This window comes from Streptomyces sp. NPDC003016 (assembly GCF_053591455.1).
The window spans coordinates 166,602-221,803 of record NZ_JBSFTV010000006.1; the positions used below are offsets into that span (position 1 = coordinate 166,602).

Below are 55,202 nucleotides of genomic sequence, written 5' to 3' on the forward strand. Positions count from 1 at the left end.
CCCAGGACCTCGTCCGCCCTGTCCAGGTACTCTGGCTTCGGGATGCGCCGCCCCCGCTCCACCGCCGAGACCATCTCCTCGCCGTACCCGATCGTCGCCCCGAACTCCCCCTGCCGGAGCCCCGCCGCCTCGCGCCACAGTTTCAGCTGCCTGCCGACCGCCTTGATCACCGCGCCGGAGTCGTCCTCCAGGCCGGGATCCCAGCCGGGGCCGTCCGCCCCGTCCGTCGTGTAGTCCGTACCGCCGCCGCCCATGCGAGACACCCACTTCCGACGTACCGCCCGCGCCTGACGTCGTACTGGCCGGACAGGATCCGGACCACAGCCGGACAGTCACTGTCCGTACAGGCGTAGTGACTGTTCAGCGTAGGCGCATCCGGCCACGCTGAGTGATGTGAATCGAGAAATCACCCACACCAGGCCCGGTACGCGCCAGTTCGCCGTCCAGCTCTCCGCCACTCGCCGTGGCGCCCGGCTGGCCCGGCTGCTCGCGACCGAGCAGTTGCGTTCCTGGGGGCTCCCCAGGGAGAACGCCGCCCACATCGTCGCCGAGCTGGCCTCGAACGCCGCGACGCACGGTCACGTACCGGGGCGCGACTTTCGCCTCATGCTCTCCGTCACCGCCACGGACACGCTTCGTATCGAAGTGACCGACGCGCGCGGCGACCGGCTGCCGGCCGCGCAGGAGCCCGGGGACACCGAGTCGGGGCGCGGGCTGCTGCTCGTCGACGCGCTCGCCGACCGGTGGGGTGTCACGGCCGGGCCCGTACCGTGCAAGACGGTGTGGGCAGAGATCGCCCTCTGAGCCGGGGCGAGGGCGCGTGTCACCCGCTTCACCGGGTCACAGGCCGCCTGCGGGCCCCCATCGATCGCCCGGAGAACGGCGGCGGCACCTACCGGTAGCACTACGGCGGCCGACGTCCCCGGCCGGGCGCCGCGCGACCGGACACCCCGCTGCCCGTAGCTCTGAGCGGCGCCCGCGTCAGAGCCTGCCGGGTGGCTGATCACGCGTGCAGCGTGACGGTCGCGTTCTGCGTGCCGGGCATGGCGACGGCCCCGGAGTGATCACGTGGTGTGTGCCAGTACGACAACTCCGAGGCCGTCGGATGCCAAGTCAGCACACCGAGGACCTGGTTCACGTCCGCGCTCTCCGCTGCCGCTGCCGCTGCACAGGTCAGGGCGCTTCTTCCAGCAGTTGCTCGGCCCAGATGGTCTTGCCCGCAGGGGTGTACCGGCTGCCCCAGCGATGAGTCAGCTGCGCCACCAGGAACAGACCACGGCCACCCTCATCCGTCAGGCGGGCCCGCCGCAGATGTGGCTGTGTCTGGCTGGGGTCGGAGACCTCGCAGATCAGGCGGTGATCCCGAATCAGCCGCAGCCCCACCGGGCCGCCCGCGTAGCGGATGGCATTGGTGACCAGCTCGCTGACGATCAGCTCAGTGGCGAACACCAGATTCTCCAGTCCCCAGGAGGTCAGTTGACCGGTGACGCGACTGCGCGCGCTTCCGACGATGCTGGGGTCGGCGGGCAGTTGCCAGGTGGCAGTGGCGTCTTCCGGCAGTTGTCGCACCTGGGTCACCAGTAGCGCCAGGTCGTCGTCGAAGGGCTCCTGCGAAAGCTTCTCCATGATCCGGCCACCGATTTCCGTGACCGGGCGCCCGCTCCCGGCGCCGTCACCGGTACCCTCCCGCACCAGAGCCGGCCCACGCCCCGTGTGGTGCGGATCTCGCGCCAATGCCCCGGTGTAGAAGGACAGCACGTCACCGGGGCTCAGCAGCAGTTCGGCAGATTCGAAAGGCTCCGCGCCCTTGCCCAGGGGCAGCCCCGGCTGCAAGGGCACGAGGTCGGCCCCGTCGCCGCCCCGCGAAGCGAGCAACGGCCCCGGATGTCCCGCACTGGCCAGAACACAGTGGCAGGAGACCGGATCGTATACAGCGTACAAGCACGTCGCACCGTGCACACTGCCGGCGGTCGGCGCGTCCGTGCCTCGATGCTCCTCGTCCTCGGCGAAGCGAACCACCAGGTCGTTCAAGTGGGACAGCAGTTCGTCGGGACTGAGGTCGAGGTCCGTCAGGGTCTGCACCGCCGCGCGCAGCTGCCCCATCGCCGCCGTGGCGTTCATGCCTTGCCCGCCCGCGTTGCCCACGACGAAGGCCACTCGGCTGGAGGACAGGGCAATCACGTCGTACCAGCTCCCGCCAGTACCCGTCGCAGCGCGCGCGGGCAGGTGAGCGCCGAAGGTCCTGGCAGCCTCGACATCCATCACCGGCCTCGGCAGCAGACCTCGCTGCAGTGCCTCCGCGGTACGGCGCTCAAGGGTGTAGCGCCGGGCGTTGTCGAGACTCAGCGAAGCCCGGGTGCCGATTTCATCCGCCAACGTCACGTCCACCGGATCGAAGGGGGTTCGTTCCCCGGTGCGCCAAAGCCCCACCGCCCCCAGCACCAGTCCCCGCGCCAGGAGCGGCAGCACCATCAGCGATGTGGCCTTCGGGGGCAGCATTAGCGCGGTCCTCTCCGCATCGCCCTCCAGCGCCGCCCGGGCCAGGCCCAGATCCGGCAGGACACCGGGCGTGCCCTTGCGCAGGTGCATGCCTTCCTCATCGCCGATCCGGAAGGTCGCGCCGGCCGCGTGGATCTCTCGCGGCCAGCACCCGTCGGCCGCCGCCACGGCGACTCGCCGCATGGGCGTGCGGGGAGCGAGGAACGTCGGTTCTTCGCCGAGCAGTACCCCCTCGGTCAGGTCCACCGCCCCCAGGTCGGCAAACGCCGGCACGAGTACGTCCAGCAGTTGCTCGGCGTTACGTGTGATGTCGAGAGAGCCGCCGATACGGGTTGCGGCTTCGTGGAGCAGCTCCAGCCGCTCAAACGCTCGCGGATCGGTCCCCAGCACCTGCTCCGTGGTGGGCTGAGGCCGCCGTACGGCCTGAGGCCCGGAGTCCGGGGGCTCCGCCGCAAGCAGCCGCATGAGGAAACGGCCCTCCGATCCCCTCGCGAGTACCGACACCGCCGTCACCGCCGAGAAAGGCGCACCGCGGACACTGCGCAGGTCGGCACGCGCGCTCAGCACGACCCCGCCCAGAGCGCCGGAGGCGAGCTCCGCCCACACGGACGGATCGTCGAAGAAGGCCGAGAGTTCCGCGCCGCGGATCTCGTCGATGGAGCCGTCGAACAGCCGCAGCGCGCGGGGCGTGCAGGTGAGCACAGTTCCCCTGGCGTCCAGCACCAGGACGGCTGGTTCGTCGGCCAGGACTTCGGCGGCGGGTGGGAGCTCGTCATGCACGGTGCATCACTCCAGCATGGTGAATGGCGCCACTACGTCCGCTGAACCGCTCAGCCTGCCGCTTCGCTCGTTCGCCGGGAGGGCGGGGCACCTGTGCCCAGTGAGGCTCGCTCGGTGAAATCTCCTCCGGTCCACAGTCCTGCTGCTCCGACCCGCGCTCCCGCGGACGCGAAGCCCTTGTCTACATATAGTCATCCACTTCCGCGCGGAACGCGCGATGGCCCGCACGGCCCGCTCCCGCTCCACCGCGCGCCACCGCGCGCCACCGCGCGCCACCGCGCGCCACCGCATCGGCTGAGCCGGAGGTCGGGCCGGCCGGCACTTCTGTCCCCATGGGCGTGCCCCTCCCCGGCGTCTCCTCCCTGCGCGGGCGGACCGGCAGCGGCCCGTCCGCCCGCGTCGCCGGCCCCGGGCCGGGCACGGGGACGGGGACGGGGACGCCCCGATGTTCATCGGTGAGCTGAGAGCCCTGCTGTCGCAGTTGCCGCACCCGCTCGCCATGGCCGCCGTCGCGGCTCACTCGGGGTACCGGGGCGACCCGCGGGGTCGGCTCCAGCGCTGGGGGCCGGCTCGGCGGTGCGCATCTCACCGGCCGGGCCCGCCACGAGAACATCCGGATCGGTGCGGTGCTCCGCGATCCGCGAACCGTGAACCGCCTTGTCGATCACTTCCGCCGGCTCACTGCGTCCAGCCTGGACGACTGCCCCACCTCCGCGCGTATACGCGCACGTCACCGGGCTGAAGCAACCCCGCGCACCGAATCTCCGTCCTTTTTCACGGAACGCAGCGCGAACGACCGCCCGCTGCGGGGGAAGCGGACGGAGTACGGCGCGTGACCAGCATGACCGAACGGGGGCTTGCTGCTGCCTGCCCCCAGGGCACCGCCCCGTCCGGGCCCGGCCGGCGTGCCGTCGTCGCGTCCGCTGCCGCCGTCGTCACCGCCGGCCTCGCCCTCACCGCCTGCTCCGTCCCCGCCCCGCGCCGCACGGGACCCGTCGCCGACCCGGTCCCCGGCAAGCAGATAGCCCGTGCCCGTCACGCGCTGCTGATGCAGGTCCTGGCGCACCCCGACGACGACCTGTACTTCATGAACCCGGACACCCGGCAGACGCTGGACTCCGGCACCCCGCTGGTCTGTGTGTACGTCACCGCGGGTGAGGCCAACGGCGTCAACCGGATACCCGGCGCCGCCCCCCAGCTCCCCGACAGGGCGGCGTACTCCTCCGCCCGCCATCAGGGGCTGCGCCAGGCGTACGCCGTCCTTCTGGGCCTGCCCCGGTTCACCCGGTGGCAGAGGTCCGTGACCACCCTGCGCGGGGGCCGCAAGGCCGAGCTGAACACCCTCGTGAACGGTGACCGCCGGGTCGAGCTGGTCTTCCTCAACCTGGCCATGCACACCTCGTGGAGGCGGCTGGGGCTGCCCAGCCTGTGGGAGGCGCGCGGCCTGTCGCTGCGCACCGTCGTGGCCGACGGCTCGCCCCTGCAGAAGGCCGGCTCGTACGACTACGAGGGGCTCGTCGACGTACTCGCGGGGCTGATGGACCGGTACCGCCCCACGGTGGTGCAGACCCTCGACCCCGACCCGGACATCCAGCACAGCGACGAGGCCACCCGGCGCCACGACAGCGAGCAGCCCGGCTACTCCGACCACGCGGACCACACCGCGGCCGCCTCCTTCACCTGGGCCGCGATGATCCGGTGGGTCGCCGAGGCGACGGAGGGCGGCGGCGGTGTGCCGCGCTTCGTCGCCACCGCTTACCGCGGCTACTACAACCGCCACTGGCCGAAGAACCTCCCGGGGCCCGTGGCCAGGGAGAAGGCCGCACACCTCGTGCCGTACGGCGGCGGCCCCGACTGGGCGTGCGGGAACGCGGCGGGCTGCGGCGACTACAACGTCGGCGGCGACCGTCCGCTCACCAACCGCAAGGGCTGGGTCCGCTCCACCCACTACCGCTACCCCGGCGCCCGGCCCGTCGTCACCACCGGCCCCGACGGGCGCCTCACGGCGTACAGCGTGCTGGGCCTGCGGGTCGCGCGCTGGCGTGAGACGGCACGCGGCAGCGGCGCGTGGGGCGCGCCGGACGACCTCGGCGGCGGACCACTGGCTCCGGCGCTCGGCGCGGCCACACTCGAAGACGGGCGACAGCTCCTCTTCGGCCTGCGCTTCTCCGCGCTCACGGGCCACGGCGCGGCCAATACGCGCGAGATCGTGGTACTCGAACAGCGCGCACCCGGCGCCAGGTTCGGCGCCTGGACCGGCCTCGGCAACCCGGAGAAGCGCCATGACCGGGGCCGCCGCATCGGCTCCCCCGTCGCGGTGGCGGCGCCCGACGGCCGGGTCCATCTCTTCGTACGGAACGCGGACAAGGGCATCAGCACGCGCGTCCGCGGCGCGGCCGGCGGCTGGGGCGCCTGGCGCGACCTCGGCGGCGGTGAGATCCAGGACGGCCTCGCCGCGGTGGTGGACCGGGCGGGCCGCGTGCACGTCTTCGCCGCGGGGCGCGAGACCGTGCACCACTGGACGCAGGACGCGCCCGGCCGGCCGGTGGGCCCGCGCCCGGGCACCGGGCTGCCCACGCCGGGAGGCTCCCCCACCGCCCTCGCGGCGCCGGACGGCGGCATAGACCTGGTGTACCGGCGCCCCGCGACGGCCCGTCTGACGACGGCACGGGTGGGCGGCAGCAGCCCGGTGCGGCTGCGGTTCAACGGGTACGGGGCGGTGGGCGCGGCGTCCGCTCCGACGGGGCCCGTCCTGCTGGGCCGGAACCCGAAGGGGCGGGTCCAGCTGCTCGCGAGCGGCCGCCTGGTACGCCGTGGGGGCGGCGTCCCGGCCTCCCTGGAGGGCCCGGCCCTGCACGTCGGCCCGGAGGGCCCGGTCGTGGTCGGCCTGGGGCCGGACGCCATGCCCTGGCTCTGGCGGCCCTAGGGGATCCCCGCGGGCGGCAGGGCCCGCAGGGACGCGAAAAGCAGAAAGGGCCCCGACGCCGCCGTGAACGGCGGGCCGGGGCCCTTCTTGGTGCTCTGGCGGAGCTACCAGGTCAAACCAACAAGACTACTTGTTGATCTTGGTGACCTGGCCGGCGCCCACGGTCCGGCCACCCTCACGGATGGCGAACTTGAGGCCTTCCTCCATGGCGACCGGCTGAATCAGCGAGACCGTCATGACGGTGTTGTCGCCCGGCATGACCATCTCGGTGCCCTCGGGGAGGGTGACGACGCCGGTCACGTCCGTGGTACGGAAGTAGAACTGCGGGCGGTAGTTGTTGAAGAAGGGGGTGTGACGGCCACCCTCGTCCTTCGACAGGATGTAGGCCTGGGCCTCGAACTCGGTGTGCGGCGTGACCGAACCGGGCTTGATGATGACCTGGCCGCGCTCGACGTCCTCGCGCTTGATGCCACGGAGGAGCAGACCGACGTTCTCACCGGCCTGGCCCTCGTCGAGCAGCTTGCGGAACATCTCGATGCCCGTGACCGTGGTGGTGGTCTTCTCTTCCTTGATACCCACGATGTCAACGGTCTCGTTGACCTTGAGGATACCGCGCTCGATACGGCCGGTGACGACCGTGCCACGACCGGTGATCGTGAAGACGTCCTCGATCGGCATCAGGAACGGCTTGTCGACGTCGCGCTCGGGCTGCGGGATCGACTCGTCGACGGCGGCCATCAGGTTCAGGACCGACTGGCCCCACTCCTTGTCGCCCTCGAGCGCCTTGAGCGCCGAGACACGCACGACCGGAAGGTCGTCGCCCGGGAACTCGTACTCGGAGAGGAGCTCACGGACCTCGAGCTCGACGAGCTCCATGATCTCTTCGTCGTCCACCATGTCGGCCTTGTTCAGGGCGACAACGATGTACGGCACGCCTACCTGGCGGGCCAGGAGCACGTGCTCCTTGGTCTGCGGCATCGGGCCGTCGGTGGCGGCGACCACGAGGATGGCGCCGTCCATCTGCGCCGCACCCGTGATCATGTTCTTGATGTAGTCCGCGTGACCGGGGCAGTCGACGTGCGCGTAGTGACGCGACTCCGTCTGGTACTCGACGTGCGCGATCGAGATCGTGATACCGCGCTGGCGCTCCTCGGGAGCCTTGTCGATCTGGTCGAAGGCCGAGGCCTCGTTCAGGTCGGGGAACGCGTCGTGCAGCACCTTGGTAATGGCGGCCGTGAGGGTCGTCTTACCGTGGTCGATGTGACCGATGGTGCCGATGTTGACGTGCGGCTTAGTCCGCTCGAACTTTGCCTTCGCCACTGGGTCCTCCTGCGGAGTGGTTCTGTACGCCTTGCTTCATCGGCGCCAGGTGATCTTTGCTGGGATGCCGACCGCCGGGGGTTTCCCATACGGATCGCGGGGGGAAAGCCCCCGGCGGTCGGGTCAAGCCTAAAGCGTCAACTCGGGGGAGCTACTCGCCCTTGGCCTTCGCGATGATCTCCTCGGCGACGTTCCGCGGAACCTCGGCGTAGGAGTCGAACTGCATCGAGTAGCTTGCGCGACCCGAGGTCTTGCTGCGGAGGTCTCCGACGTAGCCGAACATCTCCGAGAGGGGCACGAGGCCCTTCACGACGCGAGCGCCGCTGCGCTCCTCCATGGCCTGGATCTGGCCACGGCGGGAGTTGAGGTCGCCGATGACATCGCCCATGTAGTCCTCGGGCGTGGTGACCTCGACGGCCATCATCGGCTCGAGGAGCACGGGAGAGGCCTTGCGGGCACCCTCCTTGAACGCCTGCGAACCGGCGATCTTGAAGGCGAGCTCCGAGGAGTCGACCTCGTGGTAACCACCGTCGAGAAGGGTGACGCGAACGCCCACCATCTCGTAGCCGGCCAGGATGCCGAACTGCATGGCTTCCTGCGCGCCCGCGTCCACCGACGGGATGTACTCCCGGGGGATGCGGCCACCGGTGACCTTGTTGACGAACTCGTACGAGGCGTCGCCACCCTCGATGGGCTCAAGGGCGATCTGCACCTTCGCGAACTGGCCGGTACCACCAGTCTGCTTCTTGTGCGTGTAGTCGATGCGCTCGACGGCCTTGCGGATCGTCTCGCGGTAGGCGACCTGGGGCTTGCCGACGTTCGCCTCGACGCGGAACTCGCGCTTCATGCGGTCGACAAGAACCTCGAGGTGAAGCTCGCCCATACCGCCGATGACGGTCTGGCCGGTCTCCTCGTTGGTGTGCACCTGGAAGGAGGGGTCCTCCTCCGAGAGGCGCTGGATGGCTACACCCAGCTTCTCCTGGTCACCCTTGGACTTGGGCTCGATCGCGACCTCGATGACCGGCGCCGGGAAGTCCATGGACTCCAGGATCACCGGCTGCTTCTCGTCGCACAGCGTCTCACCGGTGGTGGTCTGCTTCAGGCCCATGACGGCGATGATGTCACCGGCGCCCACCGACGCGATCTCCTCACGCTTGTTCGCGTGCATGCGGTAGATCTTGCCGATGCGCTCCTTCTTGCCCTTGACCGAGTTCAGCACGGAGCTGCCGGCCTCGAGGCGGCCCGAGTACACCCGGACGAAGGTGAGCTTGCCGAGGTGCGGGTCGCTCATGATCTTGAACGCAAGACCGGAGAACGGCTCGTCGTCGGCCGGCTTGCGCTGGACGACCTTCTCGGGGTCCTTGACGTCGTGGCCCTCGATGGCCTCGACGTCCAGGGGGGAAGGCAGGTAGCGCACGACCGCGTCGAGCAGGGGCTGGACGCCCTTGTTCTTGAACGCGGTGCCACAGAACACCGGGGTGACCGTGACGGAGTCGGCGCTGCCCTTGGAGGCGAGCGTGATACGACGGATGGCGGCGTACAGCTGCTCCACCGAAGGCTCCTGGCCCTCGAGGTACAGCTCCATCATCTGGTCGTCGTGCTCGGCCACAGCCTCGAGCAGCTTGCCGCGCCACTCGTCGGCAGCCTCGGTGTGGGTGTCGGGGATGTCGACGATGTCGTACATCTCACCCTTGGCGGCCTCGGCGGACCAGACAAAGGCCTTCATCGTCACGAGGTCGACGACGCCCTTGAAGTCGGCTTCAGCACCGATGGGGAGCTGCATGACCAGCGGAACCGCACCGAGGCGGTCGACGATCATGTCGACGCAACGGTGGAACTCGGCGCCGGTGCGGTCGAGCTTGTTGACGAAGCAGATGCGCGGCACGCCGTAGCGGTCCGCCTGACGCCAGACGGTCTCGGACTGCGGCTCGACGCCCGCCACACCGTCGAACACGGTGACGGCGCCGTCGAGGACGCGGAGCGAACGCTCCACCTCGACGGTGAAGTCCACGTGACCCGGGGTGTCGATGATGTTGATCGTGTGATCGACATCGTTGAGCGGCCAGTGGCAGGTCGTCGCGGCAGACGTGATCGTGATGCCGCGCTCCTGCTCCTGCTCCATCCAGTCCATGGTGGCTGCGCCGTCGTGGACTTCACCGATCTTGTAAGACACACCGGTGTAGAAGAGGATCCGCTCGGTGGTGGTCGTCTTGCCCGCGTCGATGTGGGCCATGATCCCGATGTTGCGGACCTTGGCCAGGTCAAGCGAAGTGGTGGCCATAAGGCTCAATCTTCTCTCGGTCTCGATGTGGGTAGCGACTACCAGCGGTAGTGCGCGAAGGCCTTGTTGGACTCGGCCATCTTGTGGGTGTCCTCACGCTTCTTGACGGCAGCGCCAAGACCGTTGGAGGCGTCGAGCAGCTCATTCATGAGGCGCTCGGTCATGGTCTTCTCGCGGCGGGCGCGGGAGTAACCCACGACCCAGCGCAGCGCGAGCGTGGCCGCACGACCGGGCTTGACCTCGATCGGCACCTGGTACGTGGCGCCACCGACACGGCGGGACTTGACCTCGAGAGACGGCTTCACGTTCTCGAGGGCGCGCTTCAGCGTGATGACCGGGTCAGCGCCGGTCTTCTCGCGGAGGCCTTCCATGGCGCCGTAGACGATCCGCTCGGCGGTGGAACGCTTGCCGTCGAGGAGGATCTTGTTGATCAGCGACGTGACAAGAGGAGAGCTGTAGACCGGGTCGATGATGACCGGGCGCTTCGGGGCGGGGCCCTTACGAGGCATTCTTACTTCTCCTTCTTGGCGCCGTAGCGGCTGCGGGCCTGCTTGCGGTTCTTGACACCCTGGGTGTCGAGCGAGCCGCGGATGATCTTGTAGCGAACACCCGGCAGGTCCTTCACACGGCCACCACGCACGAGCACGATCGAGTGCTCCTGCAGGTTGTGTCCCTCACCCGGGATGTAAGCAGTGACTTCGATCCCGCTGGTCAGACGCACACGCGCGACCTTACGCAGGGCCGAGTTCGGCTTCTTCGGGGTGGTCGTGAACACACGCGTGCAGACGCCGCGGCGCTGAGGGGAACCCTCGAGTGCGGGCGTCTTGTTCTTCTCGACCTTGTCCTGCCGGCCCTTGCGGACCAGCTGCTGGATCGTAGGCACTACTTCTCCGGTTTCTGTGTGCCGATCACTGTGAAACTAACCTGGAACACCTCCGACCCACGCGGTCGGGTGTGTCGAACACTGGAAGCCCCCGCCGAAGCGGAGAAGACACAGATTGCGGTGTGTTTCCTCCCCTGGCTTCCCGAGCGGACATCAGCACGCACGGCAGCCGGGACACACCCCAGGCACAAGGTCTGACTGTACCTACCTCATTGACTCCGGTCAAAACAAATACCCACGCACGGCAAGGCACGGCTCACCTCGGACGACGCCCCGGCGGCTTCCCGGGAACACCTGCCGGACCCGTGGTCAGACGGTGTTGTCACCGGAGGCATGGGGAGGGGCGCCGCGGGAATCGTCAGGGCCGACGGGCGGACCGCTCGGAGGGGCGCGCCGGGGGCGGCGGATCGCGCTGAGCCTCGGAATGGTGGGGACCTTGGAACTGCGGCTCTTGGGCGCGAAGGCGGGCCGGGCGCTCCGGGAGGCGGCGGGCCTCCCGGCCGGCTCGGGTGTGTCTGCCGGCTCGGGGGTGCTTGCCGGCTCGGGGGTGCCTGTCGATTCGGGGGTGCCTGTCGGCTCAGGGGCGGGAGCCCGGGTCTCGGTGGAGGGCCCGGGCGGGGCGGGGGCCTCGGTGACCGGTGTGGTCCCGGTGCGTGACGTGACGGCCCGGCCGGGCTTGGCGGGCTTCTCGCTCCGCCCAGATGTGTTCCCGGTGGCGGCCGCGTCGCCGTCGACGGCGCCGGGGTGGTTCGTGGCGCTGTCGGGTGCAGGGGTGCGGCCCCGGGTCCCCGGCTCGTCCGCGTGTTCCGCCGCCTTGTTCACGGAGTAGTTCCGGTCCTTGAGGAAGGGGATCACCGCAGCCTGTCCGGGCGTGTCTTCCACCAGCCGCAGGGTGCGGGCGCGCGTCAGGCGCGCTTCCTCCAGGGCCGGCGTGAAATGGGCGGCGGCGTCGCGCCAGCCCTTCGCGTAGGCGTGGAACTCGCGGCGGTCGCTCTCCTCGCGGAGCAGGGCGGCGACCTCCTCGGGCGTGTGCTCGTCCAGCAGCCTGCCGAGCGACCCGGGAAGGCCCAGGGGGTCGTCTGCGGATATCGGGGCCGACTCCCCCTTCTCCCCGGACGGTCCCTTCTCGTCCCCGTCGGGGCCTGCGGTCCCGTCTCCGGCCTCATCTGCGGCGCCCGAGGACAGGGAGCGCTTCTCGCACTCGGTCATACGGGCATCCCTTTCGCGTCCCATCGCTGCCAATCCCGCCCATGGAAGGCGCACTTCGGCGACGCGTCCGGCGTGGCGGCGTCGGAGTGTGCGGCTCTTGGAGGCGTACAACCTGTGCGTATGTGGGGGGACAGGCTGTGACAGTTTACCGGGATCAAGGGGAAGCGTCCGTTCCGCACCCCCGCCCACCAAGGAACCGCCGGGGTGGACGAAGCGCGGTCAGTCCTTGGCGAGCGGGGCGCGACGGGCCGGGGCGGCGGGCAGGAACTGACCGGCGACCTTGATGAACATGTCCCGCTGATCAGCCGGTACGCCCAGACCGGCCGCGGCTTCCTCCAGCGTCAGCCGGCGTTCCCCCACGCCCGGCTGAGCCGCCCCCTCGACGGCCTGCGGCAGCGGCAGGTCGTCTTCGGTGAGCCTGCCGGACCGGATGAGCATCTCCCGCACCGATACGTCCAGTACCTGCGCGAGGCGCCGGGTCGTCTCGAGGTCCGGCATGCTCTGTCTCTGGAGCAGCCGGGTGATGGCCGCGCGGTGAACCCCGGCCTCGTCGGCGAGTCGGGACTTGCCCCCGCCACGGGGGCTGTCGATGTCGAAGCCGCGACGGCGAATCAATTCCTCGATCCACGCGGCGAACTGTTCCAGGTCACTGACGGTCATGGCTGGACGCCTCCCTCCAAGGCAATACCCAACCTTATCGCGCTTGCGCGCGCAGAATTACGTGCTCCTGCGCGCGCACAGTGAGGTTTTCACGGGCGGGCTGCGGATCATTAAGTTGCGCACGAGCGCGCAACATGCCATCGTGCGGGTTCGCAACCGCCCTTCGGGGCGGTCCGAGTCGTCCAAGTCGGCCGGCTCCCGCCCGAACCAGGAGTACCGCCATGGCGTCCGCATCCACCCTGCCCCTGCCCGAGGTGCTGGAGTTCTTCGGCTGGCGAGCCGCCGCCGCCTGCTCGGGCCTTCCCCCGCGGGTGGTCTTCAGTAAGCGCGAGGAAGAAGCCCGGCCTGCATTGATGGCGTGCGGGCGGTGCCCCGTGGTGAGCCGCTGCGAAGAGTCGGTGGCTCCGGCCGAGAGCTTCTTCGACGGCGTGAGCGCGGGGCGTCTGTGGCGCAACGGGCGCCCTGTCGACCTCAAGGGCGTCCGACGCGCCGCCGCCTGACCTCTCTTTACCGCCTTAGTTGCGTGTGCGCACGATAAGCCCGGAAGCCGCTGTGGACGGCCGGGCGCGGAACGGCTTCGTACGTATGACGGCTACGACAGAAGCTCCGATCGGCGGCATCACGCGACGTATGCGTTCTCCTGCACGCACCTCTCCACACATTTCCTTTCCCTTCTTCTCGCTTTTCCTTCACTCCTTTCCCGCCCGTCGTACCTGGGAGGCACCATGTCCGCACCAGTCCCGTCCTCCGCATTTCCGTCCGTGCCGTCCGTGCCGTCCGTGCCGGGGCCCTCGGCCGAGCACGTCGTCCGTGACGCGGCGCTCTGGATAGAGGCGCTCCTGAAGCAGTTCCCCGAACTGCTCACGGAGCTGGCCCCGGGCCGCCCGTCCGCCGTCACCGAGCGGCGGGCCCCCGCCCCCGGCACCGCCGAGCGGATCCGCGAAGAGCGACGGGACGCCCTCCTCGTCCAGCAGCGGCACGGCCTCTCCGTGCCCGGGCACTCGGCGGCGCCGCTGCGGCTCCACGTCTCGGACGCCATCCGGGACATCACCGACGGTGTCATCGAGCTGGACGAGGCCGTCCACGACAAGCTCGGCCTGGGCCGCCCGCGCCAGGCGCGCGTACCGCAGCGGCTGATCCGGACCGCCGGGCTCCTGCACCGGGTGGCGACCCATCCGGCACTGGCGGCGCACGTCCGCGACGAGTCCCGGCGGATGGCCCGGCGCTGCGCCCGGGTGCTGGGCGACTCCGAGTCGATGGTCCGGGTGCGGGGCCGTTGCCCGTGGTGCGACTCGGTCTCGCTGCGCGCGTTCCCCGCCCGGCGGGCGGTGCTGTGCGTGAACCCGGCCTGCCGGTGCGGCGCCGAGGAGTGCGACTGCCGTACGGACCCGGCGTACCGGCACGTCTGGCACGAGGGCGGCTGGGAGGCGCTGGCGGGCACGGCCGGAGCGGACCGGGCGGAGATCGACGCGTCGATGGACGAATCGGCGACGCCCGTCCGGGCCGCGAGCACCGAAGGAGCGCGTCGATGACGGTCGCCGCCGGCACCCTGATCAATGGCGCCCTCGCGGCGACCGAGGCGGGCGTGGTGCCCGCCACGATCCGCAAGTGGGTCCAGCTGGGGCACCTGGTGCCGGCGGGACGCCAGGGCCGGGCACAGCTGTACCGCCTGGAGGATGTGTTCGCGGCGGAGCGTGCGGCCCGGCGCAAGGCGCAGCCGGCCGGTACCGGGTGAGGCCGGCCGATCCGGAGGAGAAGTAACCCGTAGTGAAGAAGAGGCGGCCACCCCGAGGGGTGGCCGCCTCTTGCGTCTGCCGTGCGGGCCTGACATCACGGTCCGGCGTCCCCCTCCGGTCGCATGCGCAGCACCTGCGCGTCGTCGAGTTCGGGGCCGGGGGACGAGACGTGCCGCACGGCTTCCTGCCAGCCGCTGGTGAAGCCGCGGACCTCGGCGTCGACCACGATGCGCGCGCCGATCTTGCCGACGACGGCGGTGAGCGTTCTCGCGATCTCCCCGGTGTAGGTACCGGACTCCCCTGCTTCCGCTGCTACCTCGACGGCGGCGGCGACCACTTCGGTCAGTCGCTCATGCGCACTGCTGACGCTGCTGACCACGCGCACCTGCCGTTTCCTGTCCGCACAACGGGCTGCCATCCACACTCACCACACCTTTTCGAATCTCAGTTCGAAATATCGAGAGTAACGCCCCCGGGGTCCGCGACACCACTACAAACACACCTGTTCAAGTGCGTTCGCGCACGAACGAGTTGCGCGCTCGCACGATCTGAATCACAATAGGTGCAGCGGCGGAGCTGCGCCCGCATCCCTCCAGGGTGCGGCTCCGCCGTACAGATCCGTGCGGCGCCCCGCAGGCCCCGCGCGTCGGACGGCAGGCTCCCCCGGCCGCCTCCGGCGCGCGGTGCGTGCCGCGGGGCGCCGCACGGGTCTTCGTCGGTCCGCCCCCGTGAGCCCGCCGGCTCCCATGAGCCCGCCAGGTCCCATGGGTCCTGCCAGGTCCCATGAGTCCTGCCAGCCCCGTCAGTCCCCGTACGAACAGGAGCGGTATCCCGTATGAGCCAAGCCCCGAACACCTTCCCCGACGTGGAGGCCATCGTCGTGGACCTCCTCTCCGACCGGCCGGAGCTGGCGGGCGCGATCGTGGACGACGAGCCACCGGCCGATTTCAACGGCACGCAGCGGGCGGTCATCGTCTCCCGGCGCGGCGGTGCCTGGATCGACGACCTCCACGTCGACCAGCCGCTGATCGAACTGGAGGTCTACGGCCCGACGAAGTCCGCCGCGCACCTCCTGGCGAACCAGGCCCGTGCCGTGGTGCTCCAGAGCGCCGGCACGGTCTTCGGCGTCTCGACGATCACCGACGTCAGTGAGGCCGACGGCCCGCGCTGGCTCCCCGACTACATCTACACCGCGGCCAACCGCTACCTCTGCGTGCTGCGCCTCTCCGTGCGTACGGACTGACGCGCCTTTCGGACCGACGCGTCCGTACGCCCCCACAGACCAGGCCTCGCCGTTCCGGCGGGGCCTTTGCCGTACCCACGGCAGCCCACCCACGCACCACCCATCCCTTTGAAGGAGCACCACATGGCAGGCAACACCTCTTCCGAGATCCGCGTCGCCGGTACCGGCCGTGTCCTCGTCGCGCCGATCGGCGCGCCCCTCCCCACCACCTTCTCCGCCACCCCGTCCACCGACTGGGGCACCGGCTGGGTGGACCTCGGGTACACGTCGACCGACGGTGTGACCTTCTCGAAGAAGGACAAGCTCGACCCGGTCGAGACGTGGCAGTCGATCAGCCCGGCCCGGTTCGTCTACGCGGACCGCGACCTGACGCTGAAGTTCTCGATGCTGCAGTTCAACGAGGACACGCTGCCGTTCTTCATGGGCGGCAGCAAGAACGACATCACCGCCGCCGGTGCGGGCTCGGGCGTCTTCACCTTCGACGTCCCGGACGGTCCGACCTTCGACGAGCGTGCGCTCGGCCTGGAGTTCACCGACGGCAAGGACATCACGTACCGCTTCGTCATCCCGCGCGGTCAGGTGACGGCCTCGGACGACATCAAGCTCGCCCGCAAGTCCGCGGCCTCGCTCGGCGTCACCTTCACCGCCCTGTCCGGCGGCGACGGCGAGCCGCTGGCGACCTTCGTCATGAAGGACCCGGCGTACGCCACGGCCCCCGTCTCCGCCTAAGCACCACCCGCGCCGGGCGGGGGCACTCCGCCCCCGCCCGGCGCACGCTCCACCCCTTCACCAGCTCAGTCCCAGAGATACGGAGACACCCATGGCACCCTTCGACGTCAACGCCGCCCGCGCCCAGCGCATGGAGGCCCTCGGCCGCGCCTGGTCGTTCAGCCTGGACGACGACACCTTCGAACTGCCCACCGAGCTCTCGCGCGCGACGGCCAAGGGGCTGCGCCGGCTCGACGACGACGATGTGGACGGCCTGCTGAAGCTGCTGCTCGGTGAGGAGCAGTTCAAGCGCTTCGGGAAGCACGAGGTCACGATGCAGGACATCGGGGCGATCCTGAACGCCTACGGCAAGGAGACCGGGCTGGCCCTGGGGGAAGGCTGAGCCTCGACGAGTTCGTCACCGAACACGCCGAGGCTCTCGAAGCCGACCTCCTGAGGCATTACGGCGTGGACCTGCTGGATTGGCACCGCGGCCGGCTCACAGCCCGCCGGCTCGCGGTGCTGATCAAGCACATGCCACGTGACAGCGCCCTCCTGAGCGAGACGGACGGTGAGGCAGCCGACTGGTCGACCACGGATTACCTGCTGGCGGCGGTGGTGGATCACCTGGCGGCGGCGAACTGGATGTTCGCGTCAGTCCACTCGGACGAGGACTCCGAGCCGCCGGAGCGACCGGTGCCGGTGTCGAGGCCGGGAGACGGGGAGGCCGCGGCCGCCCCGTTGCCGGCCGAACCGGCACCGGTGCCGGAGACGGAACCGCTGAGTCCCATGGAACTGGCCCGGTTCTTCAACTGACCACCGTGACCAGGAGTACGGCGACGGTGACCAGTACCGCCAGCGCCGCCTGGAAGGCATAGCCGAGCTTCGGCCCCCGGCCGGCCATGTACTGCGCCGTCGCCACGTCCGTGGGCTTCTGCGGATCGTAAACGACCTGGAAGCTCTGCCCCAGCTCCGGAGCAGGCCTGGGGGCGTTGGTCCTTGCGGCGATCTTGATCCCGTTCTCCAGCCGGAAATGACACCGGACGTAATGGACGAGGGTCCCGCTGGTCCTGATGCGCTCCACGCAGACGGCCTCCGTCTCGACCCCGCGCCGTTTCAGTCGATTGTCACGGAGCTGCGTCGGCAGGGAAACCAGGACGAGCACGGCGAGGGGGAAGCAAATGACAGCAATCATTTCAGCAGCTAGCGCATAGTTCGATATCGCAATATACACAGGACCCCCTGGGTGTGTTCGTTTCGCTGAACGGTGCACAGTCTACAACTCACGCCACGTACGGGAGGCCAAAAGTGGCCGACGATTTCATCACAAAGGAAGAACTCGCCACCAAACTCGCTAAGCACGGCATCACGGAGGAGACCAAGGATGTAACGACCTCTGCCGAGGTCCAGACGAAAATCCAAGCCGCAGTCAAGAAGTACGGGGAGGACGAGAAAGCCAAGGAGAATGCGGAAGACTCCGAATACTTCGCGGACTGGAAAGGCCGACTCCCCACCGAATTAAACGGCTTCAAGTCCGAATTCACATCCCTCAAGGCGGAGATCGTTCCGCTTGTTACGGGCATGGCGATCATCAACGCCGCCTTCCCGTCCCTGTGGAGCCTTGAGGAATTACTGAAGAACAAGTTCGGATGGAACTACAGCGCAAATGGCTTTCTCCTGCACCCCGGCGCTGAACGGAACCGGCGAATGGCCGCGGAAAGGGCCGAGCAAGAGGAGATGGGGAGGGATCTCGCCCACCAAGCGGAAGAGAGGCGCCTCAGCCTTCCTCCTGAAGAGAGGTGGGAATCCCCGGAGGAGCGCCTTCAGCGGCGCGAGGAAGAACGTCGGCAGGCCGAGGAAGCACGACGGCGCGAGGAAGAACGTCGGCAGGCCGAGGAAGCACGACGCGCCGAGGAAGCACGGCGGGCCGAAGAAGCACGGCGGGCCGAAGAAGCACGGCGGGCCGAAGAAACCCGACGGGCCGAAGAAGCACGACGCGCCGAAGAGGAGCGGCGGAGAGCCGCTCGTCGGCCGCCTCGTGACGGGGACGACGGTCCCACTCCTACCCCGCCTGCCGGAGGGCCCCGGCGCACCCCGCCTGCCGGAGGACCCGCCGGAAGGACCCCATCTGCCGGTGGCCGCACGCCGCCCCGGACACCGGCCCCGCCCACGGGTCCGGTGCGCGCGGTCGGGGATGCCGCTCGCGCGGCAGCCCCTGATGTGCAGCGGTTGACCCGCGACGTGAACGGCCTCGCGGGAGCCGGAGACCGAGCAGCGCGCATCACCGGCTAAGTCAACAGAAAACTGGTGGCCCATGTCCCTCGTCAGCTCTCTCGGCAGAGCATCCAATTCATTCAAGGATTTCCAGTCCAAAGCCACTTCCACCGACCGCGCGCTCAGCGGACTCCGCAGCGGCGCCACCCGCGGTGAGCAGGGCCTCAAGAACATCCGGAGCGCCGCGCAGGGCTCCACTCGTGAACTGAACAACCTCAAGTCGGCCGCCGACCGGGCGGACAAGTCGCTCGCCAAGGCCGGAAAGACCGGCACGACCAGCGGGAACCAGGTCGGTCAGTTCAAGAAGGGCGCCGACAACGCCTCGAAGGGGATGAACGGCCTCAACAAGTCCATGAAGGGCAACTTCATCGCCCGGCTCATGGAACTGTTCATGCCGCTCATCGAGAAGGTGGTCGACATGGCCACCCGCTCGAAGACCATGCAGAAGGTGCTCAAGGTCGCCTTCGACGCCATCAAGAAGGTCATCACCGCCGTCATGAAGGCCATCGGGCCGATCATGAAGGCGGCCGGCAAGCTGATCAAGACGGTCTGGGACGGCATCAAGAAGGCCGTCACGGTCGTCGTGAACGCGGTCTCCAAGGTCATCTCGACCACCTTCAACGCCATCAAGAAGGTCATCACCTCGGTGATGAACGGCGTGAAGTCGGTGATCTCCGGTGTCTGGAACGGCATCAAGCGCATCATCATGCCGGTGGTCAACTGGATCAGGGATGTCGTCCCGAGGGCGTTCAGCGCCGTCAAGGACAAGCTCTCCAGCATCTGGGGCGGCCTGAAGGACATCGCCGGCCGGGCGTTCGACAAGATCAAGGGCGCTGTGAAGGGTCCGATCAACGCCGTCATCGGCCTGATCAACAGTGCGATCGGCAAGCTCAACGGCATCAAGGTCTCGATCCCGAGCTGGGTTCCCCTCGTCGGTGGCAAGACCTTCGGCGTCAGCCTGCCGAAGATCCCGCAGCTGGCCCAGGGTGGTGTCGTCCAGCCGCGTCGCGGCGGTGTCCACGCCATCGTCGCCGAGGCCGGTGAGGCCGAGGCCGTCCTGCCGCTGTCCAAGCTGGACCGGCTGCTGCGCCACACCGCACGGGCCGCCCGCGCCCAGTCGATCAACTCGGGCGCCGGTGCGACGCACGGCTTCCAGATCGAGAACTACTACGAGGCGTCCTCCAGCGATCTACGCGAGACCGCCTCCGCCCTGCTGTTCCTGTCGAAGGCGCGCGGATGAGCACCGCCCTGGTCGTCTCCGTGAACAGGGCGATGCCCCACCTGCGGGGGCTGCCCAATGCCGCGAAGCTGCTCCAGGGCCACGTGCGCGGCGCCACGCGCGCGTTGAACGGCTTCCGGAGCGGGGTCGCCCGCAGCGGCTCCGCTCTCGACCGCGTCCGCTCCTCCGCCTCCTCCGCCGCCACCCAGGTCCAGCAGATCAAGGCCCGGGCCGATGGCACCGGCCAGTCCCTCACCAAGATCGGCCGCAGCGCCGCCACCGCCGGGACGCAGATCAAGGGCGGCGCCGGGAAGACCAGGGGCGCAGCCGCGCCGCTGAAGTCGTTGGCTTCGGGGGCGGATTCGTTCGGCAAGGTCTCCGGGCTCCTCGGCAAGGCCACCGGGCCCGTCTCCCGGATCGTGTCGGCCCTCGGCACCGGCCTGACCATCGCCGCCGGCGTCATGACCGGCATCAATGTCGCCATGCGCGCCAACCCTCTCGGGTTCCTGGCCGGGCTGATCGTCCCCGTCATCGCGGCCATCGTCACCTACGCCATGAACACCGAGACCGGCCAGAAGATCATGAAGCAGGTCTTCGACCACGTGCTGAAGATCTTCCAGCAGATCCTGAAGTTCCTCGGCCCCGTCATCACCTTCTACGGCACCGTCATCGGCACCTACTTCAAGGCCGTCGGCGTCATCATCACCGCCGTCGTCGAGGTCGTCGGCGCCGCCGTCTCCGGGGACTTCGGCAAGGCCAAGGGCGCGATCTCCCGGGCCACCGAGGCGCTCAGCGCTCTCGTCCGCCGGCCCTGGAACGCCTTCAAGACCGTGATCCAGCCCGTCCTGGACTGGATCACCAAGAAGATCCCCGACATGTTCACCCGGGTGAAGGACGCCACCTCCAGCACCCTCGGCGGCATGGGCGACTTCATCTCCACCGGCCTCCAGACGCTCGCCGGTGTCATCACCGGCCCCATCAAGGGCCTGATCGCCTTCGCCAACTGGGTCATCGACGGCCTCAACAGCCTCAGCGGTGAGTTCCTCGGCAAGAAGTTCGGCATCAAGCTCGACAAGATCCCGCAGCTCGCGGAGGGCGGCGTCGTCGACCCCTCGCGCGACGGCGCCTCCGCCGTACGCCCCCTGTCCTCGCTCGACCGGCTGCGGCCGGCCGAGACCGGGCACCGGGCGGGCGGCCCCCGCTCCCCGCACCACGGCCGGCTGCACACCTACCGCGAACCGGAGGGCCGCAGCGCCCTCACGGTCGCCGAGGACCTGCTCTTCCTGCACCGGACCGCGGCCTGAGCCCGGCCCGACCACGGCGTACCGCCGAGGACCCCCGCTCCCGCACCGGACCGCGGCCTGAGCCCGGCCTGAGCGCGGCCTGACGAAAGTGAGGTGACGGCCCGTCATGGCCGAGACCACAATCGCATACACGGACGAGACCGCACCCGGCTCACTGATCACCCGCGACGGGCAGATCCAGTGGGCCGGACTGCTGATGGGCCCCGGGACGCCGTACCAGATCGACCGTTCCGGCATCACCGGCTGGGACGATCTGCCCACCCTCGACACCGGTGACGTCGCCCGCCCCGACCAGCACGGCGCCTGGCCGGGCGCGGTCTGGGCGCAGCCCCGGCTCGTCACCGCCACCGTCTGGCTGGTCCCGCCGACCGCGGCGCAGGCCGCGGACACCAGCGCCGCGTTCCGCGCGGCCACCGGCCCCGAGGGCGGGGAGCGCTGGCTCGCGGTGCGCCTGCACGGCGAGACGCTCGCGGTGCGTGCCCGGGTCAGCCGCCGGGTGGTCCCCCAGGACCGTACGTACGTACGACAGGGCATGGCCAAGGCCAGCCTCCAGTGGACGGCGACCGACCCCCGCCGCTTCAGCACCGCCCCGCGTGAGGGCCAGGCCGTGCTGCCGGTCCCGGAGCCCGGACTGGTCTGGGACAACGAAGCCGGCAGCGGACTGGACTGGCCGATGGAATGGGGCGGCGACGCGGAGGCCGGCAGTTTCACCGCCGTCAACGAGGGCGGCGCGGCCGCCCACCCGGTGATCGAGTTCCGCGGCCCGGTGCGCCGCCCGACCCTGAGCCGGCTCGGCGACGGCCGCCAGCTCCAGTACGACATCGTGCTCGGGGCCGGTGAGGTCCTCACCGTCGACACCGAGGCGGGGACGGTCCGGCTCAACGGCACGGCGTCCCGGCTCTACACGGCGACGCCCGCGTCGGCGCCCGAGCAGCTGTTCCGGCTGGAGCCGGGGCGTACGTCGCTCGCCTTCCGCTCCGACGACGCGACGCCCGACCCCCGGGCCTCGGTCACGGTCCGCTGGCGCGACTCCCACTGGTGACCGGCCCCGCACTCCCCGACTTCCGCAACGCATCTCCCAGGAGGACCTCATGCCCGTACGCAGCGCATGGCTGATCAACCGCACGACGACCGACTCCGGCCAGTCCCGCTCCGACACCCGGCTCGCCCCCACCGGCACCATGGCTCCCAGCGGCGCGCTGACCAGCGTCTCCGGTGTCGTCCCGGGGTCCAAGGACGGCCGGTACATGATGGACGCCCTGTACGTCTACGGTGACACCGCCGGGATGACGGCGAACGTCGCCCCCGGCCGTGCCGTCATCCAGGGCTCCCCCGCGGCCGGCGCCTACCCGGTCGTCCTCACCGACTACACCCAGATCACCTTCGACGACGGCGACGCGAACAACCCGCGCGTCGACCTGGTGCTGCTGCGGGTGTACGACGCCCAGTTCGCCCCGGTCTCCGGGCGCACCGAGGCCGTCCTGGAGATCCTCAAGGGCGCCCCGGCGCCCACCCCGGAGCCGCAGCCGGTGCCGGAGGGCGCCATCGCTCTCGCCCGGGTAAACGTCCCGGCCGGCGCGTCGGTCGGCACCGGCGGCCTGGACTGGTCCAAGGCCGTCTACGACATGCGCCACACCACGGTGGCGGCCGGCGGCATCCTCGCCGAGTCGTGGAACCGCGACAGCAAGGGCGGCTACGCGGGCCAGTACCGCGACAACGCCAGTCAGCTCCAGCGCTGGGACGGCACCCGCTGGGTCTCCTACCCGCGGCACATCGGCGGTGTCGCCCCGCAGGGCGCGCTGGCGGCCGGTGAGTACGTGGGCCAGTACCGCGACGAGGGCGGCAGGCTCCAGCGCTGGGACGGCACCGTGTGGCGGCCGGTCGTCCCCGCCACCGGCTGGGCCTACAACAACGACGGCGGCTTCTGCAAGTCCACCACCTGGGTGGAGGCCGTCACCGACACCGCCGGCCCGTCCATCTCCGCCCAGTTCACCACGCCGGTCTCGGGCGCGGTCCTCGTCACCGTCGGCTACTTCGGCAGCAACCCGGTGGACGGCGCCTGGTCGAAGATGACGGCGGTCATCCGGCTGGCCGGCGCCGTCGTGCTCCCGGCCGACGAGCAGCGGGCGGCCCAGGCGACCGGCAAGAACGGCCACTCCGTGGCGCACACGTTCCGGGTCACCGGCCTCAAGCCGCACACGGTCTACACCGCGGTCGGCGCGTACTCGTCCTCGGCCACCAGCAACAACGCCTGGGTCGACAACCGGTTCATCCGCGTCGACCCGATGCTGTGAGCCGCCCCATGGGCGGAGCCCTCATCACGCCCGTCTACCGGGCGGTCTTCTGCGACCTGCGTACCGACCGGGTCCTCGACGTCCTGCCGCTCACGGAGGCCAAGTTCGACGACTTCATCGGCAAGTCGGGGTCGCTGTCGGCGACCGTCCCGCTGCCCGAGCCGGCCCTGGCCGCCCGCGCCAAGGAGGCCCTGCAGCCCGGCCGTACCGCGGTCTGGCTGGAGCGGGACGGGGACATCTGGTGGGGCGGGATGCTCTGGACCTGCACCCCCGCCACCGACGAACAGGGCCGGATGACGGTGCAGTTCCAGGCGGGCACCTTCGACTCGTACCTGGACCACCGCATCCTCTCGGCCGACATGCTGCTCGTCCAGGCCGACCAGTTCGACATCGCCCGGTCCCTGGTGGCCCACGCCCAGGAACAGGAGGGCGGCGACATCGGGATCAGCCTGGGCGCGGAGATGTCGGGGATACGGCGCGACTTCGCGTCCGGCTACACGGCCCTGGCCCGGGTCCGGGAGCTGATCGACAAGCTGGCCCAGCTGGCGGACGGTTTCGAGTGGCGCGTCCACTGCTACCGCGACGGTCAGGGCCGCCGCGTCAAGCGGCTCCAGCTGGGCCATCCGAGGATCGAGTCGAGCCAGGCGGACATCGTCCTGGACCATCCCGGCTCCGTCCTGACGTACAGCCTGCCCACGGACGCCACCGTGCAGGCGAACGTCTGGGTGGCCCGCGGCGAGTCGGCCAACACCGACCAGGCCAAGGACTCACTGCCCCTCACCGCCGTGGAGAGCGAGCCGGCCGACCTGACCGGCGGCTGGCCCCGGCTGGAGCGCACCTCGGACCACAGCGCTGTCAAGGACGCGGCCACCCTCCGCTCCCTGGCCAGGGCCGAGCTGGCGCGGCAGCGCAGGCCGGAGCTCATCCCCGAGCTGACCGTCGTCCTCGACGGCCGGATCACGCCCGCCCTGCTCGGCGCCCGGATCCGGCTGCGGATCCACGACCTGTGGCACCAGGACGGGCTCGACGCCCACTACCGGATCGTCGGGCTCGCCGTGAACCCGCCGCAGCGCACCAAGCCGGAAACCGCCACGCTCTACCTGGAAGGGGTGTAACCCTTGGCGATCATCCCCACCGATCTGCTGGACCGCATCCGCACCCTGGAACGGCAGATCCGGGACCTCATGGGCAGTGCCAACACCACTCCCGCGCTCAACCGGATCAGCGACGGCGATGTCGTCATCGGTGACGGCGGCCGGCTGCGCGTCCGGACCGCCGGCGGCGAGGACCTGATCCACATGGGCCGGGTCCAGCCCGACCGCAACCCGGACACCCCGCAGCAGGGTCTGATGATCCGCCGGGACGACGGGTCCATGGCGCTGACCGTACGGACGACCGCCCCGGACCAGCTGGAGACCCAGCCGGTGCAGATCTTCGACCGGCGCGGCAACGTCGTCGTCGCCGACGACGCCGCCCAGCGCGGCCTCGCCCGTCCGTACATCCCGTACCCGCTGCCCCGGCCGGTCGACGTGGCCCGCTGGGAGTCGACCGGGAACACGGACTGGACCACGCTCTACAGCGGTCCGGCCATCTCCCAGCACCCGCGGCTGTACGCCCGGATCGCCGTCCAGGGCCCGGCGGGCGCGGAAGTCCGCCTCCTCGTCGACGGGGCCCAGGTGGGTCCCGCCGGCGGCCCCGGCGCGGACCTGGAGTTCAGGGAGTCCCTGGGCGTCGGCTTCAGCGCGACGGTCACCTTCGAGATCCAGGCGAAGGTCGCGGCGGCGGGCGACACCGTCCGCTGCCGTCCGCTCGCGCTGTACGGCGTCCAGTCCTGATCCCGGGACCCGCCCCCGCCCGCGCCACCGTCGGCCAGGCACCACACCCGAACCTGTGAAGGAGACCCTCCGTGCTCCCCGCGTCAATCCCCACCGTCCGTGTCACCGCCCGGTATCTCACCCCGGACGGCACCCCGATGAGCGGTTCCGTCGAGTTCCGCCCGCCGTCCCTGCTCACCCACGCCACCGCCGACGTCTTCGTCGGCGGACCGACCGTCGCCCGCCTCGACGGCGAGGGCCGGATCAACGTCGTGCTGCCGGCCACCGACGCCCCCGGCTGGAACCCGGTCGACTGGACGTACCAGGTCACCGAGAAGCTCGCCGGACTCGGCCACAACCGCGCGTACCAGATGGCTCTGCCCGCGTCCCGGCCGGCGATCGACCTGGCCGACTCGGCCCCGGCCGACCCCAACACCCCGAACTACGTGGCCGTCCCCGGCCCGCCCGGCCCGGCCGGCCAGATGGGCCCGGCCGGCCCGGCGGGCCCGGTCCGGTCCGTCAACGGGCGCACCACTCCCGACATCACCCTCACCGCCGCCGATGTCTCCGCCATCGCCGCCAACAAGGTGGGCGCGGCCGGCGGTGTCGCGAGTCTCGGCCCCGACGGCAAGGTGCCGACGGGGCAGCTGCCCGCGATCACGGGCGCCGTCTCCTCGGTCAACGGGCGCACCGGTGACGTCACCGTCACCGCCGCCGATCTCGGCGCGCTGACCCCGGCCTCCGGCGACACCCGCTACCTCGGCATCAACGCGGCCCCGGTCAAGACCGTCAACGGCCAGGCGGGGGCGGTGCAGCTGACCGCCACCGACGTCTCGGCGGTCGCGGCCGGCGACGCCGTGCTGATGACCGGCGACCAGACGGTGAACGGCGCCAAGACCTTCGTGGTCCCTCCCTCCACCGGCGTCAACCCGTCCACCGCCAACCAGCTGGCCCGGCGCGGCTACGTCGACTCCGTCTCGGCCGCGGGCACCTGGTCCCCCGGCTCGATGGGCTTCTCCAGCTGGGCGTTCGACCCGGCGGCGTCCTCGGCCAACTCCGTCCAGTACTGCGTCAGCGGCTGGGTGTACCTGATCGGCGTCCCGCTGCACGCGGCCACGACCGTGAAGAACGTGGTGTTCTACATCCCCGGTTACGTGGGCGGCACCCTCGCGGCCACCTCCTTCGCCGGCCTCTACACCAGCGCCGGCGCCAAGGTCGGCCAGACGGCCGCTCTGAACGGCCTGCTCACCGCGACCGAGGGCAGGACGGCCGTGCTGCCGCTGACCACCGCGTACGCCGCCGCTCCCGGCAACTACTGGGTGGCGCTGGTGGTCAACGGCCCCAGCCCCAACACCAACGGCCCGGCCTTCATGCGAGGCGCGTCCATGGGCGAGACCCCGGGCGGCAGTGCCCGGATGCCGGGCGCCTTCGTCCGCCACGGCCGGCTCCCCACCACGGGCCAGACCGCGCTCCCGGCGTCGTTCACCCCGTCGACGGTGGTCGCGGACTCGAACGCGATCTGGGCCGCGCTCTCCTGACCCTGCCCCCTACGCTCCACCCGCACCACGAGCCCCGTGCCGGCCTCCACCGGCACGGGGCTTTCCCGCTCTCCGGAAGGACATCCCCATGGCCACTCCCCTCACCGCCGACCAGCTCCTGGCCGCCCTGCGCACCGAAGGCGTCACGGTCGTCGAGCACGACGGCTGGCGCACCCACAACCGCAACCACGTGGGCGCCTGGGGTCCCGTCAACGGCGTGATGGTCCACCACACCGTCTCCAGTGGCACCACCGCCTCCGTCGAGCTCTGTTACAACGGGTACGAAGGTCTGCCGGGCCCCCTCTGCCACGGCGTCATCGACAAGGACGGCACCGTCTACCTGGTCGGCAACGGCCGCGCCAACCACGCCGGCGGCGGCGACCCGGACGTCCTGAAGGCCGTGATCGCGGAGAACTACGGAGACCGCCCGCCGGCCACCAACGAGCACCAGGGCAGCGCCGGGGCCGTCGACGGCAACACCCGCTTCTACGGCTTCGAGTGCGTCAACCTCGGCGACGGCGCGGACCCCTGGCCCGCCGCCCAGCTCGACGCCATCGAGCGTGCCTCGGCCGCCCTCTGCCGCGCCCACGCCTGGACCTCCAAGTCGGTCATCGGCCACCTGGAGTGGTCCGACTGGAAGAGCGACCCGCGCGGCGTCCCCATGCCCGGCCTGCGGACCCGGATCGCGAGCCGCCTGGCCACCACCCCGCCGCAACCGCCCGCCTCCTGACCCTCCCGCCCCACCCGTACACCGCCCCGCGCCCGCCCGGGCCCGGGGCTTTCACATGTCCGGAGGAGACCCGTATGGCCACTCCCCTCACCGCGGACCGGCTGATCACCGCGCTCCGCGCCGAAGGCGTCACCGTTGCCGAGCGCAACGGCTGGCGCTCCCGCAACCGCAATCACGCCGGTGCCTGGGGCCCCGTCAACGGCGTGATGATCCACCACACCGTCTCCAGCGGCACGGCCTCCTCCGTCGCGCTCTGCTTCAACGGATACGCGTCACTGCCCGGCCCGCTCTGCCACGGTGTCATCGCCAAGGACGGCACCGTGTACCTGGTCGGCAACGGCCGGGCCAACCACGCCGGCGGTGGCGACCCTGCCGTCCTCGACGCGGTCAGCGCCGAGAGCTACGGCAGCCGCCCGCCCGCGAGCGGCAAGCACCAGGGCAGCTCCGGGGCCGTCGACGGCAACGCCCGCTTCTACGGCTTCGAGTGCGTCAACCTCGGCGACGGCGCGGACCCCTGGCCCGCCGCCCAGCTCGACGCCGTCGAGCGGGCCTCCGCCGCGATCTGCCGCGCCCACGGCTGGAGCGCCAAGTCCGTCATCGGCCACCTGGAGTGGTCCGACCACAAGAGCGACCCGCGCGGCTTCGCCATGGCGGACATGCGGGCCCGGATCGCCGCCCGCCTCGCCTCGGCCCCGGGCGGCAGGCCCGCCCCGCGCCCGGTCCCGCCGAAACCGGCCCCCTCGAAGCCGGTTCCCCCGAGGACCACCCCGCCGCAGAAGTACCACCCCTTCCCCGGCGCGGACTTCTTCACCGGCCGCACCAGCTCCCCGGTCATCACCGCGATGGGCCGGCGGCTGGTCGCCGAGGGGTGCTCCCAGTACGCGGTCGGGCCCGGCCCCCGCTGGACCGAGGCCGACCGCCGCGGCTACGCGAAGTGGCAGCGCAAGCTCGGCTTCCGCGGCTCCGACGCCGACGGGATGCCCGGGCGCACCTCCTGGAACGCCCTGAAGGTCCCGTACACCAACTGAGGAGACCCACCATGTCCGACGCCGCCAAGCGCACGGCACGCACCGTCCTCCAGTCCGCCGTCGGCATCGCCGTCGTGCTCCCCGCCCTCGTCGACGCCTCCGGCCTTCCGGCCACGCTCCCCTGGGTCGCCGGAGCCCTGGTCATCGCCGGCGCACTGACCCGGATCATGGCCCTGGAGGCCGTCCAGAAGATCCTGCCCTCGTGGCTCCGGAGCTACTCGGGGGCCGCCGATGATGGAGATCGATAGGAACGACCCCGTGATGGTTGCCCTTGAGCTGGAACGGCTCCGCGGCACGCTGGAGGCCGGGTTCGCCCGCGCCGACGGCGCGCTCGCCCTCCTCGTCCAGCGCAGCGACCAGACCGACAAACAGCTCGCCGACCACGAGGCGAGGCTGGACGCGCTGGAGCGCAGCCGCTGGCCGCTGGCGAGCATCACGGCCGTCACCGCCACCGCCGGTTTCACCCTCGCCCTCTGGCAGGCGGTCGGCCGCTAGGCCGGCCGTGTCCGCACAGCCCGAAGGGCGGCCACCCCCACGGGGTGACCGCCCTTCGGCCGAGCGACTCGCTTACTGGTTGTACGGACCGTAGTCGTAGTCCTCCAGCGGAACGGCCTGGCCGGAGCCGGTGCCGAACGGCGAGTAGTCGATGTCGTCGTAGCCGACGGCCGAGTACATCGCGGCCTTGGCCTCCTCGGTGGGCTCCACCCGGATGTTGCGGTAGCGGGACAGACCCGTACCGGCCGGGATGAGCTTACCGATGATGACGTTCTCCTTGAGGCCGATCAGGGAGTCGGACTTGGCGTTGATCGCCGCGTCCGTCAGAACCCTGGTCGTCTCCTGGAAGGACGCCGCCGACAGCCACGACTCGGTCGCCAGCGAGGCCTTGGTGATACCCATCAGCTGCGGACGGCCGGAGGCCGGGTGGCCGCCTTCCGTGACCACACGACGGTTCTCGCCCTCGAAGCGGCCGCGCTCGACGAGCTCGCCCGGAAGCAGCTCGGCGTCGCCCGACTCGATGATCGTCACGCGGCGGAGCATCTGCCGGATGATGATCTCGATGTGCTTGTCGTGGATCGACACACCCTGGCTGTTGTAGACCTTCTGGACCTCGCCGACCAGGTGGACCTGGACCGCGCGCTGACCGAGGATCCGCAGCACGTCGTGCGGGTTGGTGGCACCCACGGTGAGCTTCTGGCCCACCTCGACGTGGTCGCCCTCGCCCACGAGCAGACGGGCACGCTTCGAGATCGGGAACGCCGTCTCGTCGCTGCCGTCGTCCGGGGTGACGACGATCTTCTTGGTCTTCTCGGTCTCCTCGATACGGATGCGGCCGGCCGCCTCCGAGATCGGGGCGACACCCTTGGGCGTACGGGCCTCGAAGAGCTCGACGACACGGGGCAGACCCTGGGTGATGTCGTCACCGGCCACACCACCGGTGTGGAAGGTACGCATCGTCAGCTGCGTGCCGGGCTCACCGATGGACTGGGCGGCGATGATGCCGACCGCCTCACCGATGTCGACCAGCTTGCCGGTGGCGAGCGAGCGTCCGTAGCAGAAGGCACAGGTGCCGACCGCGGACTCGCAGGTCAGGACCGAGCGGGTCTTGACCTCCTCGACGCCGTGCATGACCAGCTGGTCGATGAGCACGTCACCGAGGTCGACGTTGGCCGGCGCGATGACCTTGCCGTCGATGACGACGTCCTCGGCGAGCATGCGTGCGTACACGCTCGTCTCGACGTCGTCGGTCTTGCGGAGGATGCCGTCGGCACCCTTCTCCGCGATCTTCAGCTTGAGGCCGCGGTCGGTGCCGCAGTCCTCCTCGCGGATGATCACGTCCTGCGAGACGTCCACCAGACGACGGGTCAGGTAACCCGAGTCGGCGGTACGCAGGGCGGTGTCGGCGAGACCCTTACGGGCACCGTGGGTGGAGATGAAGTACTCCAGCACGGACAGACCCTCGCGGAACGACGCCTTGATCGGACGCGGAATCGTCTCGTTCTTGGCGTTCGACACCAGACCACGCATACCGGCGATCTGACGCATCTGCATCATGTTTCCTCGGGCACCCGAGTCAACCATCATGAAGATGGGGTTCGTCTTGGGGAAGTTCGCGTTCATCGCCTCGGCAACCTCGTTGGTCGCCTTGGTCCAGATCGCGATGAGCTCCTGAGTGCGCTCTTCCTTGGTGATGAGACCGCGCTCGTACTGCTTCTGGACCTTCTCGTCCTGCGCCTCGTAGCCCTTGACGATGGCCTTCTTGGCCTCGGGCACGACGACGTCGGAGATGGCCACGGTGACGCCCGAACGGGTCGCCCAGTGGAAGCCGGCCGCCTTCAGGTTGTCGAGCGTCGCCGCCACGATCACCTTGGGGTAGCGCTCCGCCAGGTCGTTGACGATCTCGGAGAGCTGCTTCTTGCCCACCGAGTAGTCGACGAACGGGTAGTCCTCGGGCAGCAGCTCGTTGAAGAGCGCGCGGCCCAGCGTGGTGCGCAGCCGGAAGCTGTCACCCTGCTGGAACTCCTGCTCACCCTCCTCGGCGACCGGCGGCACCCAGCCACGCGGCGGGATGGTGCCCACCGGGAAGCGGATGTCGACCTTGGCCTGGAGCGAGAGCTCGCGGTTGTCGAACGCCATGGTCGCCTCGGCGGTCGAGCCGAAGGAGCGGCCCTCACCGATGACCTTGCGCTCTTCCTCGTCGGTCGTGAGGAAGAACAGGCCCAGCACCATGTCCTGGGTCGGCATGGTGACGGGACGACCGTCGGCCGGCTTCAGGATGTTGTTCGAGGACAGCATCAGGATGCGGGCCTCGGCCTGCGCCTCTGCCGAAAGCGGCAGGTGCACGGCCATCTGGTCACCGTCGAAGTCCGCGTTGAACGCGGTGCAGACGAGCGGGTGGATCTGGATGGCCTTGCCCTCGACCAGCTGCGGCTCGAAGGCCTGGATGCCGAGGCGGTGCAGCGTCGGCGCACGGTTCAGCAGAACCGGGTGCTCGGCGATGACCTCTTCCAGGACGTCGTACACGACCGTGCGGCCGCGCTCGACCATGCGCTTCGCCGACTTGATGTTCTGCGCGTGGTTCAGGTCGACCAGGCGCTTCATCACGAACGGCTTGAAGAGCTCCAGCGCCATGGCCTTCGGCAGACCGCACTGGTGCAGCTTGAGCTGCGGGCCGACGACGATCACGGAACGCGCGGAGTAGTCCACACGCTTGCCGAGAAGGTTCTGACGGAATCGACCCTGCTTGCCCTTGAGCATGTCGGACAGCGACTTCAGCGGACGGTTGCCGGGGCCCGTGACCGGGCGACCACGACGGCCGTTGTCGAAGAGCGCGTCGACGGCCTCCTGAAGCATGCGCTTCTCGTTGTTCACGATGATCTCGGGAGCACCGAGGTCGAGGAGACGCTTGAGACGGTTGTTGCGGTTGATCACGCGGCGGTACAGGTCGTTCAGGTCGGAGGTCGCGAAGCGGCCACCGTCCAGCTGCACCATCGGACGCAGGTCCGGCGGGATGACCGGCACGCAGTCGAGCACCATGCCCTTGGGGCTGTTGCTGGTCTGCAGGAACGCGGAGACGACCTTGAGGCGCTTGAGCGCACGGGTCTTCTTCTGGCCCTTGCCGGTACGGATGATCTCGCGGAGGCGCTCGGCCTCCTCGTTGAGGTCGAAGGACTCCAGGCGCTTCTGGAGCGCCGCGGCGCCCATCGAGCCGTCGAAGTACGTGCCGAAGCGGTCGCGCAGCTCGCGGTAGAGCAGCTCGTCGCCCTCGAGGTCCTGGACCTTGAGGTTCTTGAAGCGGCTCCACACCTCGTCGAGACGGTCGATCTCGCGCTGCGCACGGTCGCGCAGCTGCTTCATCTCACGCTCGGCGCCTTCGCGCACCTTGCGGCGTACGTCGGCCTTGGCACCCTCGGCCTCGAGCTCGGCCAGGTCGGTCTCGAGCTTCTTGGCGCGGGCTTCGAGGTCGGCGTCGCGACGGTTCTCGATCTGCTGACGCTCTACGGAGACGTGCGCCTCCAGCGACGGCAGGTCGCGCGTGCGGCGCTCCTCGTCCACGAACGTGATCATGTACGCAGCGAAGTAGATGACCTTTTCGAGGTCCTTCGGCGCGAGGTCGAGCAGGTAGCCGAGGCGCGAAGGAACGCCCTTGAAGTACCAGATGTGCGTGACAGGGGCGGCCAGCTCAATGTGGCCCATCCGCTCACGACGCACCTTGGCGCGAGTGACCTCGACGCCGCAGCGCTCGCAGATGATGCCCTTGAAGCGGACACGCTTGTACTTGCCGCAGTAGCACTCCCAGTCCCGGGTCGGACCGAAGATCTTCTCGCAGAAGAGTCCGTCCTTCTCGGGCTTGAGCGTGCGGTAGTTGATGGTCTCAGGCTTCTTCACTTCGCCGTGCGACCAGGTCCGGATGTCGTCCGCGGTGGCGAGGCCAATCCGCAGCTCGTCGAAGAAGTTGACGTCGAGCACTTGTCGTCAATCCCTCTTTCGGGGTCGAGAGTCAATCATGGTCTGAACGGGTCCGGGGAGAGCCGGCCGCCGCGGTGAAGCGGCGGCCGGCCAACCCGTCAGACCTCTTCGACGCTGCTCGGCTCGCGCCGGGACAGGTCGATACCGAGCTCTTCCGCAGCGCGGAAGACGTCCTCGTCGGTGTCGCGCATCTCGATGGACATGCCGTCCGAGGACAGCACCTCCACGTTGAGGCACAGGGACTGCATCTCCTTGATGAGCACCTTGAAGGACTCGGGGATGCCGGGCTCAGGAATGTTCTCGCCCTTGACGATGGCCTCGTAGACCTTCACGCGGCCGGTGACGTCGTCGGACTTGATGGTCAGCAGTTCCTGGAGGGCGTAAGCGGCGCCGTAAGCCTCGAGCGCCCACACCTCCATCTCACCGAAGCGCTGACCACCGAACTGGGCCTTACCACCCAGCGGCTGCTGGGTGATCATGGAGTACGGACCGGTCGAACGGGCATGGAGCTTGTCGTCGACCAGGTGGTGGAGCTTGAGGATGTACATGTAGCCGACCGAGACCGGCTCCGGGAAAGGCTCGCCCGAGCGGCCGTCGAACAGGTTGGCCTTGCCCGAGGGCTGCACCATCCTGTTGCCGTCGCGGTTCGGGATCGTGGACTCGAAGAGACCCGAGATCTCGTCCTCGCGCGCACCGTCGAACACCGGCGTGGCGACGTTGGTGCCGGGGGCGACCTCGTCGGCGCCGATGACCTTCAGACGCTCCATCCAGTCCTCGTCGCCCTCGACCTTCCAGCCCTGGCTGGCGAGCCAGCCCAGGTGGATTTCGAGGACCTGTCCCGGGTTCATTCGGGACGGGACACCCAGCGGGTTGAGGATGATGTCGACCGGGGTGCCGTCCTCCAGGAACGGCATGTCCTCGATCGGCAGGATCTTCGAGATGACGCCCTTGTTGCCGTGACGGCCGGCGAGCTTGTCACCATCGGTGATCTTGCGCTTCTGCGCGACGTAGACGCGGACCAGCTGGTTCACGCCCGGCGGCAGCTCGTCGCCCTCTTCGCGGTCGAAGACGCGGACGCCGATGATCTTGCCGACCTCGCCGTGCGGGACCTTCAGGGAGGTGTCGCGCACCTCGCGCGCCTTCTCACCGAAGATCGCGCGCAGCAGGCGCTCTTCCGGCGTCAACTCGGTCTCGCCCTTGGGCGTGACCTTGCCGACGAGGATGTCACCGGCGACGACCTCGGCACCGATACGGATGATGCCGCGCTCGTCGAGGTCCGCGAGGACCTCCTCGGAGACGTTCGGGATGTCCCGGGTGATCTCCTCCGGGCCGAGCTTGGTGTCACGGGCGTCGACCTCGTGCTCCTCGATGTGGATCGAGGAGAGGACGTCGTCCTGGACCAGGCGCTGGCTGAGGATGATCGCGTCTTCGTAGTTGTGACCCTCCCACGGCATGAACGCCACGAGCAGGTTCTTGCCGAGCGCCATCTCACCCTGCTGGGTGGCCGGACCGTCGGCGAGGACCTGGCCCTCGACGACGCGGGCGCCCTCGTCCACGACAACCTTCTGGTTGACCGAGGTGCCCTGGTTCGAGCGGGAGAACTTGGCGATCCGGTACGTGGTGTACGTACCGTCGTCGTTGGTGACGGTGATGTAGTCCGCGGATACCTCCTGGACCACACCGTCCTTCTCCGCCTTGATGACGTCACCGGCGTCGACCGCGCAGCGGTACTCCATGCCGGTGCCGACGAGCGGCGCCTCGGACGTGATCAGCGGCACGGCCTGACGCATCATGTTCGCGCCCATGAGCGCGCGGTTGGCGTCGTCGTGCTCGAGGAACGGGATCATCGCGGTCGCGACCGACACCATCTGGCGCGGCGAGACGTCCATGTAGTCGACGTCGTCGCCGGGGATGTAGTCGATCTCGCCGCCACGACGGCGGACCAGCACGCGCGACTCGGTGAAGCGCATGTCCTCACCCAGCGTCGCGTTGGCCTGCGCGATGACGAAACGGTCTTCCTCATCGGCGGTCAGGTAGTCGACGTCGTCGGTGACGACACCGTCGACGACCTTGCGGTACGGCGTCTCGACGAAACCGAACGCGTTGACGCGGCCGTACGAGGCGAGCGAACCGATCAGACCGATGTTCGGGCCTTCGGGAGTCTCGATCGGGCACATGCGGCCGTAGTGGGACGGGTGCACGTCACGGACCTCGAAGCCGGCCCGCTCACGGGAGAGACCACCCGGGCCGAGCGCCGACAGACGGCGCTTGTGGGTGAGACCCGACAGCGGGTTGTTCTGGTCCATGAACTGCGACAGCTGGCTGGTGCCGAAGAACTCCTTGATGGAGGCGACGACCGGCCGGATGTTGATCAGGGTCTGCGGCGTGATCGCCTCGACGTCCTGAGTCGTCATGCGCTCGCGCACGACGCGCTCCATACGAGCCAGACCCGTGCGGACCTGGTTCTGGATGAGCTCGCCGACGTTGCGCAGACGACGGTTGCCGAAGTGGTCGATGTCGTCGGTCTCGACGACGATGCTGCGACCCGACTCGCCGACCGTCTCGACCTCGCCGGCGTGCAGCCGGACCAGGTACTTGATGGTGGCGATGATGTCCTTGCTGGTGAGGACACCCGCGTTCAGCGGCTCATCGGCGCCGAGCTTCTTGTTCACCTTGTAGCGGCCGACCTTCGCGAGGTCGTAGCGCTTCGGGTTGAAGTAGAGGTTCTCGAGCAGCGTCTGAGCAGCCTCACGCGTGGGCGGCTCGCCCGGGCGCAGCTTGCGGTAGATGTCGAGCAGCGCGTCGTCCTGGCCCTGGGTGTGGTCCTTCTCCAGGGTGGCGCGCATGGACTCGTACTCGCCGAACTCCTCGAGGATCTGCTCGGTGGTCCAGCCGAGAGCCTTGAGGAGGACGGTGACGGACTGCTTGCGCTTGCGGTCGATGCGGACACCGACCATGTCGCGCTTGTCGATCTCCATCTCCAGCCAGGCACCCCGGGAAGGGATGATCTTGGCCGAGAAGATGTCCTTGTCGGACGTCTTGTCGATGGAGGAGTCGAAGTAGACACCCGGCGAGCGGACCAGCTGCGACACGACGACACGCTCGGTGCCGTTGATGACGAAGGTGCCCTTGTTCGTCATGAGCGGGAAATCGCCCATGAAGACCGTCTGGGACTTGATCTCGCCGGTCTCGTTGTTGGTGAACTCGGCGGTGACGAAGAGGGGAGCCGCGAACGTGAAGTCGCGCTCCTTGCACTCGTCGATCGAGTTCTTCGGAGGCTCGAAACGGTGGTCGCGGAAGGTCAGCGACATCGACCCGGAGAAGTCCTCGATCGGCGAGATCTCCTCGAAGATCTCTTCCAGACCGGACTTGGTGGGGACGTCCTGTCCGCTCTCGAGAGCGGCCTCGACGCGACCCTTCCAAGCGGCATTGCCGAGCAGCCAGTCAAAGCTCTCGGTCTGCAGCGCGAGGAGGTTGGGAACCTCGAGGGGCTCCTTGATCTTTGCAAAGGAGATGCGCAGCGGGGCGGTGCTGGCGCCGTTGTTCGTATTGGAGGTCGAGGCGTTGCGCGAGGCGGCCAAGAGGGGGTCCTTCCGAGGGCTCGGACTCACTACGCGCGTACCGGTCCCAAGCTGGCACAGCGGCAGATATCCCTGGTCAGGGAAGTCGGTCATCGATGCTCGAGCGTGGGCATGCCCCTGGTGACGGGCAGGAGGCAGCTAACAGGCAGCGCAAAGGGTCAGTGTAGCCACTTGGCTCACTGATGTCCAGACCGGGTCGTACGACACCCTCGCTGTACTCAACTCCTGCGGAAAACCATGCGCACTGTGCGCATATCAGTACTGCCCTCTGCGTCGCCGATCCATGCCTCGGATCCGGATCGGTATGACGACGCGTCCTGAGAATTGCGCGCCTCGTGCGGTTCGTCAAGGCCCCCGCTCTCCGCAGCGGCCGGTCACCGGCCACGGCGCCGTACGGCGCCTGGCCACCGCGGGGCGTACGGCGAAGATCACGATACTCGCCGCGACGCCAAGAGCAAGGACGACGGCCCGGGAACGCCTAAGGGCGACCACCCGAATGGGTGATCGCCCTTAGAACGAGAGCAGCTGAGTCAGAGACTCAACGAGGTCACTTGACCTCGACGGCCGCGCCCGCGCCCTTGAGGGACTCGGCAGCCTTCTCGGCGGCCTCCTTGGTGACCTTCTCGAGGACCGGCTTCGGAGCGCCGTCGACGAGGTCCTTGGCCTCCTTCAGACCCAGCGAGGTCAGCTCACGCACGACCTTGATGACCTGGATCTTCTTGTCGCCGGCACCGGTGAGGATGACGTCGAACTCGTCCTGCTCCTCAGCGGCCTCGGCGGGGGCACCGGGGGCACCCGGGGCGACGGCGGCGACCGCGGCGGCGGCGGTGACGTCGAACTTCTCCTCGAAGGCCTTCACGAACTCGGAGAGCTCGATGAGGGTCATCTCTTCGAACTGCGCGAGCAGGTCGGCCTGGGCGAGCTTCGCCATGATGGCGTCCTTCCACTAATTCGGCTGGTGCCGATGTACATGTGAGGCGGGCGTACTTCCGGCCCGCTGCGACCTGCGCCTAGACGGCGCCGGTCAGAAAGCGAGCCGAATTACTCGGCACCGCCCTGCTCGGCCTGCTTGGCACGGAGCGCCTCCGCGGTGCGGACGAACTTCGAGGGAAGCGCCTTGAACAGCGAGGCAGTCTGCGACTGCTTGCCCTTCATGGCGCCCGCCAGCTTGGCGAGCAGAACCTCGCGGGACTCGAGGTCCGCGAGCTTCTTGATCTCATCGGCGGACAGCGCCTTACCGTCAAGGACACCGCCCTTGATGATCAGGTTGGGGTTCTCCTTGGCGAAGTCACGAAGACCCTTCGCCGACTCCACCGGGTCACCGGTGATGAAGGCAACCGCCGTCGGGCCTGCGAACAGGTCGTCCAGCGTGTCGATCCCGGCCTCGTTGGCCGCGATCTTGGTCAGCGTGTTCTTCACCACGGCGTACTGGGCGTTCTCACCGAGCGAACGACGCAGCGTCTTGAGCTGCGTCACGGTGAGACCCCGGTACTCGGTCAGCACGGCGGCGTTCGAGCTACGGAACTGGTCCGCGAGCTCGGCTACCGCGGCAGCCTTGTCGGGCCTTGCCATAGAGCGTCGGCCTCCTTCCGGGTGATGAGGACCGCTCAGAAGGGGCTGGGCAAAACGAAACGCCCCGGCGCAGGCGCACGGGGCTGAGCTCGACCGGAACGAGCCCGGGAGCTTTCCACGACACCTGCGCAGGTCGTCCGCACCTAGCGGATCCTTCGGCCACCGCACCTTTCACAAGGCACGGCAACGACCAGCGGTCTTTGGCTTCTGGGGAAGACTACGTGAACGGGTCACCCACAAGCAAATCGGGCCCCGCGCCTCCCGGAGGAGGCGCGGGGCCCGACTGAGCCACTCGGTGAGCCGTCAGGCCCGACCCGGTCAGACAGCTGCCGGGTCCTCCTCGACGAGGAGGTTACGGGTGCGGTTCGGGTCCAGCGGGATGCCGGGACCCATCGTCGTGGCGAGGGCGGCCTTCTTGATGTAGCGGCCCTTCGCGGCGGACGGCTTGAGACGGAGGATCTCCTCCAGCGCCGCGGCGTAGTTCTCGACCAGCTTCGTCTCGTCGAAGGAGACCTTGCCGATGATGAAGTGCAGGTTCGAGTGCTTGTCGACGCGGAACTCGATCTTGCCGCCCTTGATGTCCGTGACAGCCTTCGCCACGTCCGGGGTGACCGTTCCGGTCTTCGGGTTCGGCATCAGACCACGCGGACCGAGCACGCGGCCGAGGCGGCCGACCTTGCCCATGAGGTCCGGGGTGGCGACGACGGCGTCGAAGTCCAGACGGCCCTTCGCGACCTCGTCGATGAGCTCGTCGGAGCCGACGATGTCGGCGCCGGCGGCCTCCGCGGCCGCAGCACGGTCACCGGTCGCGAAGACCAGGACCCGGGCGGTCTTGCCGGTGCCGTGCGGCAGGTTCACGGTGCCGCGGACCATCTGGTCGGCCTTGCGCGGGTCGACACCCAGACGCATGGCGACCTCGACGGTGCCGTCGAACTTCGTGGTGGAGGTGTCCTTGGCGATACGGACGGCCTCGAGCGGGGCGTACAGGCGCTCCCGGTCGATCTTCGCGTCCGCGCTGCGGAAGTTCTTGCTGCGCTTCACTTCTGCTCCTGAGGTATGGAGGTGGAGTCGTGGTGCGGACCAGCGCTTGGCCCTACCACTGAGGTGCTACGGGGACTTTCAGCCCTCGACGGTGATGCCCATGGAACGGGCGGTACCGGCGATGATCTTGTCCGCGGCCTCGAGGTCGTTGGCGTTCAGGTCGGGGAGCTTGACCGTCGAGATCTCACGCACCTGAGCGGCGGTGAGCTTCGCGACCTTGGTCTTGTGGGGCTCGCCCGATCCCTTGTCCACACCAGCGGCCTTGAGGATCAGCTTCGCGGCCGGCGGGGTCTTCGTCACGAAGGTGAAGGAGCGGTCCTCGTAGACCGTGATCTCCACCGGCACGACCATGCCACGCTGCGACTCGGTCGCGGCGTTGTAGGCCTTGCAGAACTCCATGATGTTGACGCCGTGCTGGCCGAGCGCGGGGCCGACCGGCGGAGCCGGGTTGGCCGCGCCGGCGTTGATCTGGAGCTTGATGAGCCCCGTGACCTTCTTCTTCTTGGGAGGCATTGCTCTCTCCGGGTCCTAGTGAGAGTTTCCTGCCATCCGATCACCGGACGGAGGCATACCGCACAACGATAACGGGTATTGAGGTGCGGCTAAAAACCGAGCAGGTCAGACCAGCTGCGAGAGCCGGTCTGACCTGGTCGGAAGCGGGTGTCCAGAGAGGGTCAGTTCTTCTGGATCTGGTCGAAGCTGAGCTCGACCGGGGTCTCGCGGCCGAAGATCTCGACGAGGCCCTTGACCTTCTTCGAGTCGGCGTTGATCTCGTTGATCGTCGCCTGGAGGGTCGCGAAGGGGCCGTCGGTGACGGTGACCGAGTCGCCCACCTCGAAGTCCAGAACCTGGACCTCCATCTTGCGGCTGGGCGCCGGCTTGCCCTCGGCCTCGGCCGCCTCGCGGGCGGCCTTCTCCTCGGCCTCCGGGGCGAGCATCTTGACGATCTCGTCCAGCGTCAGCGGGTACGGGTCGTAGGCGTTGCCGACGAAGCCGGTGACGCCGGGAGTGTTGCGGACAACGCCCCAGGACTCGTTGGTGAGGTCCATGCGGACCAGGACGTAACCGGGAAGCTTGTTCTGGCGGACGTTCTTGCGCTCGCCGTTCTTGATCTGGACGATCTCTTCCTCGGGCACTTCCGCCTGGTAGATGAACTCCTCGACGTTCAGCGACACCGCGCGCTGCTCCAGGTTCGCCTTCACGCGCTTCTCGTACCCGGCGTACGTGTGGATGACGTACCACTCGCCCGGAAGGGTGCGGAGCTCCTCGCGGAGGGCGGCGACGGGGTCGACCGGCTCCGCGGGGGCCTCTTCCTCGGAGACCTCTTCCTCGGCGTCGGCGGCTTCCGCGGCTTCCTCGGCGTCGTCCGCCTCGTCGGCTTCCTCGGCGATGTCCTCGTCGGTCTCGACGCTCACGGCGGACTCTTCCGCCGGCTCGCCCGCAGCGGCGTCAGCAGCTTCCGCCTGGTCCTCGTCGGCCGCCTCGACGATGTCGAGCTGGTCCTCAGCGGACTCCGCGCTTTCGCTCGGCTCAACGGCGTCGTTCAGGTTCGGGTCAGACACGGTGGCTGCTTCTTCCTGGATACAAATGGGTGGAACGTGCGAAAGGGGCGCCGGAGAGGGCGCCCTACGCGGGATCAGCCGAAGACGTACTTGACGGCTCGGGCGAAGCCCATGTCGATTACGGTCACAATGCCGATCATGACGACGACGAAGACAATCACCACGGTGGTGTACGTCGTCAGCTGGCTGCGGGTGGGCCAGACGACCTTGCGCAGCTCGGCGACGATCTGGCGGTAGAAGAGCGCGAGACGGCCCAGAGGGCCCTTCTTGCCGCGCTTGCCGCCCTTACGGGACTTCTTCTTGGAATCCGGCGTCTCGTCCTGGGCATCAGGCATGTCGATGGAGCCCACGGCGTCCGTCACGCTACTCACCTGATTCCGGGTCGTGGCCGTGCCGCGCCCGGTGGAGCCGCACGGCGGTGCATAGAAGTACGTACATGCGCACACATCCTGGCGAAGATGTGTGTAGCAGGGCCGGAGGGACTTGAACCCCCAACCGCTGGTTTTGGAGACCAGTGCTCTACCAATTGAGCTACGACCCTTTGTGGTTACCCCAACCTACCGCATCCGGCCGAGTGCACGGAGTGCGCACGGAGGAGCTGTCGTTGAGGGCCAACGACGAGTGAGTGTACGTGGTCACAGGCCCGGCGTCGAACAGACTGCCCCGGAGCGCTTCGCGTCCACCCCTCGACATCTGTGTGCTCAGCCTGTTTGCGGTCTGGGACGATGGGCCGTATGAGCGCTGCAACTCCTCCCACCGAGCGCCGGGTCTCAGCCCGAATCGGCGCGATCTCCGAGTCCGCAACCCTTGCCGTGGACGCCAAGGCCAAGGCACTGAAGGCCGCCGGCCGTCCGGTCATCGGCTTCGGCGCCGGCGAGCCCGACTTCCCTACGCCCGGTTACATCGTCGAGGCCGCGATCGAGGCCTGCCGCAACCCGAAATACCACCGCTACACGCCGGCCGGCGGGCTCCCCGAGCTCAAGGCCGCGATCGCCGCGAAGACGCTGCGTGACTCCGGTTACGAGCCGGACGCCTCGCAGGTCCTGGTCACCAACGGCGGCAAGCAGGCCATCTACGAGGCCTTCGCCGCGATCCTGGACCCGGGCGACGAGGTCATCGTCCCGGCGCCGTACTGGACGACGTACCCCGAGTCGATCCGTCTCGCGGGCGGTGTGCCGGTCGACGTGGTCGCCGACGAGACCACCGGCTACCGCGTGTCGGTCGAGCAGCTGGAGGCGGCCCGTACGGAGAAGACCAAGGTCGTCCTCTTCGTCTCCCCGTCCAACCCGACCGGCGCGGTGTACACCGAGGCCGAGACCGAGGCGATCGGCCGCTGGGCCGTCGAGCACGGTCTGTGGGTGCTGACGGACGAGATCTACGAGCACCTGGTGTACGGCGGCGCGTCCGCGGTCTCGCTCCCGGCGGTCCTGCCCGAGCTGCGGGACAAGTGCATCGTGGTCAACGGCGTCGCCAAGACTTATGCGATGACCGGCTGGCGCGTGGGGTGGATCATCGGCCCGAAGGATGTGGTGAAGGCCGCGACCAACCTGCAGTCGCACGCCACGTCGAACGTCTCCAACGTCGCGCAGGCGGCGGCGCTGGCCGCGGTCTCCGGTGACCTGGACGCGGTCGCCGAGATGCGTTCCGCCTTCGACCGCCGCCGCAAGACGATCGTGCGGATGCTCAACGAGATCGACGGCGTCGTCTGCCCGGAGCCGGAGGGCGCGTTCTACGCGTACCCCTCGGTCAAGGCGCTGCTCGGCAAGGAGATCCGCGGCAAGCGCCCGCAGACCTCGGTCGAGCTGGCCGCGCTGATCCTGGACGAGGTCGAGGTGGCGGTGGTCCCGGGCGAGGCGTTCGGTACGCCGGGTTACCTGCGGCTTTCGTACGCGCTGGGTGACGAGGACCTGGCCGAGGGCGTGTCGCGGATCCAGAAGCTGCTGGCGGAGGCCCGCGACTGACGCGGTTGGTTTTCCCGTTGCTTCTTCAGTGACTGAACGGGTCCCCGGCCGGTGTCGGGGGCCCGTTTCTGCGTTCGGGCGGCTACTCGTTCGAGAAAAGGTGCTTCCGGGCGGCTCGTGCGTGCGGCAGGATCTTGGGATGTTGAGTGTGCGCGATGTCCGACTGCTGCCGAAGGCCCATCTGCATCTGCATTTCACCGGGTCGATGCGGCCCGGCACGCTGCTCGATCTGGCCGACAAGTACGGCGTGCACCTGCCGGAGGCCCTGACGAGCGGGGAACCGCCGAAGCTGCGTGCGACCGACGAGCGCGGCTGGTTCCGCTTCCAGCGGCTGTACGACGCCGCCCGGTCGTGTCTGCGCGAGCCCGAGGACATCCAGCGGCTGGTGCGCGAAGCGGCCGAGGAGGACGTGCGGGACGGTTCGGGGTGGCTGGAGATCCAGGTCGACCCGACGTCGTACGCGCCGATGCTGGGCGGACTGATTCCGGCCCTGGAGATCATCCTGGACGCGGTGGACAGCGCGTCGCGGGAGACCGGGCTCGGAATGCGGGTGCTGGTCGCGGCGAACCGGATGAAGCATCCGCTGGACGCGCGGACGCTGGCACGTCTGGCCGTGCGGTACGCGGACCGCGGGATCGTCGGCTTCGGGCTCTCCAACGACGAGCGCAGGGGCATGGCCAGGGATTTCGACCGTGCCTTCGCGATCGCGCGGGAGGGCGGGCTGCTGGCCGCGCCGCACGGCGGGGAGCTGGCGGGGCCGGTGTCCGTACGGGACTGTCTGGACGATCTGCGCGCTTCGCGGATCGGGCATGGCGTACGGGCGGCCGAGGACCCGCGGCTGTTGCGGAAGCTGGCCGAGCGGGGTGTGACGTGCGAGGTGTGCCCGGCCTCGAACGTGGCGCTGGGGGTGTACGAGAAGCCCGAGGACGTGCCGCTGCGGACGCTGTACGACGCCGGGGTGCCGATGGCGCTGGGCGCGGACGACCCGCTGCTGTTCGGGTCGCGGCTGGCGGCGCAGTACGAGCTGGCGCGGCAGCACCACGGGTTCACGGACGCCGAGCTGGCGGAGCTGGCACGGCAGTCGGTGCGCGGGTCGGCCGCGCCCGGCGACGTACAGGCGAAGCTGCTCACCGGGATCGATCACTGGCTGGCCGGCTGATCCCGTTCAGCAGGGTGCGGGCGAGAGCGGCGGCGAACTCGGCCACGGACTGCGGGGGCTTCCTGCCGACGGTGGAGTCATAGGCGAAGGCGCGCTGGGCGCAGGCGCCCAGGAGCAGTGACGCGGCCGCGAAGGTGTCGGCGCCGGGACTGATGCGGCCGGCTTCGCGTTCCGAGCGCAGATAGGTGTCGAGGCCCTCGATGGGCGTGTGGGGGCCGGTGCCCATCTCCCGCATGGAGTCGTCGTGGCGGCGCTTGAGCTTGGTCTCGGCGTAGAGCGAGGCGGCGATCGGGAAGCTCTCCGCGTAGAAGTGGACGGCCTGACGGGCGATCTCGGTGAGGTTCTCCTCGACGGAGCGGTCCCCCGGATCGGCGGTGAGGCGGTGGAGGAGCGGGCCCAGCTCGGGCAGGCGCTCCTTCAGTACGGTCACGAAGAGCTCCTCCTTGCTCGCGAAGTGCTTGTACAGCGCGGCCTCGGAGCAGTCGGCGGCCCGGGCGATCTCCTTGGTGGTGGTACGGGCCAGGCCGATGGTCCGCATCAGCTCGTGGGAAGCGTCGAGGATCCGCTCTCGTGCGGGCTTCTGCATGTGTGCTCCATAAAAGCTTGACGAGTGAGTGAACACTCACCCACCCTGGTGGGAAGTGAAGTGAGTGAATACTTACCCACCTGGGGAGGGTGTGCAATGAACATCACTGTTTTCGGCGCGACCGGCGGCATCGGGCAGGAGATCGTCAAGCAGGCGCTGGCGGGGGGTCACCAGGTCACAGCGGTGGTGCGCGACCCGGCGCGGTTCGGCGTGACGGGGCAGCGCCTGGAGGTCTTCACGGCACAGCTGGGCGACGGGGACATGGAGGCGCTGCGCCGGGCGGTGGCGGGACGTGACGCCGTGTTCTCCGGTCTCGGGGCCCGCTCCCGCAAGGACGCGGGGATCGCCGCGCCCCTCACCCGCCGGGTACTGCGGGCGATGGAGGCGGAGGGCACGCGACGTCTGCTGGTGGTCAGCGCGGCTCCGGTCGGGCCGGTGCCCGAGGGCCAGCCGTTCCTGGACCGCGCCATGCTGTCGGTGGTCGGCGCGGTCCTGAAGGACGTGTACGCCGACCTGCGCGTCATGGAGGAGGAGCTGGCGCGCTCGACGACCGACTGGACGTCGGTGCGGCCGCCGCGGCTGCTCGACAAGCCGGGGACGGGGACGTACCGGACGGTCGTCGGAGGCAGTCCGCGCAGCGGCAGGAGCATCGCGCGGGCCGATGTGGCGCACGCGATGCTCTCGATGGTGGACGACCCGGCGACGGTGAAGCAGGGGGTGGGGGTCGCGTACTAGGCCGACGCGCCCTGCGGGGCTTCCTGCCGCTGCAGCTGCTACAGGCTGACGCCCACCGTCACCGGTTCGTTCACCAGCGTCACACCGAACGCTTCGCGGACCCCGTCGACGACCTCGCGCGCGAGCGCCAGCAGGTCGTCGGCGGTCGCGTCCCCGCGGTTGGTGAGGGCGAGGGTGTGCTTGGTGGAGATACGGGCCGGACCCGCCCCGTACCCCTTGGTGAATCCGGCCTTGTCGATCAGCCAGGCCGCCGAGGTCTTGGTCCTGCCGTCGCCCGCCGGGAACGCGGGCGGCGTCACACCGGAGCCGAGGCGCTCCTGAGCGCGGGCGAGGAAGGCGGCGTACTCCTCGTCCGTCAGGATCGGGTTGGTGAAGAAGGACCCCGCCGACCACGTGTCGTGGTCCTCCGGGTCCAGGACCATGCCCTTGCCCGCGCGCAGTTTCAACACGGTCTCGCGGGCGAGGGCGGCGGGCACGCGGTCGCCGGCCACGACGCCCAGCGTGCGCGCGGTCTCGGGGTACTTGATCGGCGCGGACAGGCCGCCCGCGTCCTCCAGTGCGAAGCGGACGCGCAGGACGACGAAACGGTCCGGGTCCCGCTTGAAGCGGCTGTGGCGGTACGAGAAGTCGCAGTCGGCGGCGGGGAGGGTGACCGTCTCGCCCGCCCGGCGGTCGTAGGCGACGACCTCGGTGATGACGCCGGACACTTCCTGGCCGTACGCCCCGACGTTCTGGATCGGGGTCGCGCCGGCCGAGCCGGGGATGCCCGCGAGGCACTCGATGCCCGCGAGGCCCGCCTCGACGGTGCGGGCGACGGCGTCGGTCCAGACCTCGCCTGCGGCGAGTTCCAGGGACGTGCCGTCGAGGTGGAAGCCGGTGGTCGCGATGCGCAGGGCGGTGCCGTCGAAGCCCTTGTCGCCGATGACCAGGTTGCTTCCGCCGCCGATGACGAGCAGCGGGGTGCCGGCCGCATCGGCCTCGCGGACGACGGAGATCACCTCGTCGTCGGTGGTGGCCGTGACGAGACGGGTCGCGGGGCCGCCGAGCCGGAAGGTGGTCAGGGGGGCGAGGGGAGCGTCGTGGAGTTCCTGCACGGGACAAGCGTACGGGGCGCCCCCGGCTGCCGGAGGCGCCCCGTACGCGGTCCGCAGGGCGCGGACGAGGGCAAGGGGTAAGGGGCACCCGCAAAGGCGGGGTGCCCCTTACCTCACGTCTTGCATCGGGCGAGCTGCGTCAGGCGAGTCGTGTCAGGCGAGCTGGACCACGGCGCGGGACATGCCCAGCACCTTCTGCCCGGCGCTCATCGCGGTCAGGTCCACCCGGACCCGGTTGTCGTCCAGCAGTGCGGCGACCTTGGCGCTGACCTCGATCAGCGCGCCCTTGTCGTCGTTCGGGACGATGACCGGCTTGGTGAAACGCACGCCGTACTCGACGACGGCGGCCGGGTCGCCGGCCCAGTCGGTGACCACCCGGATCGCCTCGGCCATGGTGAACATGCCGTGCGCGATCACGTCCGGCAGCCCGACCTCGGTGGCGAACTTCTCGTTCCAGTGGATCGGGTTGAAGTCGCCGGAGGCGCCCGCGTACCGCACGAGCGTGGCACGCGTCACGGGAAAGGACTGGGCCGGCAGCTCGGTGCCGACCTCGACGTCCGCAGAGGAGATCTTCGCAGTCATCACGCCTCCTGCGCCGCACGTGCGACGAGCTTCGTCCATGCCGTCACGACATGCTCACCGGTCTCGTCGTGGACGTCGCCGCGGATGTCCACGATGTCGTTGCCGGCCAGCGACTTGACCGCCTCGATCGTCGAGGTGACCGACAGCCGGTCCCCCGCGCGCACCGGGCGCTTGTACGCGAACTTCTGGTCGCCGTGCACCACACGGCTGTAGTCCAGACCCAGCTGCGGGTCCTCGACGACCTGCCTCGCCGCCATGAAGGTGACGGCGAAGACGAAGGTCGGCGGTGCGATCACATCGGAGTGACCGAGCGCCTTGGCGGCTTCCGGATCGGTGTACGCGGGATTGGTGTCGCCCACGGCCTCGGCGAACTCACGGATCTTCTCCCGGCCGACCTCGTACGGTGCGGTGGGCGGATAGGCCCGCCCCACGAAGGACTGATCGAGCGCCATGGGCTCGTACCTCCTGATGCCTGATGCCTGATGAGTCTGACTGGACAAACGACACGAGGCCGCCCCCGAAGTGGGGACGGCCTCGCATACGAGCCTGTGTTTAGCGGGTTTCGCGGTGCGCGGTGTGCGAGTTGCAGCGCGGGCAGTGCTTCTTCATCTCAAGACGGTCCGGGTTGTTACGCCGGTTCTTCTTGGTGATGTAGTTCCGCTCCTTGCACTCCACGCAGGCCAGCGTGATCTTCGGGCGGACGTCGGTGGCAGCCACGTGAGTGCTCCTTGGACGGACGGTTGACGGATGAACGCATAAAAGAGTAGCCGATCGAAGGACCGACCCCACAATCGGCTACCGTGTGTAGCGGTGACCGGACTTGAACCGGTGACACAGCGATTATGAGCCGCTTGCTCTACCGACTGAGCTACACCGCTTTGATGACGGATCCCCCCGCCCGAAGACGGGGATCACCGATCACCAGAGCCCCAATACGGAATCGAACCGTAGACCTTCTCCTTACCATGGAGACGCTCTACCGACTGAGCTATTGGGGCGAGCGATGAAGACATTACACGGTTGCCCGCCGATCGCCCAAATCCGTTTTCGGCCCCGCCCTCCCGCCTTCTTTCCCGCGCTCACCACACCCGTCCCGTACGCCACTCGTGCCCACACCGGTACGACTATTGCGCTCCTCCTCGAAGGCCGGTTTGCGGGCCCCTAGGCTCGTCTCACGCTGCGTGATCTTGATCTTGATCTTTGTACGCCCGAGCCCCCCACAGGAGCCCGATGTCCGACAGCCAGCCGCAGCCGCCCCGTTCGTCCGGCGGCGGCTCGGGAAACAGCGACGGCCCGCCCGGCACCGACAGCACCACGCTGCTGCTGTGCTCGGCCCGTCTCACCGACGGCCGGACTGTGGACGTACGGCTCAGCGGCGGGCGCATCGAGGCCGTCGGCACCGCGGGCAGCCTCCCCGCGGTGGGCGCGCGCGTGGACCTCAGCGGTCATCTCCTGCTGCCCGCCCCCGCCGAGCCGCACGCCCACAGCGACACCGCTCTCACCGCCGACGTCGGCGGCCCCGTTCCGTACCGCACCGAGGACGTCCAGCGCCGCACCACCGAGGCGGTGCTGCTCCAGCTGGGGCACGGTGCGACCGCGGTGCGCTCGCACGTGCGGATCGGGGACGTGCAGGGGCTCAGGTCCATGGAGGCGGTGCTCCAGGCGCGGCGCTCGCTGCGCGGGCTGGCCGACCTGACCGCCGTCGCCGTGCCCCGGCTGCTCACCGGCCTCGCGGGCGCGGACGGCCTGTCGATGCTGCGGGACGCCGTGAAGATGGGCGCCGGTGCGGTGGGGGGCTGCCCGGATCTCGATCCCGACCCGGCCGGCTACACGGAGGCGGTCCTGGAGGTCGCCGCCGAGCACGGCTGCCCCGTGGACCTCCATACGGAGGGTGACGATCCGACCCGGCTCGCCCGGCTCGCGGCGATGGTGGGCGGCCTGCGGCCCGGGGTCACGATCGGCCCGTGCGCCGGGCTCTCCCGGCTGCCCCTGGAGGCGGCGAAGCGTGCCGCCGGACAGCTGGCCGCGGCCGGGGTGACCGTGGTCTGCCTGCCGCAGGGCGACTGCGCGGGGGTGGAGCGGCGGGGCGGCGGGCCGGCTCCCGTACGGCTGCTGCGGGCGGCGGGGGTGCGGGTCGCCGCGGGCAGCGGGGCGCTGCGGGACGTGGCCAATCCGGTGGGGCGCGGGGATCCGCTGGAGGCGGCCTACCTGCTGGCCTCGCAGAGCGGGATGCGGGCTTCGGACGCCTACGGGACGGTGAGCTCGGCGGCACGGGAGGCGATGGGGCTGCCCGAGGTGCGGGTGGAGGCGGGATTTCCCGCGGAGTTGGTCGCCGTACGCGGGGAGCGGATCGCGGGGGTGCTGTCGCTCGCGTACAGCCGCGTCGTCATCCACCGCGGGCGGGTGGTGGCACGTACCAGCGCGGTACGGGAGTACTGCGACTCGGCGGCCGCCGTCGCGCTCGGCCTGCCGCGCCAGGGACGGGGCTGAGCCGGCGCGCGAACCGCGCTTCGCCCAGGTGTTTCATCCGGGCGTTTCACCTGCGCGTTCCACCCGGGCGTTTCACTCGGGGCGGCCGGGACTTGGGCACACGCGCAGAGGTGCGCGTACGGTCGGGAACATGCGCATTGTCATCGCGGGTGGACATGGTCGGATCGCGCTGCGGCTGGAGCGGTTGCTCGCCGCACGCGGGTATGGGGTCGCGGGCATCGTCCGCGATTCCGGGCAGAGCGAGGATCTGCGGGCGGCGGGCGCCGAACCGGTCGTGCTGGACCTGGAATCGGCCTCCGTCGAGCAGGTCGCCGAGGTACTGGAAGGCGCCGACGCCGCCGTCTTCGCGGCGGGCGCGGGGCCCGGCAGCGGCACCGGGCGCAAGGACACGGTGGACCGGGGCGCGGCCGTGCTCTTCGCGGACGCGGCGGAGCGGGCGGGCGTACGCCGTTTTCTCGTCGTGTCCTCGATGGGTGCGGATCCGGAGCGGGCGGGCGACGAGGTCTTCGACGCGTACCTGCGCGCCAAGGGCGCGGCGGACGCGGACGTACGCTCCCGGGCCGGCCTGGACTGGACGATCCTGCGGCCGGGCAGCCTGACGGACGACGCGGGCACGGGGCTCGTGCGCCTCGGGGTCTCGACGGGGCGTGGGCCGGTGGCACGCGACGACGTGGCGGCCGTCCTGGCCGAGCTGCTGGAGACTCCGTCGACGGCGGGTCTGACTCTGGAGCTGATCAGCGGCTCGGTGCCGGTCACCGTCGCGGTGAAGGACGTCGCCGGTAACTGAACGTCCTGCGCCGGCCGGAGAGTTCCGGGACGGGGACAGCAACCGGCTCAACTACCAGAAAACCCCCTCCGGTCCGCATTTCTGCAGTCCGGAGGGGGTTTCCCTACCTGTGGCGGCGCCAGGATTCGAACCTGGGAAGGCTAAGCCGGCGGATTTACAGTCCGCTCCCATTGGCCACTCGGGCACACCGCCATGGGATGTCGCTCTGGTCGACCGCCTGGGCGGTGTTCCGTGGCAACGACGTAAACGATACCTGATGCCCGGGGGTGCTCCGCCACCGGATTGATCAGTGCTCGGGGCGGGCGCGGGTGACTAGGCTTTACGGAAGCGGCCCGGGAGCACCGGCCGCGTACCCCGCCCGGCGAGGCAACCCGGAACCGGTACCCCCATCCCCCGATCACAAGGAGCCACAGGACATGGCCGACTCCAGTTTCGACATCGTTTCGAAGGTCGAGCGGCAGGAGGTCGACAACGCCCTCAACCAGGCCGCGAAGGAGATCTCGCAGCGCTACGACTTCAAGAACGTCGGCGCCTCGATCGATTGGTCCGGCGAGAAGATCCTGATGCAGGCCAACTCCGAGGAGCGGGTCAAGGCGATCCTCGACGTCTTCGAGACCAAGTTGGTCAAGCGCGGGATCTCGCTCAAGGTGCTGGACGCCGGCGAGCCGCAGCTGTCCGGCAAGGAGTACAAGATCTTCGCGTCCATCGAGGAGGGCATCTCCCAGGACAACGCCAAGAAGGTGGCGAAGATCATCCGCGATGAGGGTCCCAAGGGCGTCAAGGCGCAGGTCCAGGGCGACGAGCTGCGGGTCAGCTCGAAGAGCCGTGACGACCTCCAGGCCGTGCAGGCGCTGCTCAAGGGCAAGGACTTCGATTTCGCGCTGCAGTTCGTGAACTACCGCTGAAGCCCGTGAACCACCGCTGACCCGGCGGTTCGCTGCGGAGCGGGGGTGGAGGCGGCGCGGCCGGCTCCGCCCCCGCCGCGATGTCCGAATGCCGCCAGCTCCGGCGGGCCCGGTGGCGCAGACTCGTCGTGTCGGGGCGTACGGGAACGCACGGAACGTACGGGAACGCACTGTGAGGGAAGGGACCGGCCATGACGCTCTACGCGACCGTGGACAGCCCACTGGGCGAGCTGCTGCTGGTGGGCGAGGAGTCCGCGACCGCCGTCGGCGGTACGGCGCTGGCCTCGCTGTCGGTGCCGGGGCAGAAGGGCGGGGCCGTCGCCGGTGACGTGCCGGACGGGTGGCGACGCGAGCCCGGAGCCTTCGAGGAGATCGAGCGACAGGTACGGGCGTACTTCGAGGGGGAACTGACGCGCTTCGACCTGGAGTACGCCGGCGGTGCCGGCACGGACTTCCAGCGGCGGGTGTGGGAGGCGCTGGAGACGATTCCGTACGCCACCACGACGTCGTACGGAGAGCTCGCCGAGCGGATCGGGGTCTCGCGGGCCGGGGTACGGGCGCTGGGGACGGCGATCGGGCGCAACCCGCTGCTCGTCGTGCGGCCGTGCCACCGGGTGATCGGGGCGGACGGCTCGCTGACCGGGTACGCGGGCGGGCTGGAGCGCAAGCGGCGGTTGCTGGAGCTTGAGGGAGCCGGGGCGGTCGGGGCGCGGGCGTGACCGGACTGTTTCCCCGGGAGCCGGCGCAGATCGCGCCGGGGGCGGTGCACGTACCCGGCTGGCTGTCGGTGGACGAGCAGCGGGAGCTGGTCGGGGCGTGCCGGGAGTGGGCGCGGGGTCCGGTGCCGATCCGGCGCACACGGCTGCCGCACGGCGGGGTCATGTCGGTGCGGACGGTGTGCGTGGGGTGGCACTGGCAGCCGTACCGGTACACGCGCACGGCGGACGATGTGAACGGCGCGCCGGTGGCCGGGTTTCCCGAGTGGCTGGCGGGGCTGGGGCGGCGGGCGCTGGGCGTCGCGTACGGGGACGAGGAGGCGGCGCGGGGATACGCGCCGGACACCGCGCTCGTCAATTTTTATGACGGTGACGCGAAGATGGGGATGCACCAGGACAAGGACGAGCGGTCCGGGGCTCCCGTGGTGTCGCTGAGCATCGGCGACACGTGCGTGTTCAGGTTCGGCAATACGGAGAGCCGGGGGCGGCCTTACACGGATGTGGAGCTGGCCTCGGGGGATCTCTTCGTCTTCGGGGGGCCTTCGCGCTTCGCGTACCACGGGGTGCCGAAGGTGCTGCCGGGGACGGGTGGTCCGGGAAACGGGATGGCGGGCGGGCGGCTCAACATCACGTTGCGGGAGACGGGGCTCGGGTAGCTCAGGTGGCTCAGGTGGCTCAGGTGGCTCAGGTGGCTCAGCGGGAGCGTGAGTGGCCGAAGAGGATTCGGTACACCACCAGGAGGGCGAGCGCTCCGCCGATGGCGGCGGCCCAGGTGGCCCCGTCGTAGAACTCGTCGGCGATCGGGCGGTCGAGGTAGCGGGCCGATGCCCAGCCGCCGATGAACGCGCCCGCGACACCGATGAGGGTCGTGCCGATCAGGCCGCCCGGATCGCGTCCGGGAAGCAGGATTTTGGCGACGGCTCCGGAGAGCAGCCCGAGGACGATCCAGCTGATGATGCTCATGCAGCCGAAGACGTTCCGGAGCTCGGAGTGGTTGCGCAGGCCAGTAGGGTGCGGCGCATGACACAGGAACTGCGGCGGACGCTCGGGGTCTTCGACGCCGTGGTGGTCGGGCTCGGGGCGATGGTCGGTGCGGGGATCTTCGTGGCGCTCGCGCCGGCGGCGGGGGCGGCCGGCTCCGGGACGCTGCTGCTGGCGGGGCTGGCGCTGGCCGCTGTGGTGGCGTACTGCAATGCGATGTCCTCCGCGCGGCTCGCGGCCCTCTACCCGGCCTCCGGCGGGACGTACGTGTACGGGCGGGAGCGGCTCGGGCCCTTCTGGGGGTATCTGGCGGGCTGGGGCTTCGTGGTGGGGAAGACCGCTTCCTGCGCGGCCATGGCGCTGACGGTCGGGGTGTACGTGTGGCCGGAGCAGGCGCACGGGGTGGCTGTCGCCGCTGTGGTGGTGCTGACCGCGGTGAACTACGGGGGTGTTCAGAAGTCGGCGTGGCTGACGCGGGCGATCGTGGCGGTGGTGCTGGCGGTGCTGGTGGCTGTCGTGGCGGTGTGTCTTGGGGCGGAGGGGCCTTCGCCGGGGCCGGGGACAGGTGGCTCGGGAGCCGGCGGTTCGGGGGCCGGTGGGGTGCTTCAGGCTGCTGGGCTGTTGTTCTTCGCGTTCGCCGGGTACGCGCGGATCGCCACCTTGGGGGAAGAGGTGCGCGACCCGGCCCGTACGATCCCGCGCGCGATTCCGGTGGCGCTGGGGATCGCGCTGGTGGTGTACGCGTGCGTGGCGGTCGCGGTGCTGTCGGTGCTGGGGGCCGGGGAACTGGCGTCTTCCGCGGCGCCGTTGGCGGATGCGGTGCGGGCGGCGGGCGTGGGGGAGCTGGCCCCCGTGGTGCGGGTGGGGGCGGCTGTGGCGGCGCTGGGGTCGTTGCTGGCGCTGATCCTGGGGGTGTCCCGCACGACGCTGGCGATGGCCCGGGACGGGCATCTGCCGGGTGCGCTGGCCGCCGTACATCCGCGGTTTCAGGTGCCGCACCGGGCCGAGTTGGCAGTGGGGGTGGTTGTTGCTGTGGTGGCGGCGGCGGGGGATGTGCGGGGGGCGATCGGGTTTTCGTCGTTCGGGGTGCTGGCTTACTACGCCGTGGCCAACGCTTCGGCGTGGACGCTGGGTCCGGGGCGCGGTCGGGTCGTGGCGGTGGGCGGGGTGGTGGGATGCGCGGGGCTGGCGTTCGCGCTGCCGGTGGCCTCGGTGGGGGCGGGAGCGGCGGTGCTGGCGGTGGGGGCGGCGACGTACGGGGTGCGGAGGGCGGCCGGGCGCTGAAGTCCGGCCCCGCGTCCGGCGCCTGTGGGAGGTGCGGGGGTTTTGAGGTCGGTGCCGCGCCGGGGCGTCTCCTCCCGGCACCGGAATCGTCGGGGCGGGGCGCTGTGCGGTTACCTGGACGCGAACGGCTGGTCCGTCGGGACGATTTCGCGGCCCAGCGGGAGCAGTGAGACGGGGATCATCTTGAAGTTGGCTATGCCGAACGGGATGCCGATGATCGTGACGCAGAGCGCGATGCCCGTGACGACGTGACCCAGCGCCAGCCACCAGCCCGCCAGGACCAGCCACAGGACGTTGCCCACGCAGGAGGGGGATCCCGCGTCGCGACGCTCCACTGCTGTGTAGCCGAAGGGCCAGAGGGCGTAGCGGCCGATGCGGAAGGACGCCAGGCCGAAGGGGATGCCGATGATCGTGACGCAGAGGAGTACGCCTGCCAGGAGGTAGCCGAGGAAGAGCCAGAAACCGCTCAGCACCAGCCATATGACGTTGAGGATTGTCTTCATGGGCGGTGACCTGCCATCTGTTCGAGTCGGGCAATGCGTTCCGCCATGGGTGGGTGGGTCGAGAACAGCTTCGATCCGGTCTGTCCCGGGCGGAACGGGTTCGCGATCATCATGTGGCTCGCGGTCTCGATCCGCGGCTCGGGAGGGAGTGGCAGCTGCTTCGTGCCTGCTTCGAGCTTGCGCAGGGCGCTCGCCAGGGCGAGCGGGTCGCCGGTGAGCTGGGCTCCGGAGGCGTCTGCCTGGTACTCGCGGGAGCGGCTCACCGCGAGTTGGATGACGGAGGCGGCCAGGGGGCCCAGGATCATGATCAGCAGCATGCCGAAGAGGCCCGGCCCCTCGTCGTCGTCGGAGCGGCCGAAGGGGATGAGCCAGGCGAAGTTGACCAGGAACATGATCACTGACGCCAGGGCGCCGGCGACCGAGGAGATCAGGATGTCCCGGTTGTAGACGTGGCTCAGCTCGTGGCCGATGACGCCGCGCAGTTCGCGCTCGTTCAGGAGCCGCAGGATGCCGTCGGTGCAGCAGACCGCGGCGTTGCGGGGGTTGCGGCCGGTCGCGAAGGCGTTGGGGGCCTGGGTCGGCGAGATGTACAGGCGGGGCATCGGCTGGCGGGCCTGGGTGGAGAGGTCACGGACCATGCGGTAGAGCTGTGGCGCTTCGAACTCGCTCACGGGGCGGGCGCGCATCGCGCGGAGTGCCAGTTTGTCGCTGTTCCAGTACGCGTAGGCGTTGGTGCCGAATGCGACGAGA

56 protein-coding genes, 4 tRNA genes and 2 pseudogenes (2 of these 62 cut by a window edge) are annotated in these 55,202 nt (G+C 69.6%); 31 read left to right on the forward strand and 31 right to left on the reverse strand.

Features of this window, described 5'->3' with window-relative positions:
* A protein-coding gene (locus tag ACWDZ4_RS07275; protein ID WP_451507498.1) for a helix-turn-helix domain-containing protein crosses the window boundary here: on the reverse strand, window positions 1–254 show its 5' portion. Its footprint begins 616 nt before the window's first position; the window shows 254 of its 870 coding nt (coding positions 1–254); its start codon is at window positions 252–254; the stop codon falls past the left edge of the window.
* Window positions 255–393: 139 nt separating this feature from the next.
* Between ACWDZ4_RS07275 and ACWDZ4_RS07280 the strand changes: the two genes are divergently transcribed.
* Window positions 394–804 (forward strand): ATP-binding protein, encoded by a 411-nt coding sequence (locus tag ACWDZ4_RS07280; protein WP_451507436.1) that lies wholly within the window; start codon window positions 394–396, stop codon window positions 802–804.
* Between the two features lie 199 nt (window positions 805–1,003).
* On the opposite strand, the gene ACWDZ4_RS07285 is transcribed toward ACWDZ4_RS07280, so the two are convergent.
* Both ACWDZ4_RS07285 and ACWDZ4_RS07290 read right to left on the reverse strand, forming a co-directional pair.
* On the reverse strand, window positions 1,004–1,138 hold the full coding sequence (locus ACWDZ4_RS07285; RefSeq protein WP_451507437.1) for a hypothetical protein: 135 nt from the start codon (window positions 1,136–1,138) through the stop codon (window positions 1,004–1,006).
* 35 nt (window positions 1,139–1,173) lie between these two features.
* Window positions 1,174–3,279 (reverse strand): SpoIIE family protein phosphatase, encoded by a 2,106-nt coding sequence (locus ACWDZ4_RS07290; protein WP_451507438.1) that lies wholly within the window; start codon window positions 3,277–3,279, stop codon window positions 1,174–1,176.
* Between the two features lie 385 nt (window positions 3,280–3,664).
* Here ACWDZ4_RS07290 and ACWDZ4_RS07295 point away from each other — a divergent pair.
* Both ACWDZ4_RS07295 and ACWDZ4_RS07300 read left to right on the forward strand, forming a co-directional pair.
* Window positions 3,665–3,838, forward strand: a pseudogene (locus ACWDZ4_RS07295) (oxygenase MpaB family protein); the annotation flags it as partial.
* Between the two features lie 282 nt (window positions 3,839–4,120).
* Entirely contained in the window at window positions 4,121–6,205 is a 2,085-nt protein-coding gene (locus ACWDZ4_RS07300; protein WP_451507499.1) for a PIG-L family deacetylase, read from the forward strand.
* A 126-nt stretch (window positions 6,206–6,331) separates the two neighbouring features.
* Here the strand turns inward: ACWDZ4_RS07300 and tuf are convergent, their stop codons facing one another.
* The 6 genes from tuf to ACWDZ4_RS07330 all read right to left on the reverse strand — a co-directional run bounded on the left by tuf (window position 6,332) and on the right by ACWDZ4_RS07330 (window position 12,558).
* The gene (tuf, locus tag ACWDZ4_RS07305; RefSeq protein ID WP_451507439.1) at window positions 6,332–7,525 is read right to left on the reverse strand and encodes an elongation factor Tu; all 1,194 of its coding nucleotides are present in this window, start codon (window positions 7,523–7,525) and stop codon (window positions 6,332–6,334) included.
* Between the two features lie 151 nt (window positions 7,526–7,676).
* Window positions 7,677–9,806 (reverse strand): elongation factor G, encoded by a 2,130-nt coding sequence (fusA, locus tag ACWDZ4_RS07310; protein WP_344494737.1) that lies wholly within the window; start codon window positions 9,804–9,806, stop codon window positions 7,677–7,679.
* Window positions 9,807–9,844: 38 nt separating this feature from the next.
* Window positions 9,845–10,315 (reverse strand): 30S ribosomal protein S7, encoded by a 471-nt coding sequence (gene rpsG, locus ACWDZ4_RS07315; protein WP_018101248.1) that lies wholly within the window; start codon window positions 10,313–10,315, stop codon window positions 9,845–9,847.
* A 2-nt stretch (window positions 10,316–10,317) separates the two neighbouring features.
* A complete protein-coding gene (gene rpsL / locus ACWDZ4_RS07320) occupies window positions 10,318–10,689 on the reverse strand; it encodes a 30S ribosomal protein S12 (RefSeq protein ID WP_003948652.1) in 372 nt (123 codons plus the stop codon).
* Window positions 10,690–10,998: 309 nt separating this feature from the next.
* Window positions 10,999–11,898 (reverse strand): hypothetical protein, encoded by a 900-nt coding sequence (locus ACWDZ4_RS07325; RefSeq protein WP_451507440.1) that lies wholly within the window; start codon window positions 11,896–11,898, stop codon window positions 10,999–11,001.
* Window positions 11,899–12,117: 219 nt separating this feature from the next.
* On the reverse strand, window positions 12,118–12,558 hold the full coding sequence (locus tag ACWDZ4_RS07330) for a helix-turn-helix domain-containing protein (RefSeq protein WP_451507441.1): 441 nt from the start codon (window positions 12,556–12,558) through the stop codon (window positions 12,118–12,120).
* A gap of 221 nt (window positions 12,559–12,779) precedes the next feature.
* On the opposite strand from ACWDZ4_RS07330, the gene ACWDZ4_RS07335 reads away from it, so the two are divergent.
* The 3 genes from ACWDZ4_RS07335 to ACWDZ4_RS07345 all read left to right on the forward strand — a co-directional run bounded on the left by ACWDZ4_RS07335 (window position 12,780) and on the right by ACWDZ4_RS07345 (window position 14,293).
* Complete coding sequence (locus ACWDZ4_RS07335; protein ID WP_451507442.1) at window positions 12,780–13,058, forward strand: WhiB family transcriptional regulator; 279 nt, start codon at window positions 12,780–12,782, stop codon at window positions 13,056–13,058.
* 225 nt (window positions 13,059–13,283) lie between these two features.
* Window positions 13,284–14,090, forward strand: coding sequence for a hypothetical protein (locus tag ACWDZ4_RS07340; RefSeq protein ID WP_451507443.1), 807 nt, complete (start codon window positions 13,284–13,286; stop codon window positions 14,088–14,090).
* Window positions 14,087–14,293: a hypothetical protein gene (locus ACWDZ4_RS07345; protein WP_451507444.1), complete on the forward strand. Its 207-nt coding sequence runs from the start codon at window positions 14,087–14,089 to the stop codon at window positions 14,291–14,293. Before ACWDZ4_RS07340 ends, ACWDZ4_RS07345 begins: the two co-directional genes overlap by 4 nt.
* Window positions 14,294–14,388: 95 nt before the next feature.
* Here ACWDZ4_RS07345 and ACWDZ4_RS07350 read toward each other — a convergent pair whose 3' ends face one another.
* The gene (locus ACWDZ4_RS07350; RefSeq protein WP_451507445.1) at window positions 14,389–14,712 is read right to left on the reverse strand and encodes a hypothetical protein; all 324 of its coding nucleotides are present in this window, start codon (window positions 14,710–14,712) and stop codon (window positions 14,389–14,391) included.
* A 417-nt stretch (window positions 14,713–15,129) separates the two neighbouring features.
* Between ACWDZ4_RS07350 and ACWDZ4_RS07355 the strand changes: the two genes are divergently transcribed.
* From ACWDZ4_RS07355 to ACWDZ4_RS07370, 4 genes are all read left to right on the forward strand, one after another.
* Entirely contained in the window at window positions 15,130–15,537 is a 408-nt protein-coding gene (locus tag ACWDZ4_RS07355) for a hypothetical protein (RefSeq protein ID WP_344494724.1), read from the forward strand.
* A gap of 123 nt (window positions 15,538–15,660) precedes the next feature.
* Window positions 15,661–16,266 (forward strand): phage tail tube protein, encoded by a 606-nt coding sequence (locus ACWDZ4_RS07360; protein WP_451507446.1) that lies wholly within the window; start codon window positions 15,661–15,663, stop codon window positions 16,264–16,266.
* A 91-nt stretch (window positions 16,267–16,357) separates the two neighbouring features.
* Entirely contained in the window at window positions 16,358–16,648 is a 291-nt protein-coding gene (locus tag ACWDZ4_RS07365) for a hypothetical protein (RefSeq protein ID WP_451507447.1), read from the forward strand.
* 65 nt (window positions 16,649–16,713) lie between these two features.
* Window positions 16,714–17,061 carry a hypothetical protein gene (locus ACWDZ4_RS07370; protein ID WP_451507448.1) on the forward strand — a complete coding sequence of 116 codons (348 nt, stop codon included), beginning with the start codon at window positions 16,714–16,716 and terminating at the stop codon, window positions 17,059–17,061.
* Here the strand turns inward: ACWDZ4_RS07370 and ACWDZ4_RS07375 are convergent.
* Window positions 17,054–17,440: a hypothetical protein gene (locus ACWDZ4_RS07375; protein ID WP_451507449.1), complete on the reverse strand. Its 387-nt coding sequence runs from the start codon at window positions 17,438–17,440 to the stop codon at window positions 17,054–17,056. The two genes, ACWDZ4_RS07370 and ACWDZ4_RS07375, sit on opposite strands and share 8 nt — an antisense overlap.
* A gap of 113 nt (window positions 17,441–17,553) precedes the next feature.
* Here ACWDZ4_RS07375 and ACWDZ4_RS07380 point away from each other — a divergent pair, with 113 nt between their 5' ends.
* The 12 genes and pseudogenes from ACWDZ4_RS07380 (at window position 17,554) to ACWDZ4_RS07435 (ending at window position 28,941) form a co-directional block, all read left to right on the forward strand.
* Window positions 17,554–18,537 (forward strand): hypothetical protein, encoded by a 984-nt coding sequence (locus tag ACWDZ4_RS07380; protein WP_451507450.1) that lies wholly within the window; start codon window positions 17,554–17,556, stop codon window positions 18,535–18,537.
* A 22-nt stretch (window positions 18,538–18,559) separates the two neighbouring features.
* Window positions 18,560–19,759, forward strand: coding sequence for a phage tail protein (locus ACWDZ4_RS07385; protein WP_451507451.1), 1,200 nt, complete (start codon window positions 18,560–18,562; stop codon window positions 19,757–19,759).
* Window positions 19,756–21,042, forward strand: coding sequence for a tape-measure protein (locus ACWDZ4_RS07390; RefSeq protein WP_451507452.1), 1,287 nt, complete (start codon window positions 19,756–19,758; stop codon window positions 21,040–21,042). The genes ACWDZ4_RS07385 and ACWDZ4_RS07390 overlap by 4 nt, the downstream gene beginning before the upstream one ends.
* A 106-nt stretch (window positions 21,043–21,148) precedes the next feature.
* Window positions 21,149–22,084, forward strand: coding sequence for a phage distal tail protein (locus ACWDZ4_RS07395; RefSeq protein ID WP_451507453.1), 936 nt, complete (start codon window positions 21,149–21,151; stop codon window positions 22,082–22,084).
* A 49-nt stretch (window positions 22,085–22,133) separates the two neighbouring features.
* Window positions 22,134–23,336, forward strand: a complete 1,203-nt coding sequence (locus ACWDZ4_RS07400; RefSeq protein WP_451507454.1) for a hypothetical protein — start codon at window positions 22,134–22,136, stop codon at window positions 23,334–23,336.
* 8 nt (window positions 23,337–23,344) lie between these two features.
* On the forward strand, window positions 23,345–24,451 hold the full coding sequence (locus ACWDZ4_RS07405) for a hypothetical protein (protein ID WP_451507455.1): 1,107 nt from the start codon (window positions 23,345–23,347) through the stop codon (window positions 24,449–24,451).
* A gap of 3 nt (window positions 24,452–24,454) precedes the next feature.
* The gene (locus tag ACWDZ4_RS07410) at window positions 24,455–25,171 is read left to right on the forward strand and encodes a hypothetical protein (RefSeq protein WP_451507456.1); all 717 of its coding nucleotides are present in this window, start codon (window positions 24,455–24,457) and stop codon (window positions 25,169–25,171) included.
* A gap of 71 nt (window positions 25,172–25,242) precedes the next feature.
* Window positions 25,243–26,688, forward strand: a complete 1,446-nt coding sequence (locus tag ACWDZ4_RS07415; RefSeq protein ID WP_451507457.1) for a phage tail protein — start codon at window positions 25,243–25,245, stop codon at window positions 26,686–26,688.
* Window positions 26,689–26,776: 88 nt separating this feature from the next.
* A pseudogene (locus ACWDZ4_RS07420) lies at window positions 26,777–27,410 on the forward strand (peptidoglycan recognition protein family protein); the annotation flags it as partial.
* Window positions 27,411–27,492: 82 nt separating this feature from the next.
* The gene (locus ACWDZ4_RS07425; RefSeq protein WP_451507458.1) at window positions 27,493–28,446 is read left to right on the forward strand and encodes a peptidoglycan-binding protein; all 954 of its coding nucleotides are present in this window, start codon (window positions 27,493–27,495) and stop codon (window positions 28,444–28,446) included.
* Window positions 28,447–28,457: 11 nt separating this feature from the next.
* Window positions 28,458–28,694, forward strand: a complete 237-nt coding sequence (locus ACWDZ4_RS07430; protein WP_451507459.1) for a hypothetical protein — start codon at window positions 28,458–28,460, stop codon at window positions 28,692–28,694.
* A complete protein-coding gene (locus tag ACWDZ4_RS07435; protein WP_344500007.1) occupies window positions 28,678–28,941 on the forward strand; it encodes a hypothetical protein in 264 nt (87 codons plus the stop codon). The genes ACWDZ4_RS07430 and ACWDZ4_RS07435 overlap by 17 nt, the downstream gene beginning before the upstream one ends.
* Window positions 28,942–29,013: 72 nt before the next feature.
* Here ACWDZ4_RS07435 and ACWDZ4_RS07440 read toward each other — a convergent pair whose 3' ends face one another.
* The 9 genes from ACWDZ4_RS07440 to ACWDZ4_RS07480 form a co-directional block, all read right to left on the reverse strand.
* Complete coding sequence (locus ACWDZ4_RS07440) at window positions 29,014–32,913, reverse strand: DNA-directed RNA polymerase subunit beta' (protein ID WP_451507460.1); 3,900 nt, start codon at window positions 32,911–32,913, stop codon at window positions 29,014–29,016.
* Window positions 32,914–33,011: 98 nt separating this feature from the next.
* On the reverse strand, window positions 33,012–36,494 hold the full coding sequence (gene rpoB, locus ACWDZ4_RS07445) for a DNA-directed RNA polymerase subunit beta (RefSeq protein WP_451507461.1): 3,483 nt from the start codon (window positions 36,492–36,494) through the stop codon (window positions 33,012–33,014).
* A gap of 547 nt (window positions 36,495–37,041) precedes the next feature.
* Window positions 37,042–37,425 (reverse strand): 50S ribosomal protein L7/L12, encoded by a 384-nt coding sequence (gene rplL, locus ACWDZ4_RS07450; protein ID WP_451507462.1) that lies wholly within the window; start codon window positions 37,423–37,425, stop codon window positions 37,042–37,044.
* A 110-nt stretch (window positions 37,426–37,535) separates the two neighbouring features.
* Window positions 37,536–38,066 carry a 50S ribosomal protein L10 gene (gene rplJ, locus ACWDZ4_RS07455; protein ID WP_451507463.1) on the reverse strand — a complete coding sequence of 177 codons (531 nt, stop codon included), beginning with the start codon at window positions 38,064–38,066 and terminating at the stop codon, window positions 37,536–37,538.
* 318 nt (window positions 38,067–38,384) lie between these two features.
* Window positions 38,385–39,107, reverse strand: coding sequence for a 50S ribosomal protein L1 (gene rplA / locus ACWDZ4_RS07460; RefSeq protein WP_069927476.1), 723 nt, complete (start codon window positions 39,105–39,107; stop codon window positions 38,385–38,387).
* Between the two features lie 78 nt (window positions 39,108–39,185).
* Window positions 39,186–39,620 carry a 50S ribosomal protein L11 gene (gene rplK / locus ACWDZ4_RS07465; protein WP_028812391.1) on the reverse strand — a complete coding sequence of 145 codons (435 nt, stop codon included), beginning with the start codon at window positions 39,618–39,620 and terminating at the stop codon, window positions 39,186–39,188.
* 161 nt (window positions 39,621–39,781) lie between these two features.
* Window positions 39,782–40,669, reverse strand: a complete 888-nt coding sequence (gene nusG / locus ACWDZ4_RS07470; protein WP_451507464.1) for a transcription termination/antitermination protein NusG — start codon at window positions 40,667–40,669, stop codon at window positions 39,782–39,784.
* 74 nt (window positions 40,670–40,743) lie between these two features.
* On the reverse strand, window positions 40,744–41,031 hold the full coding sequence (gene secE, locus ACWDZ4_RS07475; RefSeq protein WP_344499995.1) for a preprotein translocase subunit SecE: 288 nt from the start codon (window positions 41,029–41,031) through the stop codon (window positions 40,744–40,746).
* 106 nt (window positions 41,032–41,137) lie between these two features.
* Window positions 41,138–41,210, reverse strand: a tRNA-Trp gene (locus ACWDZ4_RS07480).
* A gap of 193 nt (window positions 41,211–41,403) precedes the next feature.
* Between ACWDZ4_RS07480 and ACWDZ4_RS07485 the strand changes: the two genes are divergently transcribed.
* Window positions 41,404–42,630, forward strand: coding sequence for a pyridoxal phosphate-dependent aminotransferase (locus tag ACWDZ4_RS07485; RefSeq protein WP_451507465.1), 1,227 nt, complete (start codon window positions 41,404–41,406; stop codon window positions 42,628–42,630).
* Window positions 42,631–42,769: 139 nt separating this feature from the next.
* Window positions 42,770–43,789 (forward strand): adenosine deaminase, encoded by a 1,020-nt coding sequence (locus ACWDZ4_RS07490; protein ID WP_451507466.1) that lies wholly within the window; start codon window positions 42,770–42,772, stop codon window positions 43,787–43,789.
* On the opposite strand, the gene ACWDZ4_RS07495 is transcribed toward ACWDZ4_RS07490, so the two are convergent.
* Complete coding sequence (locus ACWDZ4_RS07495) at window positions 43,758–44,375, reverse strand: TetR/AcrR family transcriptional regulator (RefSeq protein WP_451507467.1); 618 nt, start codon at window positions 44,373–44,375, stop codon at window positions 43,758–43,760. The genes ACWDZ4_RS07490 and ACWDZ4_RS07495 overlap by 32 nt on opposite strands.
* 96 nt (window positions 44,376–44,471) lie before the next feature.
* Here ACWDZ4_RS07495 and ACWDZ4_RS07500 point away from each other — a divergent pair, with 96 nt between their 5' ends.
* Window positions 44,472–45,110, forward strand: a complete 639-nt coding sequence (locus ACWDZ4_RS07500) for an NAD(P)-dependent oxidoreductase (RefSeq protein ID WP_451507468.1) — start codon at window positions 44,472–44,474, stop codon at window positions 45,108–45,110.
* A 38-nt stretch (window positions 45,111–45,148) separates the two neighbouring features.
* Here ACWDZ4_RS07500 and ACWDZ4_RS07505 read toward each other — a convergent pair whose 3' ends face one another.
* The 6 genes from ACWDZ4_RS07505 to ACWDZ4_RS07530 form a co-directional block, all read right to left on the reverse strand.
* Entirely contained in the window at window positions 45,149–46,204 is a 1,056-nt protein-coding gene (locus ACWDZ4_RS07505; protein WP_451507469.1) for a UDP-N-acetylmuramate dehydrogenase, read from the reverse strand.
* Between the two features lie 153 nt (window positions 46,205–46,357).
* On the reverse strand, window positions 46,358–46,786 hold the full coding sequence (locus ACWDZ4_RS07510) for a MaoC family dehydratase (RefSeq protein WP_451507470.1): 429 nt from the start codon (window positions 46,784–46,786) through the stop codon (window positions 46,358–46,360).
* Window positions 46,786–47,238, reverse strand: coding sequence for an FAS1-like dehydratase domain-containing protein (locus tag ACWDZ4_RS07515; protein WP_451507471.1), 453 nt, complete (start codon window positions 47,236–47,238; stop codon window positions 46,786–46,788). The genes ACWDZ4_RS07510 and ACWDZ4_RS07515 overlap by 1 nt, the downstream gene beginning before the upstream one ends.
* Before the next feature lie 100 nt (window positions 47,239–47,338).
* Window positions 47,339–47,503 carry a 50S ribosomal protein L33 gene (gene rpmG / locus ACWDZ4_RS07520; RefSeq protein ID WP_003956487.1) on the reverse strand — a complete coding sequence of 55 codons (165 nt, stop codon included), beginning with the start codon at window positions 47,501–47,503 and terminating at the stop codon, window positions 47,339–47,341.
* Window positions 47,504–47,591: 88 nt separating this feature from the next.
* Window positions 47,592–47,664, reverse strand: a tRNA-Met gene (locus ACWDZ4_RS07525).
* Between the two features lie 47 nt (window positions 47,665–47,711).
* A tRNA-Thr gene (locus ACWDZ4_RS07530) sits at window positions 47,712–47,784 on the reverse strand.
* A 232-nt stretch (window positions 47,785–48,016) separates the two neighbouring features.
* On the opposite strand from ACWDZ4_RS07530, the gene ACWDZ4_RS07535 reads away from it, so the two are divergent.
* Entirely contained in the window at window positions 48,017–49,276 is a 1,260-nt protein-coding gene (locus ACWDZ4_RS07535; RefSeq protein WP_451507472.1) for an amidohydrolase family protein, read from the forward strand.
* Between the two features lie 130 nt (window positions 49,277–49,406).
* The gene (locus tag ACWDZ4_RS07540; protein WP_451507473.1) at window positions 49,407–50,063 is read left to right on the forward strand and encodes an SDR family oxidoreductase; all 657 of its coding nucleotides are present in this window, start codon (window positions 49,407–49,409) and stop codon (window positions 50,061–50,063) included.
* A gap of 110 nt (window positions 50,064–50,173) precedes the next feature.
* Here ACWDZ4_RS07540 and ACWDZ4_RS07545 read toward each other — a convergent pair.
* A tRNA-Tyr gene (locus ACWDZ4_RS07545) sits at window positions 50,174–50,255 on the reverse strand.
* A 224-nt stretch (window positions 50,256–50,479) separates the two neighbouring features.
* Between ACWDZ4_RS07545 and ACWDZ4_RS07550 the strand changes: the two genes are divergently transcribed.
* From ACWDZ4_RS07550 to ACWDZ4_RS07560, 3 genes are all read left to right on the forward strand, one after another.
* A complete protein-coding gene (locus ACWDZ4_RS07550) occupies window positions 50,480–50,968 on the forward strand; it encodes a YajQ family cyclic di-GMP-binding protein (RefSeq protein ID WP_028812401.1) in 489 nt (162 codons plus the stop codon).
* Window positions 50,969–51,159: 191 nt separating this feature from the next.
* Window positions 51,160–51,687 (forward strand): methylated-DNA--[protein]-cysteine S-methyltransferase, encoded by a 528-nt coding sequence (locus ACWDZ4_RS07555; protein ID WP_451507474.1) that lies wholly within the window; start codon window positions 51,160–51,162, stop codon window positions 51,685–51,687.
* The gene (locus ACWDZ4_RS07560; protein ID WP_451507475.1) at window positions 51,684–52,340 is read left to right on the forward strand and encodes an alpha-ketoglutarate-dependent dioxygenase AlkB family protein; all 657 of its coding nucleotides are present in this window, start codon (window positions 51,684–51,686) and stop codon (window positions 52,338–52,340) included. Before ACWDZ4_RS07555 ends, ACWDZ4_RS07560 begins: the two co-directional genes overlap by 4 nt.
* Before the next feature lie 37 nt (window positions 52,341–52,377).
* Here ACWDZ4_RS07560 and ACWDZ4_RS07565 read toward each other — a convergent pair whose 3' ends face one another.
* Window positions 52,378–52,647, reverse strand: coding sequence for a GlsB/YeaQ/YmgE family stress response membrane protein (locus tag ACWDZ4_RS07565; RefSeq protein ID WP_451507476.1), 270 nt, complete (start codon window positions 52,645–52,647; stop codon window positions 52,378–52,380).
* Window positions 52,648–52,704: 57 nt separating this feature from the next.
* On the opposite strand from ACWDZ4_RS07565, the gene ACWDZ4_RS07570 reads away from it, so the two are divergent.
* Window positions 52,705–53,949, forward strand: a complete 1,245-nt coding sequence (locus tag ACWDZ4_RS07570) for an APC family permease (RefSeq protein ID WP_451507477.1) — start codon at window positions 52,705–52,707, stop codon at window positions 53,947–53,949.
* Between the two features lie 110 nt (window positions 53,950–54,059).
* On the opposite strand, the gene ACWDZ4_RS07575 is transcribed toward ACWDZ4_RS07570, so the two are convergent.
* Both ACWDZ4_RS07575 and htpX read right to left on the reverse strand, forming a co-directional pair.
* Window positions 54,060–54,452 (reverse strand): YccF domain-containing protein, encoded by a 393-nt coding sequence (locus tag ACWDZ4_RS07575; RefSeq protein ID WP_451507478.1) that lies wholly within the window; start codon window positions 54,450–54,452, stop codon window positions 54,060–54,062.
* Window positions 54,449–55,202, reverse strand: partial view of a zinc metalloprotease HtpX gene (gene htpX / locus ACWDZ4_RS07580; RefSeq protein WP_451507479.1) — the 3' portion only. The gene runs 110 nt beyond the window's last position; 754 of the gene's 864 nt are visible here — the last part of the coding sequence; its start codon lies off the right edge, out of view; it ends in the stop codon at window positions 54,449–54,451. Before htpX ends, ACWDZ4_RS07575 begins: the two co-directional genes overlap by 4 nt.

Coding starts and splice junctions, on each gene's coding strand:
- ACWDZ4_RS07300 (WP_451507499.1), top strand. CDS start 4,121: ATGACCGAACGGGGGCTTGCTGCTGCCTGCCCCCAGGGCACCGCCCCG.
- fusA (WP_344494737.1), bottom strand. CDS start 9,806: ATGGCCACCACTTCGCTTGACCTGGCCAAGGTCCGCAACATCGGGATC.
- rpsG (WP_018101248.1), bottom strand. CDS start 10,315: ATGCCTCGTAAGGGCCCCGCCCCGAAGCGCCCGGTCATCATCGACCCG.
- ACWDZ4_RS07325 (WP_451507440.1), bottom strand. CDS start 11,898: ATGACCGAGTGCGAGAAGCGCTCCCTGTCCTCGGGCGCCGCAGATGAG.
- ACWDZ4_RS07330 (WP_451507441.1), bottom strand. CDS start 12,558: ATGACCGTCAGTGACCTGGAACAGTTCGCCGCGTGGATCGAGGAATTG.
- ACWDZ4_RS07335 (WP_451507442.1), top strand. CDS start 12,780: ATGGCGTCCGCATCCACCCTGCCCCTGCCCGAGGTGCTGGAGTTCTTC.
- ACWDZ4_RS07340 (WP_451507443.1), top strand. CDS start 13,284: ATGTCCGCACCAGTCCCGTCCTCCGCATTTCCGTCCGTGCCGTCCGTG.
- ACWDZ4_RS07345 (WP_451507444.1), top strand. CDS start 14,087: ATGACGGTCGCCGCCGGCACCCTGATCAATGGCGCCCTCGCGGCGACC.
- ACWDZ4_RS07350 (WP_451507445.1), bottom strand. CDS start 14,712: ATGGCAGCCCGTTGTGCGGACAGGAAACGGCAGGTGCGCGTGGTCAGC.
- ACWDZ4_RS07355 (WP_344494724.1), top strand. CDS start 15,130: ATGAGCCAAGCCCCGAACACCTTCCCCGACGTGGAGGCCATCGTCGTG.
- ACWDZ4_RS07360 (WP_451507446.1), top strand. CDS start 15,661: ATGGCAGGCAACACCTCTTCCGAGATCCGCGTCGCCGGTACCGGCCGT.
- ACWDZ4_RS07365 (WP_451507447.1), top strand. CDS start 16,358: ATGGCACCCTTCGACGTCAACGCCGCCCGCGCCCAGCGCATGGAGGCC.
- ACWDZ4_RS07375 (WP_451507449.1), bottom strand. CDS start 17,440: ATGATTGCTGTCATTTGCTTCCCCCTCGCCGTGCTCGTCCTGGTTTCC.
- ACWDZ4_RS07385 (WP_451507451.1), top strand. CDS start 18,560: ATGTCCCTCGTCAGCTCTCTCGGCAGAGCATCCAATTCATTCAAGGAT.
- ACWDZ4_RS07390 (WP_451507452.1), top strand. CDS start 19,756: ATGAGCACCGCCCTGGTCGTCTCCGTGAACAGGGCGATGCCCCACCTG.
- ACWDZ4_RS07395 (WP_451507453.1), top strand. CDS start 21,149: ATGGCCGAGACCACAATCGCATACACGGACGAGACCGCACCCGGCTCA.
- ACWDZ4_RS07400 (WP_451507454.1), top strand. CDS start 22,134: ATGCCCGTACGCAGCGCATGGCTGATCAACCGCACGACGACCGACTCC.
- ACWDZ4_RS07405 (WP_451507455.1), top strand. CDS start 23,345: ATGGGCGGAGCCCTCATCACGCCCGTCTACCGGGCGGTCTTCTGCGAC.
- ACWDZ4_RS07425 (WP_451507458.1), top strand. CDS start 27,493: ATGGCCACTCCCCTCACCGCGGACCGGCTGATCACCGCGCTCCGCGCC.
- ACWDZ4_RS07430 (WP_451507459.1), top strand. CDS start 28,458: ATGTCCGACGCCGCCAAGCGCACGGCACGCACCGTCCTCCAGTCCGCC.
- ACWDZ4_RS07435 (WP_344500007.1), top strand. CDS start 28,678: ATGATGGAGATCGATAGGAACGACCCCGTGATGGTTGCCCTTGAGCTG.
- rplL (WP_451507462.1), bottom strand. CDS start 37,425: ATGGCGAAGCTCGCCCAGGCCGACCTGCTCGCGCAGTTCGAAGAGATG.
- rplJ (WP_451507463.1), bottom strand. CDS start 38,066: ATGGCAAGGCCCGACAAGGCTGCCGCGGTAGCCGAGCTCGCGGACCAG.
- rplK (WP_028812391.1), bottom strand. CDS start 39,620: ATGCCTCCCAAGAAGAAGAAGGTCACGGGGCTCATCAAGCTCCAGATC.
- ACWDZ4_RS07485 (WP_451507465.1), top strand. CDS start 41,404: ATGAGCGCTGCAACTCCTCCCACCGAGCGCCGGGTCTCAGCCCGAATC.
- ACWDZ4_RS07490 (WP_451507466.1), top strand. CDS start 42,770: ATGTTGAGTGTGCGCGATGTCCGACTGCTGCCGAAGGCCCATCTGCAT.
- ACWDZ4_RS07495 (WP_451507467.1), bottom strand. CDS start 44,375: ATGCAGAAGCCCGCACGAGAGCGGATCCTCGACGCTTCCCACGAGCTG.
- ACWDZ4_RS07500 (WP_451507468.1), top strand. CDS start 44,472: ATGAACATCACTGTTTTCGGCGCGACCGGCGGCATCGGGCAGGAGATC.
- ACWDZ4_RS07510 (WP_451507470.1), bottom strand. CDS start 46,786: ATGACTGCGAAGATCTCCTCTGCGGACGTCGAGGTCGGCACCGAGCTG.
- ACWDZ4_RS07515 (WP_451507471.1), bottom strand. CDS start 47,238: ATGGCGCTCGATCAGTCCTTCGTGGGGCGGGCCTATCCGCCCACCGCA.
- ACWDZ4_RS07535 (WP_451507472.1), top strand. CDS start 48,017: ATGTCCGACAGCCAGCCGCAGCCGCCCCGTTCGTCCGGCGGCGGCTCG.
- ACWDZ4_RS07540 (WP_451507473.1), top strand. CDS start 49,407: ATGCGCATTGTCATCGCGGGTGGACATGGTCGGATCGCGCTGCGGCTG.
- ACWDZ4_RS07550 (WP_028812401.1), top strand. CDS start 50,480: ATGGCCGACTCCAGTTTCGACATCGTTTCGAAGGTCGAGCGGCAGGAG.
- ACWDZ4_RS07555 (WP_451507474.1), top strand. CDS start 51,160: ATGACGCTCTACGCGACCGTGGACAGCCCACTGGGCGAGCTGCTGCTG.
- ACWDZ4_RS07565 (WP_451507476.1), bottom strand. CDS start 52,647: ATGAGCATCATCAGCTGGATCGTCCTCGGGCTGCTCTCCGGAGCCGTC.
- ACWDZ4_RS07570 (WP_451507477.1), top strand. CDS start 52,705: ATGACACAGGAACTGCGGCGGACGCTCGGGGTCTTCGACGCCGTGGTG.
- ACWDZ4_RS07575 (WP_451507478.1), bottom strand. CDS start 54,452: ATGAAGACAATCCTCAACGTCATATGGCTGGTGCTGAGCGGTTTCTGG.